This window comes from Qipengyuania xiamenensis, assembly GCF_019711495.1.
GTDB lineage: Bacteria > Pseudomonadota > Alphaproteobacteria > Sphingomonadales > Sphingomonadaceae > Qipengyuania > Qipengyuania xiamenensis.
This window is the reverse complement of the sequence record NZ_JAIGNM010000002.1, coordinates 457,567-511,809: the sequence shown is the minus strand read 5'-3', so window position 1 is coordinate 511,809 and position 54,243 is coordinate 457,567. Positions and strand designations below refer to the sequence as shown.

61 protein-coding genes (1 of these 61 only partly in view) are annotated in these 54,243 nt (G+C 63.4%); 34 read left to right on the top strand and 27 right to left on the bottom strand.

Annotated elements, in window-relative coordinates:
* The first annotated feature begins 9 nt into the window (after positions 1-9).
* The 6 genes from K3165_RS10720 (at position 10) to K3165_RS10695 (ending at position 3,668) form a co-directional block, all read left to right on the top strand.
* Positions 10-618: a malonic semialdehyde reductase gene (locus K3165_RS10720; RefSeq protein ID WP_221548862.1), complete on the top strand. Its 609-nt coding sequence runs from the start codon at positions 10-12 to the stop codon at positions 616-618.
* A 37-nt stretch (positions 619-655) separates the two neighbouring features.
* Complete coding sequence (gene tsaB / locus K3165_RS10715; RefSeq protein ID WP_221548861.1) at positions 656-1,288, top strand: tRNA (adenosine(37)-N6)-threonylcarbamoyltransferase complex dimerization subunit type 1 TsaB; 633 nt, start codon at positions 656-658, stop codon at positions 1,286-1,288.
* Positions 1,285-1,740, top strand: a complete 456-nt coding sequence (locus K3165_RS10710; protein ID WP_345720965.1) for a GNAT family N-acetyltransferase — start codon at positions 1,285-1,287, stop codon at positions 1,738-1,740. Before tsaB ends, K3165_RS10710 begins: the two co-directional genes overlap by 4 nt.
* Before the next feature lie 118 nt (positions 1,741-1,858).
* Positions 1,859-2,296: a Ros/MucR family transcriptional regulator gene (locus K3165_RS10705; RefSeq protein ID WP_221548860.1), complete on the top strand. Its 438-nt coding sequence runs from the start codon at positions 1,859-1,861 to the stop codon at positions 2,294-2,296.
* 75 nt (positions 2,297-2,371) lie between these two features.
* Entirely contained in the window at positions 2,372-2,794 is a 423-nt protein-coding gene (locus K3165_RS10700) for a Fur family transcriptional regulator (protein WP_221430740.1), read from the top strand.
* The gene (locus K3165_RS10695; protein ID WP_221548859.1) at positions 2,766-3,668 is read left to right on the top strand and encodes a lysophospholipid acyltransferase family protein; all 903 of its coding nucleotides are present in this window, start codon (positions 2,766-2,768) and stop codon (positions 3,666-3,668) included. The genes K3165_RS10700 and K3165_RS10695 overlap by 29 nt, the downstream gene beginning before the upstream one ends.
* Here the strand turns inward: K3165_RS10695 and K3165_RS10690 are convergent.
* The 4 genes from K3165_RS10690 to K3165_RS10675 form a co-directional block, all read right to left on the bottom strand.
* On the bottom strand, positions 3,665-4,549 hold the full coding sequence (locus tag K3165_RS10690) for a LysR substrate-binding domain-containing protein (protein WP_221548858.1): 885 nt from the start codon (positions 4,547-4,549) through the stop codon (positions 3,665-3,667). The genes K3165_RS10695 and K3165_RS10690 overlap by 4 nt on opposite strands.
* Positions 4,550-4,621: 72 nt before the next feature.
* Positions 4,622-5,539 carry a hemolysin family protein gene (locus K3165_RS10685; RefSeq protein WP_221548857.1) on the bottom strand — a complete coding sequence of 306 codons (918 nt, stop codon included), beginning with the start codon at positions 5,537-5,539 and terminating at the stop codon, positions 4,622-4,624.
* 25 nt (positions 5,540-5,564) lie between these two features.
* On the bottom strand, positions 5,565-6,050 hold the full coding sequence (gene ybeY / locus K3165_RS10680; protein WP_221548856.1) for an rRNA maturation RNase YbeY: 486 nt from the start codon (positions 6,048-6,050) through the stop codon (positions 5,565-5,567).
* Positions 6,051-7,082, bottom strand: coding sequence for a PhoH family protein (locus tag K3165_RS10675; RefSeq protein WP_221548855.1), 1,032 nt, complete (start codon positions 7,080-7,082; stop codon positions 6,051-6,053). It abuts the gene before it with no gap.
* Positions 7,083-7,240: 158 nt separating this feature from the next.
* Here K3165_RS10675 and K3165_RS10670 point away from each other — a divergent pair, with 158 nt between their 5' ends.
* Entirely contained in the window at positions 7,241-7,819 is a 579-nt protein-coding gene (locus tag K3165_RS10670) for a hypothetical protein (protein WP_221548854.1), read from the top strand.
* Here the strand turns inward: K3165_RS10670 and miaB are convergent, their stop codons facing one another.
* Both miaB and K3165_RS10660 read right to left on the bottom strand, forming a co-directional pair.
* Positions 7,820-9,163, bottom strand: coding sequence for a tRNA (N6-isopentenyl adenosine(37)-C2)-methylthiotransferase MiaB (gene miaB / locus K3165_RS10665; RefSeq protein ID WP_221548853.1), 1,344 nt, complete (start codon positions 9,161-9,163; stop codon positions 7,820-7,822). It lies immediately after the preceding gene.
* A gap of 268 nt (positions 9,164-9,431) precedes the next feature.
* Complete coding sequence (locus K3165_RS10660) at positions 9,432-9,893, bottom strand: peptidylprolyl isomerase (RefSeq protein ID WP_221430732.1); 462 nt, start codon at positions 9,891-9,893, stop codon at positions 9,432-9,434.
* A gap of 118 nt (positions 9,894-10,011) precedes the next feature.
* On the opposite strand from K3165_RS10660, the gene mgtE reads away from it, so the two are divergent.
* From mgtE to K3165_RS10640, 4 genes are all read left to right on the top strand, one after another.
* Positions 10,012-11,457, top strand: coding sequence for a magnesium transporter (gene mgtE, locus K3165_RS10655; protein WP_221548852.1), 1,446 nt, complete (start codon positions 10,012-10,014; stop codon positions 11,455-11,457).
* 41 nt (positions 11,458-11,498) lie between these two features.
* A complete protein-coding gene (locus K3165_RS10650) occupies positions 11,499-11,888 on the top strand; it encodes a DUF1489 family protein (RefSeq protein ID WP_221548851.1) in 390 nt (129 codons plus the stop codon).
* 118 nt (positions 11,889-12,006) lie between these two features.
* Positions 12,007-12,387, top strand: a complete 381-nt coding sequence (locus tag K3165_RS10645; protein ID WP_221548850.1) for a hypothetical protein — start codon at positions 12,007-12,009, stop codon at positions 12,385-12,387.
* Positions 12,388-12,473: 86 nt separating this feature from the next.
* On the top strand, positions 12,474-12,719 hold the full coding sequence (locus K3165_RS10640) for a hypothetical protein (RefSeq protein WP_221548849.1): 246 nt from the start codon (positions 12,474-12,476) through the stop codon (positions 12,717-12,719).
* 86 nt (positions 12,720-12,805) lie between these two features.
* On the opposite strand, the gene K3165_RS10635 is transcribed toward K3165_RS10640, so the two are convergent.
* From K3165_RS10635 to K3165_RS10615, 5 genes are all read right to left on the bottom strand, one after another.
* Positions 12,806-13,738 (bottom strand): hypothetical protein, encoded by a 933-nt coding sequence (locus K3165_RS10635; RefSeq protein ID WP_221548848.1) that lies wholly within the window; start codon positions 13,736-13,738, stop codon positions 12,806-12,808.
* 117 nt (positions 13,739-13,855) lie between these two features.
* Positions 13,856-14,347 (bottom strand): hypothetical protein, encoded by a 492-nt coding sequence (locus tag K3165_RS10630; RefSeq protein WP_221548847.1) that lies wholly within the window; start codon positions 14,345-14,347, stop codon positions 13,856-13,858.
* A gap of 107 nt (positions 14,348-14,454) precedes the next feature.
* Positions 14,455-15,153, bottom strand: coding sequence for a DsbA family oxidoreductase (locus K3165_RS10625; protein WP_221548846.1), 699 nt, complete (start codon positions 15,151-15,153; stop codon positions 14,455-14,457).
* A gap of 13 nt (positions 15,154-15,166) precedes the next feature.
* A complete protein-coding gene (nudC, locus tag K3165_RS10620) occupies positions 15,167-16,024 on the bottom strand; it encodes an NAD(+) diphosphatase (RefSeq protein ID WP_221548845.1) in 858 nt (285 codons plus the stop codon).
* Positions 16,024-17,334 (bottom strand): serine hydrolase domain-containing protein, encoded by a 1,311-nt coding sequence (locus K3165_RS10615; RefSeq protein WP_221548844.1) that lies wholly within the window; start codon positions 17,332-17,334, stop codon positions 16,024-16,026. Before K3165_RS10615 ends, nudC begins: the two co-directional genes overlap by 1 nt.
* A gap of 110 nt (positions 17,335-17,444) precedes the next feature.
* Here K3165_RS10615 and K3165_RS10610 point away from each other — a divergent pair, with 110 nt between their 5' ends.
* Entirely contained in the window at positions 17,445-17,666 is a 222-nt protein-coding gene (locus K3165_RS10610; protein WP_221430720.1) for a hypothetical protein, read from the top strand.
* On the opposite strand, the gene mutY is transcribed toward K3165_RS10610, so the two are convergent.
* Positions 17,663-18,682 carry an A/G-specific adenine glycosylase gene (gene mutY, locus K3165_RS10605; RefSeq protein ID WP_221548843.1) on the bottom strand — a complete coding sequence of 340 codons (1,020 nt, stop codon included), beginning with the start codon at positions 18,680-18,682 and terminating at the stop codon, positions 17,663-17,665. The two genes, K3165_RS10610 and mutY, sit on opposite strands and share 4 nt — an antisense overlap.
* Positions 18,683-18,696: 14 nt before the next feature.
* Here mutY and K3165_RS10600 point away from each other — a divergent pair, with 14 nt between their 5' ends.
* The 6 genes from K3165_RS10600 (at position 18,697) to K3165_RS10575 (ending at position 26,469) form a co-directional block, all read left to right on the top strand.
* The gene (locus K3165_RS10600) at positions 18,697-19,296 is read left to right on the top strand and encodes a DUF721 domain-containing protein (protein WP_221548842.1); all 600 of its coding nucleotides are present in this window, start codon (positions 18,697-18,699) and stop codon (positions 19,294-19,296) included.
* A 2-nt stretch (positions 19,297-19,298) separates the two neighbouring features.
* Positions 19,299-20,015 carry a thioredoxin domain-containing protein gene (locus tag K3165_RS10595; protein ID WP_221548841.1) on the top strand — a complete coding sequence of 239 codons (717 nt, stop codon included), beginning with the start codon at positions 19,299-19,301 and terminating at the stop codon, positions 20,013-20,015.
* Positions 20,016-20,134: 119 nt separating this feature from the next.
* Positions 20,135-20,878 carry a thioredoxin domain-containing protein gene (locus tag K3165_RS10590; RefSeq protein ID WP_221548840.1) on the top strand — a complete coding sequence of 248 codons (744 nt, stop codon included), beginning with the start codon at positions 20,135-20,137 and terminating at the stop codon, positions 20,876-20,878.
* A gap of 30 nt (positions 20,879-20,908) precedes the next feature.
* The gene (gene smc / locus K3165_RS10585; protein WP_221548839.1) at positions 20,909-24,331 is read left to right on the top strand and encodes a chromosome segregation protein SMC; all 3,423 of its coding nucleotides are present in this window, start codon (positions 20,909-20,911) and stop codon (positions 24,329-24,331) included.
* Complete coding sequence (locus K3165_RS10580; RefSeq protein ID WP_221548838.1) at positions 24,332-25,099, top strand: class I SAM-dependent methyltransferase; 768 nt, start codon at positions 24,332-24,334, stop codon at positions 25,097-25,099.
* Positions 25,096-26,469, top strand: coding sequence for a M24 family metallopeptidase (locus K3165_RS10575; RefSeq protein WP_247714063.1), 1,374 nt, complete (start codon positions 25,096-25,098; stop codon positions 26,467-26,469). The genes K3165_RS10580 and K3165_RS10575 overlap by 4 nt, the downstream gene beginning before the upstream one ends.
* Before the next feature lie 3 nt (positions 26,470-26,472).
* On the opposite strand, the gene K3165_RS10570 is transcribed toward K3165_RS10575, so the two are convergent.
* From K3165_RS10570 to rpmF, 5 genes are all read right to left on the bottom strand, one after another.
* Positions 26,473-26,835, bottom strand: a complete 363-nt coding sequence (locus tag K3165_RS10570) for a MerR family transcriptional regulator (protein WP_221548837.1) — start codon at positions 26,833-26,835, stop codon at positions 26,473-26,475.
* Positions 26,836-26,856: 21 nt separating this feature from the next.
* On the bottom strand, positions 26,857-27,156 hold the full coding sequence (locus K3165_RS10565) for an integration host factor subunit alpha (RefSeq protein WP_221432332.1): 300 nt from the start codon (positions 27,154-27,156) through the stop codon (positions 26,857-26,859).
* A gap of 109 nt (positions 27,157-27,265) precedes the next feature.
* Positions 27,266-28,231, bottom strand: coding sequence for a beta-ketoacyl-ACP synthase III (locus K3165_RS10560; RefSeq protein WP_221548836.1), 966 nt, complete (start codon positions 28,229-28,231; stop codon positions 27,266-27,268).
* Positions 28,228-29,265, bottom strand: a complete 1,038-nt coding sequence (gene plsX / locus K3165_RS10555) for a phosphate acyltransferase PlsX (RefSeq protein ID WP_221548835.1) — start codon at positions 29,263-29,265, stop codon at positions 28,228-28,230. The genes K3165_RS10560 and plsX overlap by 4 nt, the downstream gene beginning before the upstream one ends.
* Positions 29,266-29,291: 26 nt before the next feature.
* Positions 29,292-29,474, bottom strand: a complete 183-nt coding sequence (rpmF, locus tag K3165_RS10550) for a 50S ribosomal protein L32 (protein ID WP_040965823.1) — start codon at positions 29,472-29,474, stop codon at positions 29,292-29,294.
* Between the two features lie 239 nt (positions 29,475-29,713).
* Between rpmF and K3165_RS10545 the strand changes: the two genes are divergently transcribed.
* A complete protein-coding gene (locus K3165_RS10545; protein ID WP_221548834.1) occupies positions 29,714-30,115 on the top strand; it encodes an MAPEG family protein in 402 nt (133 codons plus the stop codon).
* Between the two features lie 7 nt (positions 30,116-30,122).
* Here K3165_RS10545 and K3165_RS10540 read toward each other — a convergent pair whose 3' ends face one another.
* Positions 30,123-30,791, bottom strand: coding sequence for an MBL fold metallo-hydrolase (locus K3165_RS10540; RefSeq protein ID WP_282098674.1), 669 nt, complete (start codon positions 30,789-30,791; stop codon positions 30,123-30,125).
* A gap of 129 nt (positions 30,792-30,920) precedes the next feature.
* Between K3165_RS10540 and K3165_RS10535 the strand changes: the two genes are divergently transcribed.
* Positions 30,921-31,295, top strand: a complete 375-nt coding sequence (locus K3165_RS10535) for a hypothetical protein (RefSeq protein ID WP_221548833.1) — start codon at positions 30,921-30,923, stop codon at positions 31,293-31,295.
* An 88-nt stretch (positions 31,296-31,383) separates the two neighbouring features.
* On the top strand, positions 31,384-31,767 hold the full coding sequence (locus K3165_RS10530; protein ID WP_221548832.1) for a hypothetical protein: 384 nt from the start codon (positions 31,384-31,386) through the stop codon (positions 31,765-31,767).
* Positions 31,768-32,124: 357 nt separating this feature from the next.
* Here K3165_RS10530 and K3165_RS10525 read toward each other — a convergent pair whose 3' ends face one another.
* Complete coding sequence (locus tag K3165_RS10525; protein WP_221549024.1) at positions 32,125-32,754, bottom strand: S24 family peptidase; 630 nt, start codon at positions 32,752-32,754, stop codon at positions 32,125-32,127.
* A gap of 188 nt (positions 32,755-32,942) precedes the next feature.
* Here K3165_RS10525 and K3165_RS10520 point away from each other — a divergent pair, with 188 nt between their 5' ends.
* Both K3165_RS10520 and K3165_RS10515 read left to right on the top strand, forming a co-directional pair.
* The gene (locus tag K3165_RS10520; protein WP_221548831.1) at positions 32,943-33,155 is read left to right on the top strand and encodes a hypothetical protein; all 213 of its coding nucleotides are present in this window, start codon (positions 32,943-32,945) and stop codon (positions 33,153-33,155) included.
* Complete coding sequence (locus K3165_RS10515; protein WP_247714062.1) at positions 33,145-33,498, top strand: hypothetical protein; 354 nt, start codon at positions 33,145-33,147, stop codon at positions 33,496-33,498. Before K3165_RS10520 ends, K3165_RS10515 begins: the two co-directional genes overlap by 11 nt.
* Here the strand turns inward: K3165_RS10515 and K3165_RS10510 are convergent, their stop codons facing one another.
* The 6 genes from K3165_RS10510 to K3165_RS10485 form a co-directional block, all read right to left on the bottom strand.
* Positions 33,499-34,437 (bottom strand): D-2-hydroxyacid dehydrogenase, encoded by a 939-nt coding sequence (locus K3165_RS10510; protein ID WP_221548830.1) that lies wholly within the window; start codon positions 34,435-34,437, stop codon positions 33,499-33,501.
* A 41-nt stretch (positions 34,438-34,478) separates the two neighbouring features.
* Complete coding sequence (cysS, locus tag K3165_RS10505; RefSeq protein WP_221548829.1) at positions 34,479-35,927, bottom strand: cysteine--tRNA ligase; 1,449 nt, start codon at positions 35,925-35,927, stop codon at positions 34,479-34,481.
* Between the two features lie 26 nt (positions 35,928-35,953).
* Positions 35,954-36,628, bottom strand: a complete 675-nt coding sequence (locus K3165_RS10500; protein WP_221548828.1) for a nitroreductase — start codon at positions 36,626-36,628, stop codon at positions 35,954-35,956.
* Positions 36,625-38,454, bottom strand: coding sequence for a cobaltochelatase subunit CobT (gene cobT, locus K3165_RS10495; RefSeq protein ID WP_221548827.1), 1,830 nt, complete (start codon positions 38,452-38,454; stop codon positions 36,625-36,627). The genes K3165_RS10500 and cobT overlap by 4 nt, the downstream gene beginning before the upstream one ends.
* 10 nt (positions 38,455-38,464) lie before the next feature.
* On the bottom strand, positions 38,465-39,127 hold the full coding sequence (fsa, locus tag K3165_RS10490; RefSeq protein WP_221548826.1) for a fructose-6-phosphate aldolase: 663 nt from the start codon (positions 39,125-39,127) through the stop codon (positions 38,465-38,467).
* Between the two features lie 65 nt (positions 39,128-39,192).
* Positions 39,193-39,888 carry a DUF4197 domain-containing protein gene (locus tag K3165_RS10485; RefSeq protein ID WP_221548825.1) on the bottom strand — a complete coding sequence of 232 codons (696 nt, stop codon included), beginning with the start codon at positions 39,886-39,888 and terminating at the stop codon, positions 39,193-39,195.
* A 66-nt stretch (positions 39,889-39,954) separates the two neighbouring features.
* Between K3165_RS10485 and K3165_RS10480 the strand changes: the two genes are divergently transcribed.
* The 3 genes from K3165_RS10480 to K3165_RS10470 all read left to right on the top strand — a co-directional run bounded on the left by K3165_RS10480 (position 39,955) and on the right by K3165_RS10470 (position 44,711).
* Positions 39,955-42,120, top strand: coding sequence for a primosomal protein N' (locus tag K3165_RS10480; protein ID WP_221548824.1), 2,166 nt, complete (start codon positions 39,955-39,957; stop codon positions 42,118-42,120).
* Between the two features lie 33 nt (positions 42,121-42,153).
* Complete coding sequence (locus K3165_RS10475) at positions 42,154-43,698, top strand: cryptochrome/photolyase family protein (RefSeq protein ID WP_221548823.1); 1,545 nt, start codon at positions 42,154-42,156, stop codon at positions 43,696-43,698.
* Positions 43,699-43,766: 68 nt separating this feature from the next.
* Positions 43,767-44,711, top strand: a complete 945-nt coding sequence (locus K3165_RS10470; protein WP_221548822.1) for a hypothetical protein — start codon at positions 43,767-43,769, stop codon at positions 44,709-44,711.
* A gap of 27 nt (positions 44,712-44,738) precedes the next feature.
* On the opposite strand, the gene K3165_RS10465 is transcribed toward K3165_RS10470, so the two are convergent.
* Positions 44,739-45,779 (bottom strand): bifunctional transcriptional activator/DNA repair enzyme AdaA, encoded by a 1,041-nt coding sequence (locus tag K3165_RS10465; protein ID WP_221548821.1) that lies wholly within the window; start codon positions 45,777-45,779, stop codon positions 44,739-44,741.
* Positions 45,780-45,896: 117 nt separating this feature from the next.
* Here K3165_RS10465 and K3165_RS10460 point away from each other — a divergent pair, with 117 nt between their 5' ends.
* Positions 45,897-47,465 carry a S1 family peptidase gene (locus K3165_RS10460; RefSeq protein WP_221548820.1) on the top strand — a complete coding sequence of 523 codons (1,569 nt, stop codon included), beginning with the start codon at positions 45,897-45,899 and terminating at the stop codon, positions 47,463-47,465.
* A 117-nt stretch (positions 47,466-47,582) separates the two neighbouring features.
* Here K3165_RS10460 and K3165_RS10455 read toward each other — a convergent pair whose 3' ends face one another.
* A complete protein-coding gene (locus tag K3165_RS10455) occupies positions 47,583-48,410 on the bottom strand; it encodes a TauD/TfdA dioxygenase family protein (RefSeq protein ID WP_221548819.1) in 828 nt (275 codons plus the stop codon).
* A 206-nt stretch (positions 48,411-48,616) separates the two neighbouring features.
* On the opposite strand from K3165_RS10455, the gene K3165_RS10450 reads away from it, so the two are divergent.
* The 7 genes from K3165_RS10450 to K3165_RS10420 form a co-directional block, all read left to right on the top strand.
* Positions 48,617-49,171, top strand: coding sequence for a F0F1 ATP synthase subunit delta (locus K3165_RS10450; RefSeq protein ID WP_221548818.1), 555 nt, complete (start codon positions 48,617-48,619; stop codon positions 49,169-49,171).
* A gap of 12 nt (positions 49,172-49,183) precedes the next feature.
* Complete coding sequence (gene atpA / locus K3165_RS10445; RefSeq protein WP_221548817.1) at positions 49,184-50,713, top strand: F0F1 ATP synthase subunit alpha; 1,530 nt, start codon at positions 49,184-49,186, stop codon at positions 50,711-50,713.
* Between the two features lie 27 nt (positions 50,714-50,740).
* On the top strand, positions 50,741-51,613 hold the full coding sequence (locus K3165_RS10440) for a F0F1 ATP synthase subunit gamma (protein ID WP_221548816.1): 873 nt from the start codon (positions 50,741-50,743) through the stop codon (positions 51,611-51,613).
* 10 nt (positions 51,614-51,623) lie between these two features.
* Entirely contained in the window at positions 51,624-51,986 is a 363-nt protein-coding gene (locus K3165_RS10435) for a hypothetical protein (RefSeq protein WP_221548815.1), read from the top strand.
* A 20-nt stretch (positions 51,987-52,006) separates the two neighbouring features.
* Positions 52,007-53,464: a F0F1 ATP synthase subunit beta gene (gene atpD / locus K3165_RS10430; protein WP_221548814.1), complete on the top strand. Its 1,458-nt coding sequence runs from the start codon at positions 52,007-52,009 to the stop codon at positions 53,462-53,464.
* Between the two features lie 2 nt (positions 53,465-53,466).
* Positions 53,467-53,724, top strand: a complete 258-nt coding sequence (locus tag K3165_RS10425) for an ATP synthase F1 subunit epsilon (protein WP_221548813.1) — start codon at positions 53,467-53,469, stop codon at positions 53,722-53,724.
* 113 nt (positions 53,725-53,837) lie between these two features.
* Positions 53,838-54,243 carry the 5' portion of a hypothetical protein gene (locus K3165_RS10420; RefSeq protein ID WP_221548812.1) on the top strand. The gene runs 359 nt beyond the window's last position, so the window shows 406 of its 765 coding nt (coding positions 1-406); its start codon is at positions 53,838-53,840; its stop codon lies off the right edge, out of view.

The window sequence follows — 54,243 nt, the reverse complement described above, 5'->3', positions numbered from 1 at the left end:
AGGATTACGATGACCAAGCAATTCCACGACAACCACCTGTCGGCAGACGCGCTCGACCAGATTTTTCGCGAAGCGCGCAGCTATAACGGCTGGCACGACAAGGAAGTGACCGAACAGCAGATCCACCAGATCTACGAACTGCTGAAGATGGGCCCGACCTCGGCGAACATGCAGCCCGGGCGCTTCGTCTGGTGTGTTTCGCAGGAATCGCGCGACAAGCTCGCCGAGATGGCTTCCGAAGGTAACAAGGAAAAGATCAAGACCGCGCCTGCCGTGGTGATCATCGGTTACGATATCGACTTCCACGAAGAACTGCCCTGGCTCTTCCCGCATACCGACGCGAAGAGCTGGTTCGAAGGCGACGAGGAAGGCCGCAAGGAAGGCGCCGCACGCAATTCCGCGCTGCAGGGCGCTTACCTCATGATTGCGGCTCGCGCTCTCGGGCTCGATTGCGGTCCGATGTCGGGTGTCGACCTCGACAAGGTGACCGAACACTTCTTCGCAGACCACCCGCGGCATCGCGCGGACTGGGTCTGCGCCATCGGTTATGGCGACAAGTCGACCATCTTCGATCGCAGTCCGCGCCCCGATTTCGACAAGTTCAACTCCATCGCCTGACTTGCAGGCTGCGTCCGGCTGAGGCAGGGCGCAGCCAATGCGTACGCTTGCAATAGAGACCGCCACCGAGGCCTGTTCCGTCGCCCTGTTCGAGGGTGACGCGCTGATCGACGCGCGTCATGAGGTTCTGGGCCGCGGCCATGCGGAGCGGCTGGTCCCGATGATTGCGGGTTTGCAGGATCAGGGTCGCTCAGATGCGATCCGTGTCTCGCTTGGTCCGGGAAGCTTTACCGGCGTACGGATCGGCCTTGCCGTGGCACGCGCGCTGGGCATTGCTTGGAGTGCGGAAGTCAGTGGCTACCCGACACTTGCACTGGTCGCTGCCCTCGCCCGGTCGGAAGGCGGAATGGCAGACCCAGAGCGGCCGCTAACCGTCTGCATGAATGGTGGCCACGGCCAGTGGTTCGTCCAGAATTACAATGGCGACGGCACTGCCCGTTCCGAGGCCAGTTCGCTCCAGCCTGCAGAAGCAGCGGCCGCAGAGGTTTTTCCCGACATCGCGGGCAATCGCGCAGAAGACCTTGCCGCCATGCTCGGCGATGGCACGGCAACCCCGTTCGACTGCTTGCCCGATGCGCGCCACGCGCTGGGCCTTCCCGATAGCGTCCTCACGTCCGACCTCTCGCCCATATACGGCAGGGCGCCCGATGCGAAAGCGCCTGCCCGGTGACCGATCTCGACAAACTCATGGAGGTGATGGAGGAGGCTTTCGACCCGCATTTCCGTGAGGCCTGGACCCGCAGGCAAGTCGAAGATTCGCTCCTTACTCCCTCTACTTTCATGTTGCTTGCCAATGATTGCGGCGAACCCTGTGCAGAGGGAGAGCAGGCAGCGGGGTTCGTCCTCGCCAGACAGGCGCTGGACGAGATCGAACTGCTGCTCATCGCGGTACGCCCCGCCGTGCGGGGATCGGGCGTCGGTCGCAGGTTGCTCGACCGCTTCCTGGATACCGCGGCACAGCGCAGGGCGGCGAAAGTCTTCCTCGAAATGCGCGCCAACAATCCGGCGGAAAGCTTCTATCGCAATGCCGGCTTCACCCAGATCGGCCTGCGCCCCGATTACTATCGGACTGTCTTGGGAAACCCGATCGATGCGCTGACCTTCGCCCGCGAAGTAGGCTGAAATCGCCGATTCACCGGCAGAGTTGTATACACGCGACAGGAATGGCGGATTTTTACAATTTGCAGTAGACAGCCCGAAAAACTCCCAATAGGCCCCCTAATAGATGGGAGTTAGCCTTATGGAAGAATTCGAAGTCGATATGTCCGAGACCCTCATTACGCTCACTTCAGACATCGTCGCTGCACACGTTTCCAATAACAGCGTTGCGGTTGACGACGTCCCCGCGCTGATCTCGAACGTTTATTCGGCCCTGTCCGGCCTTGGCAGCAGCGGTGCACCGGAAGAAGTCCGACCCGATCCGGCTGTCTCGGTTCGCGCCTCGGTGAAGAAAGATCACATCGTCTGCCTCGACTGCGGCAAGAAGATGAAGATGCTCAAGCGTCACCTTTCGACCGAACACGACATGACGCCCGACGACTATCGCCAGCGGTGGGACCTGCCCTCCGATTACCCGATGGTCGCCCCTGATTACGCCGACACGCGCCGCGATCTTGCCAAGAAGATCGGCCTTGGCCGCAAACCCGGCCAGAAGCGCGGTCGCAAGAAGGCTGCCTAAAGCCTTTCGGTTCGCCTTGAGGAAGACGCCCCGGCCCGATAAGGGTGCGGGGCGTCATTCATTTGGGAAGCCGAATTGCATCAACGTATCGACCTCGAACAGCTCTGCGCCGACAAGGGTTTGCGCATCACCGAACAGCGCCGCGTTATCGCCAAGGTGCTGTCGGAGAGCGACGATCATCCCGACGTGGAAATGCTCCACGAGCGGGCCAACAAGATCGATCCCGGCATCTCGATCGCTACCGTCTACCGGACCGTGCGCCTGTTCGAGGAGGCGGGAATTCTCGATCGCCACGATTTCGGCGATGGGCGCGCCCGCTATGAAGCTGCCCCCGAGGCGCATCACGATCACCTGATCGATGTCGAAAGCGGCAAGGTCGTCGAATTCGTCGACCCCGAACTCGAGGCGCTGCAGAAGCAGATCGCGGAGAAGCTCGGCTACCGTCTCGTAGACCACCGCATGGAACTCTATGGCGTCCGGCTCGACCGCGAAAGCTGATCCCAAGCTAGCCCGCTATTCGGCCGAACGTCTCGCTGCAGCACGCGGCGAGAACGTGCCGCTGACGATTGCCGGCTGGATCCGCTTCGTCCTGCGCACGATCGGCATCCTGCTTTTGCTGCTCGTCTTCGTGCCGATGCATTATGCCTATCGCATCTTCGCCTACGGCTCGCCCTTCCCCATGCTGTTCTTGCGATACACGGCACGCGTGGTGGGTGCGCGGACGGAGATCGTCGGCACTCCGCTGAGACGCGACGTATTCTTCATCTCGAATCATGTCTCCTGGCTCGACATTCTCTCGATGGCAGGCGCCAGCGGTACGGCATTCGTCGCCAAGTGGGAATTGAGCCAGGTCCCGGTCATCGGGTGGCTGTGCAGCCTCAACCGGACGGTTTTCGTCAAGCGCGAGCACCGCATGGGTGTTGCTGAACAGATCAACGCGCTCAAGGAAGCCTTGCAGGATAACTGGTCGGTGACCGTCTTTCCCGAAGGAACCGTCACCGACGGACATTCACTGCTGCCGTTCAAGTCCTCGATGATTTCCGTCCTCGAGCCGCCACCGCCGGGCGTCATGGTCCAGCCTGCCGTGGTCGATTATGGCGAGCATTCCGAAGAAATCGCATGGGTGGGCGAGGAGAGCGGCCTTCACAACGCCATGCGCGTGATGGCGCGGCGAGGCACTTTCAGGCTTCGGATCATCTATCTCGAGCCGTTCAGCCCGGAAGATCATCACGGTCGCAAGGCTATTGCGGCCAAGGCGCGAAAAGAGATCGAAGAGCAACTGGTCGCCAACCTCGGAAAGCCGCTGCGCGACTACAAGCACGTGGTCGATGCGGTGCGCTACAAGCCCCCGCCGGGCTCGCCCGAGGCTTAGAGGCCGGCTTTCACGAGCCAGTCGTGGAAGAGACGCACAGGGCGCTCTTCCAGCGCGGTGGGCTTGCAGACGAACCAGTAGCTATAGGGGCTTTCGACTGCAGCGCCGAAGAGGTTCGTCAGGCGATTGTCCGCGGCGCGCTTGAGGTGATCATCGTGCATGATCGCGATCCCTAGGCCCTGCGCCGCCGCTTCGAGCATCAGCTGACCTGAATCATAATGATCGATGGCCGTCGGCTCGAAGTCGTGCAGGCCCAGCTCGGCCTTCCACGCGCGGAAGCTTTCGGGAAGCTCGTTGTGGATCAGGAAGGTCTGTTTGGAGAGCACGTCCAGATCGGGCTCGTCACCCAGCTTGGCTGCCAATTCCTTGCTTGCGATCGCATGGACCATGTTGAAGTCCAGCCGCACTGCATGCAGTCCGCTTGCGGGTCCGCGCGACAGGATGATCGCCGCATCCAGCGTATCGCCCACACGGTCCTCGAGATGGGGCCCCGTATCGATATCGATATGCAGCAGCGGATGGCGTGCACGCAGTTCCGCGAGGCGCGGAAACAGACGCTGGCTGCCGAACAGTGGCAGCACGCCAAGGTGCAGTCTCAAGACCGAAAGGTTTTCGGACTGGCTTTCCACCGCCCTAGCCAATGCTTCGAGCTGCGGGTTGACCGCCTCGTAAAAGGCATGGCCGTCATCGGTCAGCTGCATCGCCTGACGTGCGCGGGTGAACAGCTTCTTGCCGACGAAGTCTTCGAGATTCCCGATCCGGCGCGAAAGTGCCGAAGGGCTCAGTCCCAGCTCGTCCGCCGCTGCACGCGCCGAGCCGAGCCGCACGGTGCGGACGAAGGCCTCGAGGGCGCGAAGCGGGGGGAGCCTGCGGACAGCCATGGGAGCGGCCTATTCACCAAACCGCAGGCTGTCGAGGCAGAATGTTCGCTTTCGCGCAACTATCATCGAGGGTCAGTCTGCTTTCGTATCATCTTCCGGTGCGTGCAGGCGAAGGCGGGTGACGTGGGTCTCGTCCCCGTCGGTGATTTCAATCCGCCAGCCGCTGGGGTGTTCCAGTACCTTGCCGACCGGCGGCACTTGTTCCGCCAATACGAAAGCGAGGCCGCCCAGCGTATCGACTGATTCCTCGACCTCCGCGAGGCGCGGGTCGATCTTGTCGGCAACGTCGTCCAGTTCGGCGCGAGCGTCGCAATCCCACATCCCCTCGCCGATCGAAGCGATCCAGATCTCGGGAGCGTCATCATGCTCGTCCTCGATCTCGCCGACGATCTCCTCGACAAGGTCTTCGATGGTGATGATGCCATCGGTGCCGGAAAATTCGTCGAGCACGATGGCAAGGTGCATGCGCTGCGCGCGCATATCCGCAAGTACGTCCAGCGCATTGCGTGTCTGCGGCACATAGAGAGGCTGACGCATCAGCACCGTCCAGTCCGCAGGCGGGGTCTTCTTCTCCGCAAGGAAGGGGAAGATGTCCTTGATGTGGATCATGCCGATCACGTCATCGAGCTGGCCGCGATATACCGGCATGCGCGAATGGCCGTGCTCGGAAAAAGTCGCGACAACCTCGTCCCAGGTGGCGCCTGCGTCGACCGCAATGATCTCGCCGCGTGGCACGGCGACATCGTCGGCATCATGTTCCGAGAAATGCAGCAGGTTGCGCAGCATCTGCCGCTCGACACCCGAAAGATCGCCCTTGGCGGTATCCTCGGCGTCTTCGGAGCCGTTTTCGCCTTCGTGCTCGTCGATTGCATCTTCGAGCTGTGCGCGTAGGGACCGCTCGCCACCTTCGGCGTCGAACAATTTGCGAATGGCGGGCCAGAGCCCGCTGCTACTCTCCGCGTCTCCGGCGGGGGGTGAGGAATTGGCCATGGGCCGGGTCGTAAACTCCTAAAATTCAGCGGTCCCCATATGGGTCCGCTATACCCAACTTTGCAAGCGCTTCGATCTCTAGTTTTTCCATCGCAGCGGCCTGCTCGTCGGAATCAACGTGGTCATGGCCTGCAAGATGCAAGAAACCGTGAATGAGGAGATGGGCCGTGTGATCGGCAAGGCTGATGCCCTTCTCTCCTGCTTCACGCTCACACGTCTCGAAGGCGAGGGCGATATCGCCGAGCATTTCCGGCGGACCGTCGTCGCCCAAGTCGAGCAAATCCCCGCGCTCGAGCATGGGGAAGGAAAGCACATTGGTTGGCTTGTCCTTGCCGCGCCATTCCTTGTTGAGTTCGTGCACCTGCTCGTCGGAGGTGAACAAGACGCTCGTCGTCAGGCGGTCATGGGCGAGTGCAGGCTCGACACCTGCAATGGCCTCGTGGGCACGCTCGCACAGGGCTTCCCAGTCCGGATCGTCCGGCCAGCCGTCGATTTCGATGTCGAGATCCACTTACGCGGCAGGCCCTTCGTAGGCCTCCACGATACGCCCGACGATCGGGTGGCGGACGACGTCTGCGGCAGTGAAGCGGATGGTGCCGAAACCCTCGACGCCTTCCAGCTTTCCGACCGCATCGGCGAGACCGCTCATGCCGTCGCCGCCGGGGATGTCGACCTGGCGCGGGTCACCGCAGACTACCATGCGGCTGTTCTGACCGAAGCGGGTGAGGAACATCTTCATCTGCTCACGCGTGGTGTTCTGCGCTTCGTCGAGGATGATGAAGCTGTCCGCCAGCGTGCGCCCGCGCATGAAGGCAATGGGCGCGATCTCGATCTCTCCGCTCGCCAGCCGTCGCTCGACCTGTTCGGGTGGCATGCAGTCGTAGAGCGCATCGTAAAGAGGGCGCAGATAGGGATCGACCTTGTCCTTCATGTCGCCGGGCAGGAAGCCCAGCTTTTCGCCCGCTTCGACGGCGGGGCGCGACAGGATCAGTCGCTGGACGCTGCCGTTGATGAGCTGCGCCACGGCCTGAGCGACGGCGAGATAGGTCTTGCCGGTACCTGCGGGGCCAAGCGCGAAGATGATGTCGTCCCGCACGAGGCTGCGCATGTAGGTCGCCTGCATCGCACTGCGCGGCACGATGGTCTTGCGGCGTGTACGGATCATGATCGGCGGGCCGTCGGGCTTGCCGTCCATGATGCCGTCGAGCGTCGGTTCGTTCGACATTGCGATCAGCGACTCGATTGCGCCCTGGTCGAGATCCTGCCCCATGGCGAGGCGGTCATACATCTCGTTGAGCACATCGCGTGCGCGGGCGACGCTGTCCTCGGGGCCTTCGATATGGATGGAATTGCCGCGAGCCGAAATGAACACGCCCAGCCGGTTTTCCACCTGCACGAGATTGGCATCGAACTGTCCGAAAAGCGCGCCTAGCAGGCTCTGGTTTTCGAATTCGAGATCGATTTGCGCGCGGCGCACTTCGCGCTGCGGTGCGGGCGGTTTGGTCAAGACCGGATCGGCCTGCCGTGCTGGTTTGCGAGCCATCTGCTCCTTTCGCATTAGCTTTCGAGTCGGAAGGTTACTCTTCAACGCGTATCGCGCAAGAAGGGGGCCATGTGATGGCGGTGGAAAGTAACCGGCTTGTCATGAACCGGAGCTGCGATCACACTCCTGCACCGACTCGCAGTACCGGGAGAAAGCAGATGCTTCGTATTGCCTTCGCAGCCGCTACGCTGATTACCCTTGCAGGGTGTTCCTCCGGGACCGAACCGGACGAGGCAGCAGAGACCGATGCTCCCGAGACCGAAACGACCGAAGCAGCAGCCCCCACTCGCGAAGACGACATCCGGCACTTCCTGCTGCAGGAATATCCGGAGGCCGGAACCATGCGCTACGCGCTGGCGTGGAGCGACCTCGATGGCGACGGTGCCGACGAGGCGATCGTCTATCTCGCCGCTCCTTATTTCTGCGGTACGGGCGGCTGCCCGACGCTCGTGCTCACTCCTGCAGGACCGATGTGGCGCAAGGTCGGCGATATCAGCGTCTCGCGCACGCCGGTGACGGTGCTGGATAGCGCGACCAACGGCTGGAAGGACATTACCGTGGCGGTGTCCGGCGGCGGCGGGCCTTCGGGCAACGCATTGCTCAAGTTCGATGGTGAGGCCTATCCTTCCAATCCCACGGTCGCTCCCGCGGAGATGACCGAGACGACGGGTGAAGTCGTGATCGCCGAAATGCCGGAATTCATCGACCTCGATCCTGAGGTCACCCCGGAAGGCTGATCAGGCCGCGACAGCCTCGCGGAGCTTGCCCGCGAGCGAGTTCGGACCCGCCTCGACAAGTTCGGCCTGCACGAGGTCGCCGATCGCGGCATCGCCTTCGAACCAGACGCTCTGGAGCCATGGCGACTTGCCGAGCCATTGGCCCGCATGCTTGCCCTTGCGCTCGACGAGGACTTCGCAAGTTCTTCCCACACTCGCCTCGTTGAAAGCCAGCTGGTCGCGGTTGAGCGCGGCCTGGAGGCGCTGGAGGCGCTCGTCCATAACCTCCTTGGCCACCTGCCCTTCCATCGTCGCGGCGGGGGTTCCGGGACGCGGCGAGTACTTGAAGCTGAAGGCCTGCGCGTATTGGACCTCGTCCACCAGCGCGAGGGTTTCCTCGAACTCTGCATCGGTTTCGCCGGGGAAGCCGACGATGAAGTCGCCCGACAGCGCAAGGTCCGGCCGCGCGGCGCGGAAGCGGTCGAGCAGCTTGAGATAGCTTTCCGCCGTGTGGCTGCGGTTCATGGCCTTCAGGACACGGTCGCTGCCCGCTTGCACCGGCAAGTGGAGGAAGGGCATCAGCTTATCGATCTCACCATGCGCGGCGATCAGGGCGTCGTCCATGTCGGCGGGGTGGCTGGTGGTGTAGCGGATGCGCGCGAGGCCATCGACCTTGGCAAGGTCTCGGATCAGGCCAGCAAGGCCTACCTGATGGCCCTTCTCGTCCTCGCCCGACCATGCGCTGACGTTCTGGCCGAGCAGTGTGATTTCCTTCGCGCCCGCATCGACCAGCTTCCGCGCTTCGGTCACAAGATCCGCATAGGGACGGCTGATTTCCGCACCGCGCGTATAGGGCACCACGCAATAGGTGCAGAACTTGTCGCAGCCTTCCTGCACGGTGAGAAAGCTCGCCGGATTGGTGCGGCGGCGCTCGGGCAATGCTGCAAACTTGGCGATTGCCGGCATGTCGGTGTCGGTCGCCCGCTCGCCCTTCACTGCCCGGTCGAGCATTTCGGGCAGGCGGTGATAAGCCTGCGGGCCGACGACCATGCTGACCGCCGGGGAGCGCTTCATGATCTCCTCGCCCTCGGCCTGCGCGACGCAGCCCGCGACCGCAATCAGCGGCTCCTTGCCTGCCTCGCGGCCAGCCTTGGTCAGGCGGCCGATGTCCGAATAGACCTTCTCCGCCGCCTTCTCGCGGATGTGGCAGGTGTTGAGCACGACGAGGTCGGCTTCCTCGCCTTCGGGCGCGGGCACGATGCCCTGCTCGCCCAGCATCTCGGCCATGCGCTCGCCGTCATAGACGTTCATCTGGCAGCCGAAGCTCTTGACCCTGTAGGTCTTGGGGGAATTGGTCGGTTTCATCGCCGCAATCGCTAGATGTTGTAGGTCCGGTCACCTGCCTCGCCAACGCATGAGGTCGTCAACAAGTTTTTTTCAGGTTTTTTACAGTTATCCCCCTTGTGACTCATAGCAAATCGCTGGCACAAAGAGAGCAGAAGAGGGAAGTCGGAGTAGCCGGACAGCAAGTTCGGTCCCCTTCCACAAGGGATCGAGTCACCACTTCCCTCTTCGCCATTACCCCTAGCGGGTAATTATTGGCAGTTCCAATGCGAATAACGCAATTCGCACTTTACGAAACAGTCGCCTTCACGATCTTGCCCGGGTTTGCCGGCGGCTCGCCCTTGGGCAGCGCGTCGATGTGTTCCATGCCGCTCTCGACCTGGCCCCAGACGGTGTACTGGCCGTCGAGGAATTCCGCGTCGTCGAAGCAGATGAAGAACTGGCTGTTGGCGCTGTCGGGCACCTGGGTGCGGGCCATCGAGCAGGTGCCGCGGGTGTGCGGTTCGCTGTTGAATTCGGCCTTGAGGTCGGGCTTGTCGCTGCCGCCCATGCCGGTACCGGTCGGATCGCCGCCCTGCGCCATGAAGCCGGGGATTACGCGGTGGAAGACCACGCCATCGTAGAAGCCCTCACCCGCCAGCGTGGTGATACGCTCGACATGGCCCGGTGCGAGATCGGGACGCAGCTTGATCACCACGTCCTTGTTGTCGCCATCGCCGGTGTCGAGCGTGAAGGTCAGTTTGTCGGCCATTGTGAGGATTCTCCTGTAATTCGATTGGCGCCTACATAGGGATTGTGGCCGCAGTGTCACCACCTCACTGCCACCATCCGCTTGCTTTATGTGCCTTACTGCCTAGAGCTTTCGCGCCATGGCGCAGGACGATCGCCCCCTCGAAGACGATGTGATGCTGGCGGATGCGCCTGACGAAGGCGGCCGCCCGGACGACCGCATCGACGACGAGCGCATGGACGAGGAGAACACGCTCAAGCGCGAGTTCGTCCGCTCGGTCGAGGATGCCCTCGAAGCAGGCGATACCGGCGAGGTCTACGACCTTGTCGAGCCGCTCCACCCCGCCGACGTCGCCGACCTTCTCGAACTGTTCGAGAAGGACGAGCGCCACCAGCTTGCCACGGCCATCACCGACCTGATGACCAGCGAAGTCGTTGCCGAGCTCAACGACTACGTGCGCGAGGAGATGATGGAGGCGCTGCCCGCTGACGCGGTGGCGCAGATTGCCGAGCAGCTCGAGACCGATGACGCCGTCCAGCTGATCGAGGATCTGGACGAGGACGACCAGAAGGCCATCCTCGCCGAACTCGATCCCGAAGACCGCACCGCGATCGAGACCGCCCTCGCCTATCCGGAAGAGACCGCCGGGCGCCTGATGAGCCGCGAGTTCGTTGCGGTGCCCGAACACATCACGGTCGGCGACCTTATCGACTTCCTGCGTGAGGAGCGCGACCTTCCGGGCGACTTCTTCGAGGTCTTTGTGATCGACCAGCGCATGCACCCGGTCGGCACGTGCAACCTTTCGTGGATCCTGCGCACGCCGCGCGATGTGGCGCTGGGCGACGTGATGAAGCGTGACCAGACGCTGATCCCGGCAGAGCTCGACCAGGAAGAAGTCGCGCTGATGTTCCAGAAATACGGCCTGATCAGCGCCGCCGTGATCGATCCCGATGGCCGCCTCGTCGGCCAGATGACGGTCGACGACATCGTCCACATCATCGCCGAAGAAGCGGGCGAGGACGCCCTGCTGATGAGCGGTGCCGGCGAAGGCGACATCAACGAGCCGATCCGCGAAGCCTATTCCAGCCGGGTGCGCTGGCTGGTGGCGAACCTCGGCACCGCGCTTGTCGCATCGCTCATCATCGCGCTGTTCGGTTCGGCTATCGAGAAGCTGGTCGCGCTCGCCGTGCTGATGCCGATCGTCGCCAGCATCGGCGGCAATGCAGGGACGCAGACCATGGCGGTTACCGTGCGCGCTATCGCAATGAACCAGCTCACCAGCAGCAACACGCGGCGCATCCTGACCAAGGAACTGCGCGTAGCGTTCCTCAACGGTCTCACCATCGCGGTGCTGATCGGCGCGGCAACCGCAGCGATCTTCACGCCGCTTCTCGGCCTCGTCATCGCGCTGGCCATGGTGATCAACGTGGTCACCGCGGGTCTTGCGGGCGTACTCGTGCCGGTTGCCTTCGATCGCCTCGACCAGGACCCTGCCGTGGCCTCCAGCGTCTTCGTGACCATGATTACCGATTCGATGGGCTTCTTTGCCTTCCTCGGCCTCGCCGTGGCGATGCGGGTCGTCTGAAGGGGTTGAGGACCCCGACCAACTGCCTAGAGTATAAGCCCATGCCGCTTCACCTGACCAAGATCGCCTTCGGCGCGCAGAGCTTTGCCGATATCGAGAGCTGGTACGCACAGCGGCGCAGCCCCAATCTCACGACGCGCTATCGCCCGACCAAATGGGAACAGTGCATCGGCGGCTCTCTCTACTGGATCCACCAGCACAGCATCGTGGCGCGCAGCGAGATCCTCGGCTTCAGCGAGACTTCGACGGGGCGCTGGTCGATCGACCTCAAGCCCGAACTGATCCGCGTCCACCCCCGCCCCAAGCGCGCCCATCAGGGCTGGCGCTACCTCAAGGGAGAGCCACCGCGCGATCTCGAAGAGGGCGAGGATATAGGCGACGTATTGCCGGGCAAGCTGGCCGGAAAGCTGGAGCGTCTCGGCCTCATTTGATCCGGTGCGCCCGGTAGCAGGGTCGCTGATTGGCGCATTCCCGCCATTCGTGTAGATTACGACACAAGGGCCGCTGACCGTCCCGAGGCCTCCGGGGCCTCGCGGCAGGAGAGACAGCATGCCGAGGGTGAAGAGTCCGATCAAAGCAACGGCGCTGTTGGCGGCGAGCTTCGCCATGGCCGCGCCCGGCATCGTGTTCGCGCAGACCGGGTCCGGCTCCGGACCTCACTACCACCTCGTGCAGCTGTCGGTCGAAAGCTCCGAGATTTCGCGCGAACGGTTCCGCGAGGAAACCCGCGCCATCCGTGATTGCGGCGATGCACGGGATGTGGGCGAGGCGCTTGGTGCGGACATCAAGAAGAACCGCTGGGTTCCTGCATGGAAGATACCCAAGCGCGTGAAGGCCGTGCTCAAAGACGTCGAGACCGGTCGCGCGACAGACGTATTCAGCAACGAGCCCGGGATCATGCGCGTGCTGGTGATCTGCCACCGCTATTAGGCGCTGGCCCGGACGGGCCTCACACGCGACGAATTGCGGATCGTTATCAGCTATTTCGCCGTTGATAGGGCAAAGGAGATATTTTCATGCCCGAACGCCAGTCCATGCACCCCGATAACGAACTTATCGACGAACTCACCGAATACGACACGCCCTCGCAGCAAAGCTCGTCGGGTGGCGAAGTGAACCGTCAGGTCGGCTCGCGCGGTGAACTGAACCGCGCCTTCGATCCCGACAATCGCGAGCCCGAAGTGGGTTCGGACAACCCAGCGCAGGACGCGATGAAGGGTCCCAAGACGCGCCAGGCAATGCAGGACAATCGCTCAAGCTAAGCGCACTTACCAATTCACAGCGAGCAACGCCCCGCCGGTTCATGCCGGTGGGGCGTTTGTTTTTCGGGGCTAGACGGTCAGCTTACTTACTCGGCAGCCGCAACGGAGAACCGCTGGAAGAAACCGCGTTTCTGCGCATCCGGGATTTCTGCCGTGATCCCGTAGTCGCCCGGCTCCAGCGTAAGTCTGAAATAACCGGTGGCGCCCTCCGGCATGTCGTGAATTCCTCCTACGAAGCTCGCGGGTGCTGGCGTCTGCTGGCCATCGACAGGAAAGAAGTCGGGCCATCTTGCCGCCGCATCGACATCGGTGCCTTCATCGATGCGGAAGACATGGGCATCGTGGCCGACGAAATTGTTGTAGAGTTGCTGCTCTGCAAAGTTCACCCGCACCGAGTTTTCGCCGGGGACGAAACCACCCTCTGAAATCTCGTAGCCACTATTCGAGAGCGTCAGCGTCACATTCGCATCTGGTTCGGGCATTCCGCCGTCTTCGGCGACTACCGTCAGCGGGAATACCATGCCGAACTCGCCAGGCTCGGGATTGTAATTATGTTGGACGCCGTTCGTCTTGACGTAGCATTCGACGATGTAGTTGCCCGGTTCCAGGTACATCGTCGCTTCGCCGGTGACACCATCGGACATCATGCCCGGTCCGCCAAGCCAGGTGAGGTCGCCAACCCACGCTGGCATGGTCGCCGCGATTTCGGCCGCCTTCTCCGTGTCTCCGGCAATTGCCGCTGTCAGGCTTTGCTGGATAGGAACGACGACCTGTTCGTCCACCATCTCGGCAGTGATCCCGTCGGGCAGCCGATAAACGAGTGCGTGGTGCGTCATCCCGCCATTGTTGATGACACGAATTGTGGTCCAGCCGGACTTGACCGTGTCGGGACCGACAAACGAAAGTCCCTGTACCTCGAGCTCGAGCACGTTCTCCCTGGGGCTATCCGCCTGGGGTGTCTCGGGAGAACACCCGGCCAGAGAAAGAGCGAGTACGGCTCCAATTGCGAAATGCTTCATCCTGGTTCCCCTGCATGCTCGAAGGCAGCAGGCACAAGAGCAGGAGAACCTCGATCTTGCAAATTTGGCGCCGGCCCGCCGCGGAAAGGCCTCAGCAAGGCAGTCTTGATGGAGGGGTCACTCCCAATCCGCCGATGCCGAACGCCACTCCTTGGCTTCTCCGTCCCAAACGCTTGAGGTCACGCACGGCGTGGGGTTGATCCCGTCACATTGCGATCCGTGTACTTTGGCAAGGACCACTCGGTAGCGCCCGTGGCTCACGACTTCCCAGCCTTGGTTGAGTAACGAACTGACCTGCCCGTCGACCAGGAAATGGGACATGCTTCCGCCCGTCCCACCGTAGAGCGATGCAGCAGTGGAGCACGCAAAGCCGCTTTCGTTCAGGACCCAGTCGGCGACCAGATCGCCATCAAGGTCCACCCTTTCAATCGCTCCCCACTCGAGCGCGAATTCCCCGCCGTCAAAATCGGCACAAGCCTCTTTGGCGACAGCGATCTTGTCTTGCAGCGGTTGGGGTAACGACGAAGCTTCCTGGGCTCGCAAGGCGGGTGAAAACAGCACGCCAGCAATTGCCAGCCCTCCCATCAATGCACGCGACTGCCTTTGCATTCGAAACCTCCCTCTCATGATGCCCGAACGGCGACGCCATCATGCCCCAGGCTCGGGCACCGCGCAAATTCAGCTCAGGAGGTAAGAAACAGCGTCGTGAGGGGACATCAGCCCTCGGCAACGGCCGCTGTCTTCTCCGCCACGCGTCTGAGCGCGTTCACATAGGCCTCGGGCGGCTGCGCGCCGGGGATCATGAAGCGACCTTCGACGATCATCGCGGGCACGCCGGTGATGTTCATCTCCATCGCGGCGCGTTCCTCGACGCGGGTCTTGCGGGCGAGTTCCTCATCGTCGAGCGCGGCGGCGGCGACTGAACGGTCGAGGCCGACCTTTTCGGCCACATCGAGCAACACCTCACGCTCGCCGATGCGGCGGCGCTGATTGAAATGAGCTTCGAACAGCGCGAGCTTGAGCTCGGTCTGCTTCTCGGCCCCGTGCTCCTCGATCACCCAGGTCAGCAGGCGGTGCGCGGCGAATGTGTTCCACATCATCGCATCGGGCGCGGGCTCCGCGTCGCCCTCGTAGTCGAGGCTGACACCGGCAGCTTCGGCGGCTTGCCGCATCTGTCCCTGGACCTGTTTCGACTGCTCGATCGTGCGGCCGTATTTGCGCGCGATATGCGCGGTGCGCTCCTCGCCTTCCTCCGGCATGTCGGGATTGAGCTCGAAAGCGTGCCAGCGAATATCAGCGTCGAGTTCGCCGTCGAGATGTGCCAGCGCCTGCTTCAGGTTGCCCCAGCCGACGAGGCACCAGGGGCACATGACGTCGGACCAGATGTCGATCGTGAGTTTGCGCGGCCCACTCATTTCTCAAGCACTTTCATTTGTGGATCCACCAATGCATCAGGTGATGCGCTATAGCATGGGTTGGCGGCGCCCTGAACGGCCCCTCGCCCGCCAGCGACGCCTTCACCTCGTCGCGCGTGTACCAGTTGATCTCTGCCATCTCGGTCTCGTCGATGGTCAGCGCATCGTCATCTGAATAGGCATGGCAGCCGATCATCAGCTGGCTTGGGAAAGGCCACGGCTGGCTTGCGATGTAGGACACGTCGCGGACCTTCACGCCGCTTTCCTCCAGCACTTCGCGCGCGACGCCTTCTTCGATGCTCTCGCCCGGTTCGACGAAGCCCGCGAGGGCAGAGAAGCTGCCTTCCGGCCAGCCGAGACCGCGGCCCAGCATCAGCTTGCCGTCATATTCGACCAGCATGATCGTGACCGGGTCGGTGCGCGGGAAATGGCTCGCGCCGCAAGCAGTGCAGTCTCGCTGCCAGCCGCCCTTGGCGAGCTTGGTATCGCCGCCGCATTGCGCACAGAAACGGTGGCGCGCGTGCCAGTCGACGATGCTGCGCGCACCGCCATAAAGCGCAAGGTCGTCCGGCTGGAGCGTAGCCATCAAAGACCACAGCTGCGGGTTCGCCATGCGCGGGCTGGCGTCACCCTTGGGCGGGACGGCGGCAAAGCAGGCCTTGCCGTCATCGAGCCCGAGGAACACCAGCTCGGCATCCTCGCCCGCATCGGCGAGCGTGCCCCATGCCAGCCGGCCCTCGTCATCGAGCGACGGCATCAGCCCGTCCAGCGCGAGCAGCCGCGCCTTCCAGTTCATGTAGCCTGCCAGTCGGTCAGGGTCTGCGCGGACGTGGTCGGCGCGGTCCAGTCTCGATCCGGTGAATGCCAGCATCAGGCAGCGGCTTTCGCGGCCATAAGGTCGGTGGCGAGAGCCTCGATAAATTGCTGCCTGATCGGATATTTCTCGGGCGGCATGTACTGGGTGTAGAGGCCGGTGCGCATGTTCATGCGGAAATCGGCAGCGGCCAGCGTGCCTGCCGCACCGCCCCAGCCGTAGCTGCCGTTGCTCGAACGACCGCCTGCGCCGAAGCCTTCGCCTTCGATCCAGGAACCGGTCGTGTCGACACCGGCAGGCAGGATGTTCGAAACGCCGGTGCGCACGGTATCGCTTTCCATGACCTGCACGCCGTCGATCTGGCCGTAGCCGAGGAGCATGCGCAGGAAGCGGTCATAGTCGCGCGGGCTGGAGACGAGCCCGCCTCCGCCTGCGGGAAAACTGGGCTTGTCGAGGAAGACGGAGCTCGGACCAGGATCGATCGGGATCGGCATTTCGCCAAGGAAGCCATAGTTCGTGGTCATGCGCGCCCGCTCGCTGTCGGGGACGGCGAAATAGGTGCTCGTCATGCCGCAGGGTTCGAAGATGCGCGAGGTCAGGAAGTCCTCGAAGCTCTGGCCCGAGGCGACTTCGATCACGCGCCCGAGCAGGTCGATGCTGGCCGAATAGATCCACTTCTTGCCCGGCTGTGCCACCAGCGGCAGCTTCGCCAGCCGGTCTGCGAATACTTCGAGCGAGGGTGCGGCATCGACTTCGGGCAGGCCCGGGATCGGCATGCGGCTGACCCTGCCACCGACGAGGCCGTTCTCGGCAAAGGCGGCCAGCAGCGGGCCCTTGGCGTCGATGATGTAACTGAGGCCCGCCGTATGCGTGAGCAGATGTCGGATCGTGATCTGCGTTTCGGCCGGAACGGTATCGTCGAGCGCACCATCGGGCGTCTTGAGCACCTGCATGTCCGAGAAAGCCGGCAGAATTTCGGCAAGAGGCGTATCGAGGCCGAAAAGCCCGTCCTCGATGCACATCATGGTCGCCATGCCGGTAATCGGCTTGGTCATCGAATAGATACGGTAGAGCGAATCCTCGCCGACATTGGAGTCGCTTCCGAAGGCGAGCTTACCGCCGCCGACCGTATGCGCCATGTCGTCCTGACCGCGGCCGAGGTAGACGAGCAGGTTCGCGACCTTGCGCTGCGACACGTAGCGTTCGGCCAGCTTGGCGACCTCGGGAAACGCGTGACCGATATCATGCGCCATGAGCGCCGATGCCCCGGGGACACCAGCCGCAACCGCACCGACCGAAAGCCAGGCACCGGAACGAAACAGCGAACGACGGGAAAGTTGCGGTGCATCGAATTCACGAAAGGCCATCGGGTATCTCTCCAAACTTGTTTGCGCGCCTTGATGCGGACGCGAAGCTGAACGGTCAATTGCGAATTGAAACGCTTGCAATCGATCGCTGTGCTACCCATATAAGACACATGCTCAATCTACTCTCTATCCTGTTCGGGATCGTATCGCTGGTCATCGTCATTCCGGCGACCATTCCGCTGCTCGGCTGGGCCAACTGGTTCGCGCTACCGCTGATCGTGATCGGCATCGTCATCGGCCAGATGTCGTCCAGCAACGGCGGGCGCAATTTCTGCCTCGTGGTGCTGCTGATTGCCGCGATCCGCCTGAGCATCGGCGGCGGGATTATCTAGGCCAGAACAAGCCGCGCGGCTTTGGCGAACAAGGTCGGCAAGCCAGCTTCTTCGAGCTGGTCCACCGGCCACCATTCGCCATGACCCGGCGGCTCTTCCCGCGTCGACTGGCGTTCGACCGACAGTTCCAGCGCGAAATGCGTAAAGGTATGGCGCACCACACCCGCGCCCTGCCATTCCCCGTCCAGTGGCGGAGCGCCCGACCCGTCGCCACCAGCGGACCAGCCGTCGTCCGGCAAGGCGCGCATTCCGCCAAGCATGCCCTTCCCTTCGCGGCGGATGAGCCAGACAGCACTGTCGCGTTCGATCCACCACGCCTTGCCCTGACGCACGGGTTTGGCCTTCTTCGGCGCTTTGACCGGGAGCAACGCCGGGTCGCCCTCTGCCCTTCCGCGGCAGGCCGTCTGGAGGGGGCACAACAGGCATTTGGGATCGCGGGAGGTGCAGATCGTCGCGCCGAGATCCATCATTGCCTGCGCAAAATCGCCGGCCCGGCTGTCGGGAGTGATTTCCTCCGCACAGGTGCGGATGGCTTTGCGCGATCCGGGCAAGGGCTCGCGGATTGCGAACAGGCGCGAAACCACGCGTTCGACATTGGCATCGACCACCACGGCCCTGCGGTCGAAGGCGATCGCGGCGACCGCTGCAGCCGTATAGGCGCCAAGCCCCGGCAATTCGCGCAAGGCTTTTTCCGTTTCGGGAAAACCGCCCCGCTCAGCTACCGCCCGCGCCGCTTTCACGAGATTGCGGGCGCGCGAGTAATATCCCAGCCCCGCCCATGCAGCCATGACGTCTTCTTCGGGTGAGGCGGCGAGGTCCTCAACGGTCGGCCAACGGCTCGTGAATGCTTCGAAATAGGGCTTCACCGCGGCGACGGTTGTCTGCTGCAGCATGACCTCGGACAGCCACACGCGATAGGGATCGGGCGCCGGATCACCCGGTCGCGCACGCCACGGCAGGTCGCGGGCATGCGCATCGTACCAGTCGAGGAGTTGTTCGGAGACTATGGCGGCCACGCGAAGCCTATGGCATGAGCACTGCCGCAATGGGAAGCGACAAGCCAAAAACAGAAAAGAGCAAGGGGAAGAAATCCCTGACCTCAAGCAGCGAAGCGGTAGGCCGGAAAAAGGCTGCAAAGCCTTACGAACGTCCGCGTGGCGGGGCGGCCAAGCCGATTTCCGATCTCATGCCGCAGATCGGTCGTCCGGCCTTCCGCCGCTTCGGCTTCGTGCAGAGCTCGATCGTCAGCCGCTGGCCCGAGATAGTAGGTGAAACGCATGCACGCGTCTGCACGCCCGAAATGATCCGCTTCCCCCCGGGCGAGAAGTCGGAAGGCATCCTCGAGCTGGTCGTCCTTCCCGCCCATGCACCGCTGATCCAGCAGGTCCTCCCCGAGATTACCGAGCGCGTGAACCGCTTTTTCGGCTACAAGGCCGTGGCACGGATCAAGCTGCGGCAAGGTGCGGTTAAGCCTCCGCAAGACAGGAACAGGGCAAAGGCTCCCCCCTCGCTAAAGCCGATCCCGATGGAACTGGGTGACAGCCTGCGCGATATCGGAGATCCCGAGCTGCGCACCGTGCTTGAATCGCTGGCACGCAGCTTTGGCAGTGACGAAGACAGGAAAGACTGAAAGTGTTTGCACTCTCCCGACTGACCCGCCCCCTCCTCGGTGCAGCGGCATCACTGCTCGCCGTGACCGCCACCGCGCAAAGCAGCGAACTTCCATCCTCCCAGCCAAAGGGCAATTGGGGCGCACAAATCGCCGAGACCGAGGGAGGGCACCTGATCGGCAATCCCGAGGCCGAGGCGCGTCTGGTGGAATACATGAGCTACACCTGCTCGCACTGCGCGCATTTCGCGCAGACCGGCGAAGGCGCGATCAAGCTGCTGTACGTGCCCACGGGCAAGGTTTCCTACGAAGTCCGCCACCTGATCCGCGACCAGGTCGACCTGACTGCAGCCCTCGCAGTGCGCTGCGGCGCGCCGGACAAGTTTTTCGCCAACCACGAAGCGCTGATCTTCAAGTTCGACGAATGGATGGGGGCAGCGGATAAGGCGACACCGGCCCAGAAGGCACGCTGGAATTTCGGAACTTTCCCTTCGCGCGCACAGGCGATCGCGAGTGACCTAGGTTTCTACGAGATCATGGAACGCCGCGGCTATTCGCGCACCCAGCTCGACAGCTGCCTTACCGATTACGACGAGGCCAGGGCTATCGTCGACCGGAGCAATGCGGATGCCGACCGGCTCGGACTTCGCGGCACGCCCACATTCCTGATGGGAGAAAGCCGGCTCGACGCACATAACTGGCAGACCCTCCAGCCCGTGCTCGATTCATATTTCCAATAGGTCTAAAGCGGCCTCACAGGCGGATTTGCGGGGGATAGCCCTGTGGACACGCCCCGGGCCGCGCTTCACCTTACCGCATGCGTGGCATAGTCTTTCCAGTCCACGAAAGAGGATTATCGATGAACAAGACCCTTCGTTTCGCCCTTGCCGCTCCGCTGGCGCTCGCGCTGGCAGCTTGCGGTGAAACCGCGGAAGACACCGCAGGCGCTATCGAGGGCGATGCCATCGCCGCCATCCCCGCACCCGAAGGACAGAGCTGGCTCGAAACCGCGAGCAAGACCGATGACGGCGGCTACGTGATCGGCAATCCCGACGCCCCGCTAAAGCTCGTCGAATTCGCCAGCCACACCTGCGGTGCCTGCGCCTACTTCGCGACCAACGGTTCGCTCGCATTGCAGAACGACTATGTCGAAACCGGCGTCGTCAGCTACGAAATTCGTCCGCTCCTGCGCGATCCTCTCGACGTGACGATCTCGACTCTGGTGCAGTGCGGCACTCCCGAAAGCTTCCATGCGCTTTCGGACCAGGCTTGGGCGTCGCTCGAACAGTTCAGCCAGAATCTGCAGGTGAACGATGCAAGCTATCGTGCTGCCATGGAAGCTCCGTATGAAGAGCGTTTCCTCGGCCTCGCGCAGGCGGCAGGCCTGATCGAATTCTTCGCGGCTCGCGGCATTTCTGCCGATCAGGCGCGCACTTGCCTCTCCGATAGCGAGAACGTGTCGCAGATCGCCGAGACTTCGCGGAACGCCGCCAACGAACTCAATGTGACGGGCACCCCCACCTTCTTCCTCAACGGCCGCCGCCTGCAGGAAAACCAGTGGCAGGGCCTCGAACCGATCTTGCAGGCAGCCGGCGCCCGGTAAGCCGGCGCCAAGAGGGGGGACGATAAGACGATGCTCATCAAACAGCTCAGACTGAGCGGTTTCAAGAGCTTCGTCGAGCCGTCCACCCTGCGCATCGAACCCGGGCTGACCGGCGTGGTCGGCCCCAACGGGTGCGGTAAATCCAACCTGCTCGAGGCGATCCGCTGGGTCATGGGCGAAAACTCGCCCAAGTCCATGCGCTCGGGCGGGATGGAAGATGTGATCTTCGCCGGCACGGCCACTCGCCCGCCGCGCGATTTTGCCGAGGTGGTGCTCAGCGCGCAGGACGACAATGGCGAGGACCTCGAAGTCGTCCGCCGGATCGAACGGGGCGCAGGCAGCGCCTACCGCGTCAACGGCAGCGATGTGCGCGCCAAGGATGTGGCGCTGACCTTCGCCGACGCGGCGACCGGCGCTCACAGCCCTGCGCTGGTGAGCCAGGGCAAGATCGCGCAGGTCATTGCGGCCAAGCCCGTCGAACGGCGCATGATGCTGGAAGAGGCCGCAGGTATCGCGGGCCTCCACGTCCGTCGCCGCGATGCCGAGAGCAAGCTACGCTCGACCGAAAAGAACCTCGAACGGCTCGAAGACCTGATGGCGGGTCTCGACAGCCAGATCGCCTCGCTGCGCCGGCAGGCCAAGCAGGCGGAGCGCTATCGCAAGCTGTCGGACGAGATAAAGACCGCAGAGGCACGGCTGATCTTCGCGCGCTGGCGCGATGCTGCCGCAGCAGCCGAGGAAGCGAAGAAGGCCGCCGCAGATGCGGATGCACGCGTGGCAGAGGCGCAGAAGGCTGCCAACGAAGCGCAGAAGGCGCAGCGCGAGGCAGCCGAAAAGCTCTCCGAAGCGCGCGAGGAACAGGCCGACCGGCGCGATGATGCCAGCGCGCATGGTCACCGCATGGCTGCGCTCACCAGCCAGCTCGAAGCAGCCGAACAGCGCCTTGCCGACCTCGAACGCCAGAAGGTCCGCCTCGAAGAAGATCGCGGCGATGCCGACCGCATGACCAAGGACGCCGCCGAGGCCCTGGCGCGGCTTGAGAAGGATTTGGCCGCCAGCGAAAAGACGCTTGCCGCGGATGAAGAACGCCGCCCCAAGCTGGTTGCGCAGAGCGAAGACGCCGAACGTGCCAGCCGCACTGCCGAGCTCGCTCTTGCCAAGGCCACCGCTGACAATGCCGGTGTCGAGGCCGAATGGCGCGTGGTCGAGGCCGAGGTTAGCCAAGCCAAGGCCCGGCTCGAACGCGTGGAAGCGGAAGGCCGCAGGATCAGCGACCAGCGCGAGGCGCTCGCTGCCGAAGATCTGGACGCCGCAGTCGAGGAGGCGCGCAAGGCCGCCCATGCAGCGACTGCGGCAATCGATACCAAGCGATCCGCGATAGAGGAAATGCAGGTCCGCAAGGCCGATCTGCAATCGGCCCGCGACGAGGCGGCGAGCGCCTATTCCGCGGCCAAGGCCGAGCTTTCCGGCGTAAGCCGCGAGTATGATGCCCTGAAGCGTGACCGCGAGGCCCGCGAACGGGCTGCTGCCAAGCGCTCGGGCCGCCAGCAGGCGCTCGACGGTGTGCGCGCAGAAAAGGGATATGAGCGCGCTGTCGCCGCTGCCTTGGGCCGCGATGGCAAGGCGCTCCTTGGCATGCCGGAAGAAGGCAGCGACGGACGTTACTGGACCGGTGCCGATGCGCCGAAGAAGGTCACAGACAGCCTCTCCGACCATCTGGCGCAATGCCCCGATGAACTCCGCGCCCGGCTGAGCCTCGTCCATGTGGCAGAAAAGGACGACGGACGCAGCCTTGCACCGGGCGAAAACCTCGTCACGCTCGACGGCAGGCTGCGGCGCTGGGACGGTCTCGTCGTCCATGGTGAAGGCGCCGCCGAAGCAGCCCGGCTCGAGGCGGAGAACCGCTTCGTCGAACTCGACAAGCTCGTCCCCGAATTGCAGGCATCGGTCGATACTGCCGAGAAGACGCAGCAGCAGGCAAGCGAGACTTTGTCCCAACTCCAGCGCGATCTCGTCGCCGCCGAACGCGAACTTGCCGGTGCTTCCGACACCGAGCGGCAGGCCCTGCGCGCGCTCGATCAGGCAGAGGCGCAGCGCGAACGCGTTACCGCGCGGCTGGCAGAATTGCAGGAAGCCGAAAACGATCACGCCGATGTGGTCGGACAGGCCAAGGCCGATGTCGCTGCCGCCGAAGGCAAGCGCGATGCCCTGCCCGATCCCGAGGCTGGCCGCGCATCGCTAGAGGCCGCTCGCGCGAAGAACGAGGCCGCCCGCTCGACCCTGCAGGCCCGCGCCGCCGAACTGGCTGCGCACGACCAGTCGCTCGCGGTCGCCCGCGAACGCACGGCCGCCCAGCGCAGCGACATGGCCAACTGGCAGGCCCGCTCCGGCGAAGCCGCGCGCCGTCTTTCCGAGATGGCAATGCGCTTCGAGGAGATCGAGGAGCAACGGGCGATCTACGCAGCCAAGCCCGAAGGCCTGATGAAGGAAATCGAGCAAGGCGACACGGTGCGGGAGCGTCTCGGCGCAGAACTCGCCGAGGCCGAAAAGGCCGTCGCCGCCGCTGCCGAAGTCGCGCAAGCCGCCGACCGCGCTTTCAACGAGGCGAACGAGGCACTCGCCGGTGCTCGCGAAAACCGCGCCGGCCTGTCCGAGCGCGCCGAGAACCAGGACGGCCGCCGCATCGAAATGGCGCGCATTTCGGGCGAGCGTTTCCAGTCCCCTCCCCCGCTATTGCCCGCGAAATTCGAGTTCGAGGAAGACAGCGTCAAGGCCGCCGAGGCCGAGACCGAGGAGATGGACCGCCTCACCGCCAGCCGCGAGCGGATCGGACCGGTCAACCTCGTCGCTGCCGAAGAGCTCGAAAAGATGGAATCCGAGCACGGCACCAATGCTGCCGAGCAAGAAGAACTGCGCGAAGCGGTGAACCGGCTGCGCGGTTCGATCGGCAACCTCAACCGCGAAGGCCGCGAGCGGCTGCGCGAAGCGTTCGAGAAGGTCAACGACCACTTCAAGACGCTGTTCTCGCGCCTGTTCGAAGGCGGCGAAGCGCACCTCGCGCTGATCGACAGCGACGATCCGCTGGAAGCCGGCCTCGAGATTTTCGCCCAGCCGCCGGGCAAGCGCCTCCAGTCGCTGACCCTGCTGTCGGGCGGCGAGCAGGCGCTGACTGCAACTGCGCTGATCTTCGCCCTGTTCCTCACCAATCCCGCGCCGATCTGCGTGCTCGACGAAGTCGACGCGCCGCTCGACGATGCGAATATCGACCGCTTCTGCGACCTGCTCGAAGCGATGGTGAAGGAAACCGACACGCGCTACCTCATCGTCACCCACAATGCCGTGACCATGAGCCGCATGCATCGCCTGTTCGGCGTGACCATGATCGAGAAAGGCGTGAGCCGCCTCGTCAGCGTGGACCTCGGCGCTGCCGAAGAGCTGCTGGCAGCCGAATAGGTGTCATCGCAGGACATCTACGATCCCGAGTTCGTGCGCGACGTCTTCGATCGCTGCTCTGACCGTTACATAGCCTTCAGCAACGCCTGCTCCTTCGGTTTCACCCAGATCTGGCGGCGGCAATGCGTGGAGATGCTCGATCTCCCGGCGGAAGCGCGGCACGGATACGACCTGATGGCAGGTACCGGCGAGGTCTGGCCTCACCTGCTTTCGCACTCACCCCAAGTGGAATCGATCGTCGCCGTCGACATCTCGGCGGGCATGCATCGCCGCGCGATGGAGCGCCTCCACGCAATGCGCGCCCACAAGATCGAATTCCGCGAGGACGACGTTCTTGCCAGCTCGCTTCCCGATGAAAGCGCGGACTTCGTCGTGTCGACCTTCGGGTTGAAGACCTTCAATCCCGAGCAGCACCGGCGCCTTGCCGAACTGATCGCGCGTGTGCTCAAGCCAGGAGGCCGCTTCGCATTTATCGAGGCATCGGATCCCAAAGGGTGGCCGCTACGACCGCTCTATCGCCTGCACCTCGACCGGGTACTTCCCATGGTCGAGCGCGTCCTGCTGCGCGGAGCACACGATTTTGCGATGATCGGGCAATATTCCGCCAATTTCGGCGATGCGCGCGAGTTTTCAGGGATGCTGGAGGATGCGGGCCTGAACTCGGAATTCCGGAAGTTCTTCTTCGGCTGCGCAACAGGCGTTTGCGGCAGCAAACCTGCCAGCTCCGCAGCGACCAGTCAGGCAAATTACGAGGTCACGACACCATGAACCAAGGCAAGCTGGCTCTCGCATATGCCACCCTCGCAGCACTTTACGCACCGCAGGCAATGGCAGGCGAGACCGGTCTGTCCGCGGTCGCGATGTCCGACACTGAGCTGGCCAATCCCGCCCTTCCCGCGATCCTGCCGCTGGAGGAGCGCGCCGGGGTGGGCGACCGCATCCTCGCCGAGCGGCTCGACACCGTGATCCCCGCGATCATGCGCGAACAGGGCGTGGACATGTGGCTGCTGATGTCGCGCGAGTATTTCGAGGAGCCGGTGCTCGCCACCATGCTCGACGCGCAGAGTTTCCATGCACGCAGACGGACGATCCTGATCTTTTTCGATCCGGGTGACGGCCAGCCGATCGAGCGCCTGACGGTCAGCCGCTACGGGCTTGCCGACCTGTTCGAGCCTTCATGGGCCCCCGAAGAGGAACCCGACCAGTGGAAGGCGGTGGCCGACATCATTGCCGCGCGCGATCCGCAAAGAATCGCGATCAACTATTCCGATGCCACTCGTTTCGGTGACGGGATGACGCTGAGCCAGTATCGCGCCATGACCGAGGCCCTTCCGCAGGAATACGAGGACCGCATCGTATCGGGCGAGACGCTTTCGGTGCGCTGGCTCGAAAGCCGCACGCAGACCGAGCTCGACCTCTATCCCGGTATCGTGCGGATCGCACACGCGCTGATTGCAGAGGCCTTTTCCCGAAAGGTTATCACGCCGGGCAAGACCACCACGAGCGAAGTGCGCTGGTGGTATCGCGAGAAGCTGGCTTCGCTCGGAATTGATCCGTGGTTCCACCCCTCCGTCGCCGTGCAGCGCGAGGGCACAGAGGGGATCATCTACGACGACATTGTGATCCAGCCGGGCGACCTCTTGTGGACCGACTTCGGCCTCACCTACCTTAGGCTCAACACCGATACGCAGCATCTCGCCTATGTGCTGAGGCCGGGAGAGACAGAGGCGCCTGCGGGTCTGCGCGAAGGACTGGCGCGCACCAATCGTGTCGGCGACATCCTGACCGCATCATTCCGTGCAGGCGACAGCGGCAATGCGATCCTTGCCCGGGCGCGCGAGGCTGCTCTGGAAGAAGGCCTCGACCCTTCGATTTACAGCCACCCTATCGGCTTCCATGGCCATGGCGCCGGCCCTGCCATCGGATTCTGGGACAACCAGAGCCCCGACCCACGCGGCAGCGGTACGGTCAACGCCGGTACGACCTGGTCGATCGAGTTCACCAACTATTTCGAAGTGCCCGAATGGGGCGGCCAGCGCGTGGACTTCCGGTCGGAAGAAGATGCCTGGTTCGATGGTGAAACGGTGCGCTATCTCGACGGACGCCAGACGGAACTGACGCTTATTCCGTCCGATTGAGGCTCAGGCCGCCAGAGCGGCTTTCAGATCGTCCCTGATCATCTTGAGGCGGGGAAGAATATCGCCCGTATCCGATGTGCGCACAGGGGCCTGTGCGGCAGCCTGCTGGTCGGGCACTTCGCGCAGGGCGGCCTTGGCGCCTTTCAGCGTGTAACCGTCGCGATTGACCAGACGGTCGATTGTCTCGACCAGCGTCACGTCTTCGGCGCGGTAATAGCGCCGACCGCCACTACGCTTTAGCGGCTTCAGCTGGGGGAATTGCTGTTCCCAATAGCGCAGCACATGCGTCTTGATGCCGGTTGCAGCGGCAACCTCGCCAATGGTGCGTAGGGCACCTGCTTCTTTGTGATCGCTAAATTCGGCCATGAGCGGTTTTAACCGCTAAACTCAGCCCTTTGCAATCCGCTCTTTCAACAGCTGGCTGGCACGGAAGGTCATCACGCGGCGCGGCGTGATCGGCACTTCGACACCGGTCTTCGGGTTGCGGCCGATACGTTCTTTCTTGTCGCGAAGGACGAAGCTGCCGAAGCCGGAAATCTTCACGTTTTCGCCGCGGGCAAGCGCGTCGCACATCTTGGCGAGAATATCTTCGACGAGATCGAGCGATTCCGCACGGCTGAGGCCCATCTTGCGGTTGATCGTTTCTGCGAGGTCTGCGCGGGTCAGCGTTCCCACGGAGCGCATCATATCCATTTACTGTCCTTCCCCAGACGCGACCCTGGGTTATTGCGAGATCAGCAACTTACTGGATTTTTGGGATTTCGGCAATGCGAGGAGCCGAAAAAAACATCAATTGTTAAATCCGCGCGAGCGAGGCGCCCCAGGTGAAGCCGCCACCCATCGCCTCGAACATGACGAGGTCGCCCTGCTTGATCCGCCCGTCCTTGCGCGCAACGTCGAAGGCGAGCGGAACCGACGCAGCCGAGGTGTTGGCGTGCTGGTCGACGGTCACCACGATCTTGTCGGTGGACAGGCCGAGCTTGCGCGCCGTCGCATCGAGGATGCGTGCATTCGCCTGATGCGGAACGACCCAGTCGACATCGCCCGAGTCCACGCCCGCATCTTCAAGGACTTCCTTGAGCACGTCGGCAAGGTTCACGACGGCGTGACGGAAGACCTCGCGGCCCTTCATGCGCAGCTTGCCGACCTCGCCCGTGGTCGACGGACCGCCGTCGACATAAAGCAGGTCCTTGTGCTCGCCATCGGCATGAAGCTTCGTGGCGAGGATGCCCGGTCCGTCATCGGCCACATCGCGCGCTTCGAGGACCACTGCGCCTGCCCCGTCGCCGAAGAGAACGCAGGTCGTGCGGTCTTCCCAGTCGAGGATGCGGCTGAAAGTCTCTGCACCGATGACCAGCGCCTTTTTCGCCATGCCGGTCCGCAGCAGCGATTCGGCAGTTCCCAGCGCGTAGAGGAAACCCGAGCAGACGGCCTGCACGTCGAAGGCAACGCCGCCGCGGCAGCCAAGGTTTGCCTGCACCTGCGTAGCGGTTGCAGGGAAAGTGTGATCGGGGGTTGCGGTCGCGAGGATGATCAGGCCGATCTCGCTCGCGTCCACGCCTGCATCTTCGAGCGCCTTGCGGGCAGCTTCGGTGGCAAGGCTGGAGGTGGTTTCACCCTCGCCAGCGATATAGCGCTGGCGGATGCCCGTACGCTCGACGATCCATTCGTCGGTCGTATCCACGCGCTTCGCCATCTCGGCATTGGTGACGCACTGTTCGGGAAGCGCGCTGCCGCTACCGGTGATGACTGCGCGGATCATTTGGCCGAAAGCTCTTCGGAACCCAATGCGCCAAGGTCCTTGGCGATGCGGTTCGTGATGTCGTCCTCGAGCAGGCGCGCGGCAACTTCGACCGCATTGGCCACGCCCTTGGCATTGGCGCTGCCGTGGCTCTTCACGACCACGCCATTGAGGCCGAGGAAGACGGCGCCATTGTGGTTATTCGGGTCGAGATGGTGGCGCAGCAGCTCGGTCGCAGGGCGCGATACGAGGAAGCCGACCTTCGACCTGATCGAGGAAGAAAAGGCGCGCTTGAGCAGGTCGGTCACGAAGCGTGCCGCACCTTCGATGGCCTTCAAGGCGATGTTGCCGGAGAACCCGTCGCACACGACCACGTCGCATTCGCCGCGGTTGATCTTGTCGGCTTCGACATAGCCTTCGAAATCCATGGCAAGGCCGGATGCAGCGCGAAGGCTGTCGGCAGCGGCCTGGATGTCCTCGGTGCCCTTGGTTTCCTCGGTCCCGATGTTCAGCAGGCGAACGCGCGGGCGCTCGCGGCCGGTGACGATGCGGGAATAGGCAGCGCCCATGATAGCGAACTGCACGAGGTTGCGCGCGTCGCATTCGCGGTTCGCGCCGAGGTCGAGCATGATCACGTCATTATCGCCGAGCGTCGGCAGCAGCGCGGCCAGTGCCGGACGGTCGAGGCCGGGCATGGTTCGCAGCGCGAGTTTGCTCATCGCCATCAGCGCGCCGGTATTGCCTGCGGACACGGCAGCGCCTGCTTCGCCGCGTTTCACGGCGTCGACGGCAAGGCCCATGCTGGTGGTCTTGGCACGGCGGAGCGCCCGGCTGGGCTTCTCGTCGCCGCCGACCACGTCTTCGCAATGCAGGATTTCGCTGGCTTCCGCCATGCCGGGGTGGGTTTCGAGCGCGGCCTTGATCCGCGTCTCGTCACCGACAAGCAGGAACTTGAATCGATCGTGGCGCCTACGCGCGAGCGCGGCGCCTTCGATCATTACGCGAACGCCTTCGTCCCCGCCCATCGCATCAATGGCGATACGCGGCAGACTCATGACACTCTCCGAATCAAGTTAGGGTCTTAGAGACCTTCGGGGGCGAGTACTTCGCGCCCGTTGTAGTAGCCGCAGTGCGGGCACAGGTTGTGCGGGCGCTTCAGCTCGCCACAGTTCGAGCACTCGTGATGAGCTTCGACCTTGAGCGAATCATGCGCACGACGGTTGCCACGACGGTGGGGCGATACTTTTCTCTTGGGGACGGCCATCTCGGCACCTGTTCCTCAAACAATTTCAGTCAATTTCGGTGGCCGCCCTAGGGGACAGTCAGGCATCGCACAAGAGGCGCGGTGGCTGGAAAATCCCGACCGTGACGGTGAAGGCGCGCGCTATAGCGAATTTTCAGGGTGATGCAAGCGCAGTGGAGGATAATCCTCAAGGCCCGATTGCCGCCCTTCGGCCCAACCCCTAACCAAGGGCACGAGGGTACGCAAAGGGAGAAATGGGAATGGGTATCGTCCTTCCGGTCACGCTGACCGCCGCTGCAGCTGCGGCAATCATCAACCTCTGGCTTTCGATCCGCGTCGGCCAGATGCGGCTCAAGCACAAGGTATCCATCGGTGACGATGGCGCAGGCGGCCCGCTGACCGCACGCATGCGCGCGCAGCTCAACTTCGTCGAGAATACCGCCTTCGTGCTGATCCTGATCGCAGCGATCGAGCTTTCGGGGCGCGGGAACCCGTGGCTGGCATGGGTTGCCGGCATCTACATGCTGGGACGCGTTGCCCATGGATTCGGCATGGATGGCGGCACGCTCGCCAAGGGGCGCTCGATCGGCGTCATCATCACCATGCTTACGCAGCTCGGCCTTGCCGCAGTCGCGGTCCTGATCCCGCTCGGCGTGATGTAAGTGGCGCTCAGGCCAGCGCCGCGTCGCTGACGAAGGCGTTGGTCTTGCGCTCCTGCCCGAAGGTGCTGGTCGGCCCGTGACCGGGGATGAAGGTCACGTCGTCCCCCAGCGGCCACAGCTTTTTCGTGATCGCATCGATGAGGTCCTGGTGGTTGCCCATCGGGAAATCGGTGCGCCCGATGCTGCCTTGGAACAGCACGTCGCCGACGACGGCGAACTTGCTCGGCCTGTGGAAGAAGACCACGTGGCCGGGCGTGTGACCGGGGCAGTGGATGACCTCCAGCGTGAGCTCGCCCACGGTCACGGTGTCGCCATCCTCCAGCCAGCGGTCGGGTTCGAACACCTGCGAATTCATCCCGTAGCGCGCGCCGTCTTCCTCGAGCCGCGCGATCCAGAACCGGTCGGCCTCGTGCGGGCCTTCGATCGGAAGGCCGAGTTCCTTTGCGAGGACACCGGCTTCACCGCAGTGATCCATATGCCCATGCGTGATGAGGATCTTCTCAAGCTCGACACCGGTCTGCTTCACCGCAGCCTTGAGCTTGTCGAGATCGCCGCCGGGATCGATCAGTGCGCCCTTGTTGGTGGCCGTGCACCAGATCAGCGAACAGTTCTGCTGGAGCGGCGTCACCGGCACGATGCCGGCCTTCATGGGCGGGGTCGCAGGAGTATCGGTCATGAAAGGCGAGATGGCCTGCACGCCCTGCGATTGCAAGCATGCACCCGCGCTGCGTGCTTCCCGTTTGCCGCCCTGCCGGGAAAGTGGCATTATTAGCGCGACTTGAGGGGTGATGGAGGAGAACGCACGATGAAGAAGTTCATGACGGGAGCCGTCCTGCTGGCGTGCTCTGCCAGCCTTTCAGCCGGCCAGGACCCAAAGGTGGATGTGGCCAAGCGCTTTGCCAACGCGGTCAAAGGCGAAAGCGAGTTCGTCGGCAGTGACTTCGTCCGCGCACCCTCCGCAGAAGAACAGGAACAGCTCAAGTCGCTCTATGCGAATTGCAGCAACCGTTATCCCCGCCGCGTGCTCGACGAGGACAAGCCCGACACGATCGTGATTCTCTGGAAATGCCCCGATGTCGACGGCGATTCCCCGCTCGCGATCTCGCTTGTTTTCGAGCAGAACGACATCGCGCAGGTCCGGCTGCACAACACCGACCTCAGGGCGCAGGGGGAAAGCTGACGCGAAACGGTCAGGCGCCGGCAATTCTTGATCCACATCAATGCGGGGACGCCTGCTTGTGCTATCCTCGCCCAATAGGAGGATGGATGTGAGGCACTTCAAGGCAATCGTGATGCTCGGCCTGTTCGCCAGTGGATGCCAGGTCAACGGGCCCTCGGTGGAAACCGCAGCGCCCGCCGCAACTACTGTAGCCGCGAGCGCGGAGAAGGAGCCGCCGATTTTCGTTACCGCGATCTGCGGCGATTGCCACGCGGTGAAGACGAACGAGATTTCTCCCAACCCGCAAGCTCCGGGCTTTGCCGATATCGCGAATTCTCCCGGCGTCACGCGGGAGACGCTGGTCGCCTTCCTCTCGGACGCGCACAATTACCCCATGCAAATGGACGTCGATCTGGTCGAGGAGGATATCGAGCTGATCGCCGATTACATGCTGACGCTGCAGGATGAGGATTACCACCGACTTCCCAGCTAAGTCATGCCGACTGCGGAATTGCCGCAGGGTCTCCCGTCGCTCAGCGGTCTTCCGACTATCTTAAATCCAGTCCGCATCCGTGGCAGATCTTCGGTGCAAGGATTGGCGGCGCGACTGGCGAATAACCCAGCGGCCGGCCACAGCGCGGGCATTTCACGCTCATCCTTGCCCAGATGGACCATCCGGCCGCCAAAGCGGCCAGCGTCACGAATATCGGGACATTCGCCTCCGTCCCCAGGCCGATAAGCCAGAGCACGTACGGAACAAGGAATACAACGAAGAGGCATCCACCACAGGAGGCCAAGCTGCGCCGGTTATAGGTCTCTCGAAAGCCCTCGGGATCATCTTCCATGGGCGTCACAACCTTCCGCCCTTCCACACGACCCGGCCGATAATCTCGACCTCGCCGCGCTCGAGTTCGATCGGGGCATAGGCATCGTTGGCGCTGATCAGCGCGATCCGTCCCGGTGCGCTGGTCTGGACCTGCTTCACGTGAAGTGCATCGCCGATGCGGACGACGTGGATGCCCTCGCCGCTGCGCTTGTTGCGGTCGACAAAAATCTCGTCCCCGCTGCGCAAGGTCGGCTCCATGCTGTCACCCTCGACGCGGATTGCGGTGAGATCCGCCCCTTCGAGACCCATCTCGCGCAGCCAGCGGCGGCTGAAGCGGAAGCTGTCGAAGGAAATTTCTTCCGCCGAGAAGGCGCCCGGCCCTGCCGAAGCGTCCAGCGCGAGCCTTGGGACGGCCGCGAAATCCCTCGATTCGCTTGCGGGGCGAAGATCGGGATCGGCACCCAATTCGACCTCGTCCACGCCGAAGAATTCTGCCAACCGCCGGCGGTCGACCTCTTCCAGCTTGCGCGGGCTTCCCTTGCGGACGAACTGCTGCAAGTAGCTGGAATTACGACCCAACATCGAAGAAAGCGAAGCGAGGCTCGTGCGGCTCTTCTCGGTCAATTCGACCAGCCTTGCGCGTTCCGGGGTCATGTCTGCCACGCCGTTGCTCCTTCCTGCGGGACCATTCGACACACCGGAATTCGGTATCGAAAGAGGACCCATGCGAGAAAATTCCTATAGCATAGGATTTTTCCTAGACAAGTAGGATTTGGACCGGAACGAATCAGGAGCAAGGCGAGCGATTCGCCAGTTGGAACCAGCCATGGGGAGCTTTGCAGATGCTGATCCGCTCAATCGAGAAATTCCTGCGCGCGCATGACATGCCGCCGACCAAGTTCGGCCGCCTCGCCGCGCATGATCCGCGCTTCGTGCTCGACCTGCGCATGGGCCGTGAACCGCGCAGCGGGACCGAAGCTCGCATTCGCGGCTTCATGATGGGCTTCGAGGCCGCGAACGGCAAAACCTCGCAGGAGGCGCTCAATGTCCAGTGAAGGAAAGCCCCCTCGCCCGCCGCGCGCACGCCGTTCGGCCAGCGACCGCTTGCGGACCGCGCTGATGGTTCTGTGCGAACATCAGGGGCAGGTCATCACCCACACCGAGAAATCCTGGGCGAGCATCACCTTCGCCGGGACGCGGCACAGCCTGTCGCTGCTCTTCGCGGGCGAGGAAGCCGTCGAGGCGGGCGAAAGCTTCGTCGCCTGCCTGCCCGAGCACGAATTCGCAATCCCCGGCCAGCTTGTAGCCGATGCGGGTATCGTGGAGGTGGAGCACCGCCTCTCACCCAGCCCGCGCATGGTCGTGCAGTGCGACCTCCTCCTGCTGGAGGACGCCTGATCAGTAACCCGCGGCGAGGTCCATCTGCGGCTGCACGGGCTCGCCCTTGTGCCAGCGCTCGAGATTTTCGACGAAACGGTCGGCCGAGCGCTGGAACATCTTGGTTTGCGCGCGGCCCGACAGGTGCATGGTGACCTGCGCGTTATCGAGGCCCCAAAGCGGGTGATCTTCGGGCAGCGGCTCGGGGTCGGTCACGTCGAGAAGAGCGGCCTCGATCGACTTCGCTTCCAGCGCCGCCACAAGATCGTCCTGCTTCACCACGTCGCCGCGGGCGATGTTCACCAGCACGGCGTTGGGACGCATTGCGGCGAGCTCGCTCGCGCCGATCATGCCCTTGGTTTCTTCGGTCGAGGGCACGGCGAGGATGACCCAGTCGAATTCGCCCAGCTTCTCGCGCCATTCACCCGGGCGCAAGCTGCCCTCCCCGCCCGACCTGCGCACCGGCACCACGGTCATGTCGAAGGCCTCCAGCCGCGTCTTGATGAGCGACCCGATCGCACCGAGACCAAGGAGCAGCACCCGCTCGCCCGACAGTTCGCGCTTGCCCGGACTATCGAGCAGCCATTCATGGCGTTCCTGCGCGCGCACGACCTCGCGATAGCCCTTCGCATGAGCCAGCATCATCATGACGACATATTCGGCGATGGTGATGGCGTTGATGCCGACGCCATTGGTCACGGTTACGCCGCGCTCTGCGAGCAGGTCGAGCGGCATGAAATCGAGGCCGGCGTAGATCGAGTTGAGCCATTTGAGACTGGTCGCGGCCTTCGCGATCTCGATCATCGGCTCCTTGTCGTTGAGATCGAACCAGCCGATCTCGGCCTCCGGAGCGAACTCCAGCGCCTCTTCCTTGGTCATGAACCACATGGGCTCCACCCATTCGGGCAGGCGCGGCTCCACCAGCGGGCGGATCAGGGCGGACATCACGGCTTTGGTCATGGGTGAGACTCTCCTCTTCGGATTAAGTCCCTAACCGCAACTCAGCCGAGCTTCCACTCCCAGCCGAGCGGATCGCCGTCCATCACCTCGACACCCTTGGCGGCAAGCGTCTCGCGGATGGCGTCGGACGTAGCGAAATCCTTCTCGACCTTGGCCTCCTTGCGGCGGATGAGTTCGGCTTCGATCTCGGCTTCGGTGATCTCGGCGGTCTTGGGCCTGATGCGCAGGTCTTTGCGGCTGAGATCGAACAGGTCGAGGCCGAGCACGCGGTCCATGTCCTCGATCACAGCGCGCTTCACGCCCGCATCCACCTTCTTGACCGCGAGCGCCTCTTCGAGCGCCACCAGCCCCACCGAGGTGTTGAGATCGTCGGCAATCGCGGTCGCGAACTTCTCGCGCATCGAGGCGAATTTCTGGTGCGAGGGATCGCCTGCAGGCGTGTCCTTCAGCCGCTCGGCCTGCATCACGATGCGCTTCAATCGCGTAAGCGCCGCGCCGAGGCCGTCCCAGCTGAACTCCAGCTCGCTGCGATAATGCGCCTGCAGGCACATCATGCGGTAGGCGAGCGGGTGGTAGCCCTTGTCGATCAGCAACTGCAGGCGAAGAAATTCGCCAGCGCTCTTGCTCATCTTGCCGCTGCGCTCGACGAGGAAGTTGTTGTGCATCCAGATGCGCGCGCCGCTGTTCTCGGCCACGTCGAGGCCATTGGTGCAGCAATGCGCCTGGTTCTGCGCGATCTCGTTCGGGTGGTGGATCTCGCGGTGGTCGATCCCGCCGGTGTGGATGTCGAAGGGGAAGCCCAGGAGCTTGCCGCCCATCACCGAGCATTCGAGATGCCATCCGGGCGCGCCTTTGCCCCACGGGGAATCCCATTCCATCTGGCGTTTTTCGCCCTCGGGCGTCTTACGCCAGATCGCGAAGTCTGCGGCGTTGCGCTTGCCCTCGACCGTGTCGATGCGGCCCTCGCCCTCTTCGGTGACGGCGCGGGCGAGCTTGCCGTAATCCTGGATCGTCGAGACATCGAAATAGAGCCCGCTTTCCAGCTCGTAGCAGTGCTTGTCCGCAATGCCTTTCGCGAACTCGATCATCTCGTCGATGTAATGGGTGGCGACCGACCACTTGGCCGGCTGGCGGATGTTGAGCGCCTTCACATCGGCCCAATAGGCTTCGGTATAGTGCTTCGCGATGTCCCAGATCGACTGCGCGCGCTCGGCAGCCATCTTCTCCATCTTGTCCTCGCCCTCATCCGCATCGTCGGTGAGATGACCGACATCGGTGATGTTGATGATGTGGGTGAGATCGTACCCCTTCCAGCTCAGCGTCCGGCCGAGCACGTCCGCAAAGACATAGGCGCGCATATTGCCGATGTGGGGGTAATTGTAGACCGTCGGGCCGCAGGTATAGACGCGCGCCTCGCCCGGGTGGACGGTGGTGAAGGTCTCGATCTCGCGGGTGAGCGAGTTGAACAGCTTGAGCGGCGTTTCGGTCATGCGCAGGCCATTAGGTGGCGGCGGCCCTACTGCCAACCCTCCCAGCGCACGGATTCTTCCAGCGGCGCACGTTTGACATCGAACTGGTTCACCGGCGCATCGGGATCGCGATAGCCGATGGCCATACCGCAGAAGAAGATGTGGTCTTCGGGAATATCGACCATCTCGCGCACCTGCGGGCTGTAGGCGGCCCAGGCTTCCTGCGCGCAGCTATCGAGTCCTTCCTCGCGCAGCAGCAGCATGATCGTCTGCAGCCACATGCCGATATCGCTCCACTGCGGCGGGCCCATGTACTTGGGCGTGTGGACCAGCATCAGCACCGGCGCCCCGAAGGCGCGGAAGTTGTTGGCGAACCACATGAGGCGCTTGGCCTTGTCCTCGCGCGTGATGCCGAGCGAGGCGTACATGTCCTCGCCCACGCCGAAGCGTCGCTCCTCGTAAGCGCCGTCGAGGTCCTTGGGATAGATATCGTATTCAGGCTGCAGCGCCGCGCGTCCCTTGGGGAATTCCTGCGCCACCCGGTCGAACAGCGCCTGCATCGGATCGCCGGTGAGGATCACGGCATTCCACGGCTGGACATTGCCGCCCGAAGGCGAACGCTGCGCCTTTTCAAGCACGCGAGTGAGGACCTCACGATCAACCGGCTGGTCGGTGAATGCGCGGACGGAGCGGCGGGACTGGACGGCTTCGGTGACTTTCATCGGTTCTCCACCTCGAACAAACCCGCAAGCTGCTCGATAATCGTCCCGCCGAGCTGTTCCACGTCCATGATCGTCACCGAGCGCTTGTAATAGCGGGTCACGTCATGGCCGATGCCGATGGCGGCGAGCTGGACGGGGCTTTGCTTCTCGATCCACTCGATCACCTTCCTGAGGTGTCCTTCGAGATAGCCCGCCTGGTTGACGCTCAGCGTGCTGTCGTCCACCGGCGCACCGTCGCTGATAACCAGCAGGATGCGGCGATCTTCGGGACGGGCGAGCAGGCGGGTGTGCGCCCATAGCAGTGCCTCGCCATCGATGTTTTCCTTGAGCAGCCCCTCGCGCATCATCAGGCCGAGGTTGCGGCGCGCGCGGCGCCATGGCTCGTCGGCCTTCTTGTAAATGATGTGGCGCAGATCGTTGAGGCGGCCCGGGTCAGCGGGGCGGCCATCGGCAAGCCATGACTCGCGTGACTGCCCGCCCTTCCACGCGCGGGTGGTGAAGCCGAGGATTTCGGTCTTCACGCCGCAGCGCTCCAGCGTGCGCGCCATGATGTCGGCGCTGATCGCGGCGATGGAGATCGGCCGCCCGCGCATCGAACCCGAATTGTCGATCAGCAGGGTGACGACCGTGTCCTTGAACTCGGTATCGCGCTCCATCTTGTAGCTGAGCGCATGGCCGGGGCTGACGACCACGCGGGTCAGGCGCGCGGCATCGAGCAGGCCCTCTTCCTGGTCGAAGTCCCAGCTGCGGTTCTGCTGCGCCATGAGGCGACGCTGGAGGCGGTTGGCGAGCCGCGTGACGATGCCCTGCAGGCCCGCCAGCTGGCTGTCGAGATAGGCGCGAAGGCGGTCCAGTTCCTCGTGATCGCACAGCTCGGGGGCTTCGATCACCTCGTCGAACTTGTCGGTATAGGCCTTGTAATTGAACTCTTCGGGAAGGTCGGTCCACGGGCGGTTCGGGCGCACGGGCTGCATGCCCTCGCCGTCTTCGTCCGAAGGATCGCCGTCGGACATTTCCTGCTCACCCTCGACGTCCTGTTCGGCATCGCCATCGGCTTCGCCGTCGACGACCTCGCCACGCGCATCGCTTTCCTGCGGCTGGGCGTCACCCTCGTCTTCCTCGTCGGTGTCCTGATCGTCCTCGGGCGTATCGCCTTCCTCGTCTTCGCCGTCTTCCTTGCCCTCATCCTCGGGCGTATCGGGAAGCGTGAGTTCGAGATGCCGCAGCATGTCGAGCGTCAGGTCCTGGAATGCACGCTGGTCGTCCAGAGCGCCTGCAAGATCTTCCATGTCGGTGCCGATGCGCGACATGATTTCCTCGCGCACCATGTCGACGCCGGGCTTGGCGCGGTCGGGAATTTCCTCACCGGTCAGCGCCTCGCGCAGCATCAACGATAGCGCCGTCGGCAGCGGCACGTCCTTGGCTGCTTCCGCCCGCCCGATAGGATCGGTCGCGGTACGAAGCTCGACCGCAGCGTCGAGGTTGCCCTTCATGCCCGAATAATTGTTCGAACCCAGCGCCTCGTAGCGCGTGCGCTCAATCGCATCGTAACAGGCGCGCGCGATCGGTTCTGGCGGCGCGCCCTTGGCGTGCATCGCCTCATTGTGATGGCGCAGCTTCAAAGCGAAACTGTCCGCGAAACCGCGTGCTTCGGCGGCCTGGTCCTGCGGCAGCGTCCGGCCCGGCAATGGCACGCGGAAGTTCTTGCCCGACTGGGTCGGACTATCCGCGCTCCACGCAACCTCGACCTCCGGCTCTCGCGAGATGGCGCGAGCCGTGCCGGTCAGTGCCTGCTTGAAAAGGTCGAGGGGGGTCTGGTCTGCCACGTAAGGCTATTTAGGTGGTCGGGATCGTCTGGCCAGTCTTTTCCCAGTCGGCGACGAAGCCTTCGATACCCTTGTCGGTCAGGACATGCTTGAACAGGCCCTTGATCACGGCCGGCGGCATGGTGGCGACATCGGCGCCGATCAGCGCGCTTTCGAGGACGTGGACGGGATTGCGGATGCTGGCGACGAGGATCTCGGTCGTGAAGCCGGGATAGTTGTCATAGACCTGCTTGATGTCGCGGATCAGGTCCATGCCATTGAAGCCATTGTCGTCGTGACGGCCCACGAAGGGCGACACGAAGGTCGCGCCGGCCTTTGCAGCCAGCAGCGCCTGGTTGGCCGAGAAGCACAGCGTGACATTCACCTGCGTGCCGTCCGAGGTCAGCTTCTTGCAGGTCTTGAGGCCGTCGATCGTCAGCGGGACCTTGATGCAGACATTGTCCGCGATCTTCCGCAGGGTCTCTGCTTCCTTCATCATCGTCTCGTGATCGAGAGCGACGACTTCCGCGCTGACCGGTCCATCGACGAGGTCGCAGATTTCCTTCGTCACTTCCATGAAGTCACGGCCCGACTTCGCGATCAGCGAGGGGTTGGTGGTGACGCCGTCGAGCAGGCCGGTGTCGGCCATTTCCTTGATGTCGGCGATGTCTGCGGTGTCGACGAAGAACTTCATGTGTGCGGCTCCGGGGAAGCGTGTTGCGATTCCCCGAATGCCTTAGCGATGTGGGTGCCTTGCGGCTAGAGCCGCGAACCGGTTCCGAACACTCCGATGATCAGCGGATCGCGCGTTGCGGCGGGATCGGCGCGGATTGCGCTCTCCTCGGCGCCGATTTCGCGCCAGATCGTGTCGTCGATCCGCGTCGAGACGCGGCTGGCGACCTGCGGGATGTCGGTTCCGGTCAACGCGGCCAGCGCCTGGCCGACCAGCGGGTCCTGCGCGAGACGCATTGCGTCGCCGAGTTCGGGTACCATCGCCTCGATCAGCGAACCGCCCATCGATCCGCGCAGGAAAGCGGTCGCTGCAGTAGGACCGCCATTCACGAGGTCGATCGCATTGCGGATGCCGATGGTGCGCACTGCCTCGGTCACCAGCGGAGCCGCGCGTTCGGCACCTTCATAGGCGATATCGCCGAATGCATCGTAGAGCCGGTCCTTGAACAGCGGCGAGGTCAGGATGCTCGACAGCACGCCGCCGCGCGCGCCCAGCAGCCCTTCGAGGCCAACGGTCGCAACCTGCTCGTCCCAGAAACCGTCCGGCTGCAACATGCGCGCAAAGGCACGCTCGCTCGACAGGAAGAGGATGCGCTGGACGGCATCGACCAGGCTGAACCCGGGAAGGCCCGTGCAGCCGGGCAGTGCCAGCGCTGCGCCGCCAATACCAATGCCGCCGAGAAAGGCGCGGCGTCCGGTAGGTCTCACGAGAATATCGGTCATTACTTGTCTCCTCACAAAGTCCCACCCTTGTTTCGTATCGGTTGGACGGCCCATATGAGCCGCCAGATGAACCGCGTCCGTTGCCTCGTCCTCAATGCCGCTCTCGGCCCGCTCGACTACAAGGTGCCCGAGGGCATGACGGTCGAGCTCGGGCAGGTCGTCGAGTGCCCACTGGGTCCGCGCACGGTGGTCGGTATCGTCTGGGAAGCTGAACGACTTCCGGGTACGGACGTTCCTGCCGAGAAATTGCGCGGCCTCAGGGGTTTGTACCCCATCCCGCCCTTGCCCGAGCCGCTGCGGCGGCTGATCGAGTGGACGGCCGACTATTATGTCGCCTCGCTCGCCAGCGTTGCACGCATGGCGCTGTCTTCCGGCGGCGCGCTCAAGGGACCGGCGAGTATAACCGAGTATCGCCTCACAGGCGGCATGCCGGAACGCATGACCCCGCAGCGGCTGGCGGCGATGGAAGCGCTCGAAGGCGAACAGGCGACGATCCGCGAACTTTCGGGCATTGCCGGAGTGTCGGAAGGCGTGCTGCGCGGCCTTGTGAACCAGGGCGTGCTCGAACCGGTCGAAGTCGATTGCGACCGCCCCTACGAAGAGGCTCGGCCCGATTATGCGCAGGTCGAGTTAAGCGACCAGCAGCACGAGGCAGCCGAGATATTTTCCGCCGCCGTGCGCGAGAAGAAGTTCGCGCCCTTCCTGCTCGACGGGGTGACCGGATCGGGCAAGACCGAGACTTATTTCGAACCCGTCGCAGAGGCGCTGCGCATGGGCCGGCAGGTACTCGTCCTCTTGCCCGAAATCGCACTGACCGAGAACTTCCTCCACCGGTTCGAAGAACGCTTCGGCGTCCAGCCGGTACTGTGGCACTCGTCGCTCAAATCGACCGAGCGCCGCCGTGCATGGCGCGCCGTGGCGAGCGGAGATGCACAAGTCGTGGTGGGCGCACGCTCCGCGCTGTTCCTGCCCTTCGCCAAGCTTGGCCTCATCGTCGTCGACGAGGCGCACGAGACAAGTTTCAAGCAGGAAGATGGCGTGCGCTACAATGCGCGCGACGTTGCCGTGATGCGCGCGCATTTCGAAGGCTTCCCGATCATCCTCGCCAGCGCCACGCCCGCGCTCGAGAGCCTGCAGATGGCCGAGAGCGGGATATACTCTAAGGTCGACCTGCCCAGCCGCTTCGGTGGGGCGCAACTGCCCGATATCGACACGATCGACCTCAAGGAGGAGAAGCCGCCGCACGGCATGTGGCTGGCACAGCGGCTGGTCGACGGTATTGCCGAGAGGCTCGAGCGCGGCGAGCAGTCGCTCCTCTTCCTCAACCGCCGCGGCTATGCGCCGCTGACTCTCTGCCGGAATTGCGGCTTTCGCTACCAGTGCCCCAATTGCAGCGCATGGCTGGTCGAGCATCGCTTCACCCGCCGCCTCGCCTGCCACCATTGCGGTCACGAAGCGCCCAGTCCCGCCCAGTGTAAAGAATGCGGCGAACCCGATTGCCTCGTCGCTTGCGGTCCGGGTGTCGAGCGGATCGCCGACGAGGTGGCCGAGCGCCTTCCCGAAGCGCGTGTGTTCGTGGCGACCTCGGACACGCTCAACTCGCCCGGCCGCGCAGCCGAATTCATCGCTGCGGTCGAGGCGAAGGAAATCGACGTCATCGTCGGCACGCAGCTCGTCACCAAGGGCTTCCACTTTCCCGAACTCACGCTGGTGGGCGTGGTCGATGCCGATCTCGGCCTCGAAGGCGGGGACCTGCGCGCTGGCGAGCGCACCTACCAGCAGGTCGCGCAGGTCGCAGGCCGCGCGGGACGTGGCTCGAAACCCGGCGAAGTGCTGATCCAGACCCGCCACCCCGAAGCCAGCGTCATCGCCGCGCTCGCCGCAGGAGACCGCGACGCCTTCTACAGTGCCGAAACCGAGATGCGCCGCGATGCAGGCGCGCCGCCTTTCGGTCGCTGGGCCTCCATCATCGTGTCGAGTGAAGACGAGGCCGAGGCACGCGAGGCCGCCCGCCGGATCGGCGATACCCGCCCCGATGTGCCCGACTGCATGATCCTTGGCCCCGCCCCTGCCCCCATGGCGCAGCTGCGCGGGCGTTATCGCTACAGACTCCTGATGAATGCCCGGCGCAGCGTGCAATTGCAGGACGTGATCCGCAACTGGCTCAGCCGCATCGACCACCCGCCCGGCGTGCGCGTGGCAGTGGACGTCGACCCCTACAGCTTCGTCTGAGGCACTCTCTCCATCCTCGCGCATTGTCGGGGCATGTCAGGCCCCGTTCTCGTACCCATTCTCGGCGACCAGCTGACCCGCGATCTCGCCTCTATCCGCGGGCGGACGAAGGACGACACCGTCATCCTGATGATGGAGGTCTGGGACGAGGCGACCTACGTCAAACACCATAAGCAGAAGATCGCACTCATCTTCTCCGCCATGCGCCACTTCGCGGAAGAACTGCGCGATGCCGGCTGGACGGTCGACTATGTGAAGCTCGATAGCGAGGCCAATTCGGGAAGCTTCACGGGCGAGGTCGCCCGCGCGATCGAACAGCACTCACCGCGGCTGGTCAGCGTGGTCGAAGCGGGCGAGTGGCGCGTGCGCGAAGCGATGGACCAGTGGGCCGACAAGTTCGCCTGCGAAGTCGAGATCCTGCTCGACGATCGCTTCATCTCCACGCAGGCCGAGTTCGACGAGTGGGCGGAGGACCGAAAGGAGCTCCGCATGGAGTTCTTCTACCGCGAGATGCGCCGCAAGACCGGCCTTCTGATGGACGGCGACAAGCCGGAGGGCGGCGAGTGGAATTACGACAGCGAGAACCGCAAGCCGCCCAAGGAAGGCCTCTCCGCACCCGAGCGCCCCAAGTTCGAGCCGGACCAGATCACGCAGGAGGTGATTGAGCTGGTGGAGAGCCGCTTCGGTGACCACTTCGGTTCGCTCGAACGCTTCGAATGGCCGGTGACCCGCGAAGAGGCGGAGGAGGCCGCCGACGCCTTTTTTGCCGAGCGGATCGAATGCTTCGGCCCCTACCAGGACGCGATGGTCGCGGGCGAAGACGACCTCTTCCACTCGATGCTCTCGACCAGCATCAACCTCGGCCTTCTCGACCCGCTCGAGCTCTGCCAGCGCGCGGAGAAGGCGTACAAGGACGGCAAGGCACCGATCAATTCGGTCGAGGGCTTCATCCGCCAGATCATCGGCTGGCGCGAATACGTGCGCGGCTTTTACTTCCACCAGATGCCGCACCTGCAGAAGGCGAATGCGCTCAACGCCCAGCGCGGCCTGCCCGAGTTCTACTGGACCGGCGCGACCGACATGGCCTGCCTCGCCGACTGCATCCGCTCGACCCGCGACAACGCGCACGCGCACCACATCCAGCGGCTGATGGTCCTCGGCAATTTCGCGCTGATCGCAGGCATCAATCCGCGCGAAGTGCAGGACTGGTTCCTCGTCGTCTATGCCGATGCCTATGAATGGGTAGAACTGCCCAATGTCGCCGCGATGATCCTCTATGCCGACGGCGGCAAGCTGGCCTCCAAGCCCTATGCGGCCTCCGGGAATTACATCAACAAGATGAGCAACTATTGCTCCGCTTGCAAATACTCACCGAGCAAGAAGACCGGCGAAGGTGCCTGCCCCTTCAACCCGCTCTACTGGCACTTCATGGACCGCCACCGCGAGCGGCTGGAGAAGAACCCGCGGATCGGACGCATCTACTCGACCTGGGACCGGATGGGTGAGGAGAAGCAAGCGGAGTATCTGGAGAGTGCGGAGGCATTTCTCGCTACGCTCACGCCGGCAAGCTCTGAGTAGGCGCGGCGTTAGGGAAATTTTTCCAGCTGCACCTCATCAAGCTATTGATTCCTGGAGGAGAATGCCCGGTGAGCGAGTTTACAAAGCCTATTTTCCGCGTCGGCGTCGGTTCCAGCGAGACATCACCGCGCATCAAGTTGGCAAGTCTCTCCGACCTAAGAGCAAAGCGGCTCGTCACAGTTCGTGCAGCGCTGCGCGCTTATCCCGGTGTCGGAGATATCGGAAACGGCGCTTGGGGCCTTGGCAGCGACACCGAGCTTCACATCCGCCTCCACAGCCTCAGGGCGATCTTCGTCAGCTGGGCCGAATTCCTGTATGACGGAATCCGGCAGGGTGCGAGGGAGGAAGCCTTTGATGACCTTGCGATACCGCTGGCCCGGCTCGACGAGGGCCTGCCCGATTTCTACAGCCGCAACATTATGGGCAGCGACTACGCTTGCAACTCTTGGCAGGAAGCAACCCATGCGGCGCGGCGTGCGGTGGCGCTGGTGGAAGCAATTCGGACGCTCGAATTTCGCACCCAACCCTTTGATGAAGATACCGCCTACAGGGACGTTCTCGACACGCTGAGCCTTCAAGGGCCGGCTGGCTATGACAACACGCTGAGGTGGCGCGCAGCCCAGCGATCCGCAATCGCAACCGATTGCGATCTTCTTGCGAGCCAATCGATGACGCTGCCCGATCTGGCGCTGGCGCCATTGTGGCCCGATTTCCGATTGGCTGCGCTGGAAACCAACCTGACCTTGAACGAGACCGCGCGCGATATCCGCCAGCTGGGTTCGCGACTTGCGACCTGGCTTCGCGAACGCAAGGATGGGTGTCTGGTTTTAGGCACCGGACCAGAAGAAGCAGCGGAACGACTTTCGCGAACGGCAAACCTTCCGCGATATTTCTGGACCGCCCGCGAACCCAAACACACGCTTTACGCCTTCGATTACTGCCTGCACGGCGCCCTCGACAATCCCCATTGGGGGAGCGAGACGTCCAATCGCCCAAGCTACCTGCCCGACTAACCGGGGCGGTTCATATCCTTCGAGGCATCACTCGCCCCGCTCGCGCCGCAGCAACTCCGCCTTGATCTTCGTCCCATAGGCATACCCGCCCAGGCCACCGTCGGCCGCGATCACGCGGTGGCAGGGGATGAGGACGGCGATGTTGTTGGCGCCATTTGCACCGCCAACTGCGCGGCTGGCCTTGGGGTTGCCGAGCATTGCAGCCTGCTCGCCATAGCTTCGCGTCTCGCCTGCGGGGATCTGGCGGAGCGCTTCCCAGCAGCGCTGCTGGAAGGCGGTACCCTTCACGTCGAGCGGGATGTCGGCAGTCGTGGCCGTGTGCGGCGCTTCAACGGCGGCGGTCACCTTCTCGAACAGCGCGCGGAATTCCTCGCCGCCTTCGACCAGATCGGCCTTGGGAAAGCGGGCGCGCAGTTCCTCCTCGCTTTCGTTGAAGCTGAGGCAGCACACGCCCTTCTCGGTCGCGGCCACAAGCATGTCGCCGAGCGTCGTTGCGATCACGGACCAGTGCACCGTGCGGCCCTTGCCGCCATCTTTCCAGTCGCTTGCGCTCATGCCGCTGTCTTTCCTGTCCTCGTAGAAGCGCGATGGTGCGCCATAGCCTGCTTCGTAGATCGCCTGCGTGACGCTGCTGCCCTCGCCCAATGCCTCGTCCGCGCGCTCGCGGCGCAGGGCGCGCTGGTAGGCGGCAGGAGACAGCCCAACCGCGCGGGTGAAGATGCGCTGGAAATGCGTCGGCGAATAATCGGTCAAGACACCCAGCCGCTCCAGCGAGACGGTTTCCTCCGCCTCCCGCAGGACGTTCAGCGCAGCAAGCACCGCGCTTTCTTCCCGGCTCTGCTGATCGGGCGCGCAGCGCTTGCAGGCCCGAAGTCCCGCCGCTTCCGCCGCATCGCAGTCGGAATAGAAGCGCACGTTCTCCCGCTTGGGAGCGCGTGCCGGGCAGGACGGGCGGCAGTAGATGCCGGTCGAATGCACACCGGTCACGAAGACGCCGTCGAACCGCCGGTCCTTGGCGAGCGCGATGCGCCAGCGGTCGTCGTCGGTGAGGGGTTTCGTCTCGGTCATCGCCCACATCCTTTCATTGCTCGCTTAACTCTTGCAAGCACACTCCTTCCAAAAGCTGCGCACGCCGGCATCCCGAAGCTTGCGGTCAATGTCGCGCCTTGGCAAAAGGCCCGGCGAATGGGACGGTTTTTCACGATTTTTGCAGCGCTGCTGGCGCTCCTCGCCCCTGCCATGGTGCAGGCCGAACCCGCCGATATCGATGCGGCGGCGCGCGGCGTCGTGCGCGTGGTGATCATCGGCAACGATGATGACGAGCTGTTCCCGGTAAGCCACGGCACCGGTTTCGCCGTCACCTCCGACCTGATCGTGACCAATGCCCACGTCGTGCGCGATGCCATGAGCGATGACGATCTGCGCGTTGGCATCGTGCCCAGCGGCGGCGGCCAGGCGGTCTATGGACGGCTGGTTTCGGTCAACGCCCGTAACGACCTCGCATTGATAAGGCTGACCGGAAGCCTGCGCCTCCCGCCGCTTGCTATTTCGGGCCGCCCCGTTGCCAGCAGCGGCGAGGTGACCAGCGTCGGCTATCCGATGAACGTCGATCGCGCACAGGGCCTCGACCTCGCCGATATCTTCCGCTCGATGCCGCCCGTCAAAAGCCGCGGATTCGTCTCGGGCGAACGGCCCAGCCGCCAGTTCGACACGATCCTGCACACGGCACCGATCGCGCGCGGCAATTCGGGCGGACCGCTGCTCGACCCCTGCGGCCGCGTGGTGGGCGTGAACAGTTTCGGCGCGGACAATGAAGGCGGCGATGCCGAGTTCTTTTTCGCCGTTTCGACCCGCGAGCTCCTGCCGTTCCTGCGGGCGAACGAGGTCGAACCGATCATCAACGACACGCAGTGCCGCAGCCTTGCCGACCTCGACGAAGCGGAGCGCAAGCGTATCGAGCGCGAGCAGTTCGAAGCCCGCCAGAGCCTTGCCCAGCGCGCCGAGGAAACGCGCGAGCGCCGCGAGCGCGCACTACTCAAGGCACAGCTGAGCGTTGCCGAGGATCGCGAAGACCGGATGGCTCTCGCTTTCATCCTGATCATGATCGCTTTCGGCCTCGCCATGTGGGCGTGGAGCGAGCGCGCAAAGATCGCGCCCGAAGCAGAGGATGCTGAACTTCGCCAAAAGAAGGTGAAGATTGCTTTCGGCATCGCGGGCTTCCTCGTCATCGTGGCGCTGATCGCCTTCCTGACCCGCCCCGGCCTCGACGAGATCGACCGGCGCGTCGCGGCGGAAATGCAGGCGGGCGAGAATCCGGACAGCACCGATCCCGCCAACGCGAACAATGGCGGCGATGCGAACCTCGTCTGCCGCCTTCTGCCCGAACGCAGCAGGTTCAGCGGGGCGAACCCGCCCGATATCGAATTCGACTGGACGACAAGCGGCTGCGTCAACGAACGCACGCAATATGGCTATGCCTCCGGCACGTGGTCGCGCGTCTTCGTGCCCAATTCCGAGGATGCGGTCTCGGTCAACAGCTACGATCCCGACCGTATGGTGTTCCGTTCGGAACGCTACCTGCTCTCGCGCAGCGATATGAACGAGGCACGCGAGGCGCGCGGCAAGTACACCGCCCCCACCTGCGGTGCCGACCGGGCGGCCAGCCAGCTTGGCGATTTGCAGGGCGAAGTGCTCGGCATGCTCCCGCAACAGCCGAACGAGCGGCTGGTCTATCGCTGCGAGCCGCGCGACTAAGCCCTGGAGTGGGGCCTTGCCTTCGCTTCAATCGTGCTGGGCTAACGGTCGCTATCGAGCTCTGGCACCACGACACCGGTCCCTGTCGCCCCCGATCTAGGCAGCGCGAAGCCTGGCTTAGGCGGCGAGGGCTTCTCCGCTCAGCGTGATGCGATGCATTTCGCGGGCATGGCCCTGATAGTCGTTCATCGCATAGTGCCAGGTGGTGCGATTGTCCCAGATCGCCACCGTGCCCGGTGCCCATTCCACGCGGCACTGGTGCTCCGGCTTCATGGCGTGGGCGAACAGCTCCTGCAGGAGCGGCAGGCTTTCCTGACGGGTCATACCGACGAAATTGATCGTGAAACCGGGATTCACATAGAGCAGCTTTTGCCCGGTGCGGGGATGACGGATGACAACGGGATGGGTCGCCCCGGTTTTCAGGTCCTGGCCGCGAAGGGCAGTCCCCTGGTCGGTCTTCGCGTAGACGCCATCGGGCGCATAGATATGGTCGGCGGTATGGAATGCCTCCAGCCCTTCGAGGCGCTCCTTCATATCGTCCGACAGCGATTCGTAGGCCGCGCCCATATGCGCCCAGAGCGTGTCGCCCCCTGCTGGTGGAAGCGTACGGGCCACGAGGATCGACCCCATCGCGGGGATCTGGTCGTAGGAATGATCAGTATGCCAGCCACCGCCGATATTGGTGGTCTGGTCCTTGGTCTTGCGCACGACGGCGATCTCGGGATGCTCGTCGGTGAGCGGAAAGTAATTGTTGATGTCGATCCCGCCCCAGCGCCTGGCGAAACTGATGTGATCGTCGGGCGAGAAATCCTGGTCGCGGAAGACGGCCACACCGTGCCTATATATAAGGTCGCGGATCGCATCGAGATCCGCGCCCTCGGCCCGGGCAAGCGAAACGTCGCTGACCTCGACCCCGCAATGGGCCGATAGCGGCGTGGTCTCCATTGCAGCTCTCCTCTCGCAATAGGTCTCTTTTCGAGACCATCCTACGCCAACAGGGGAAAGAGTCCATCTTTCGAGGTCTGACTCGGGTTGCCTTGCCGCACCCCCTTTGCTAGGCGCGCGCCAACCTTGCCGGAGCGACTCATTTTCGCTCGTCAACGGCGTGGCCGTAAAGAACCCTTTTCCGACCCCTAGAGGACGAGAGACGCGTGGAAATTTCCGCCGGTATCAAGGCTAGCCTTGCTGGACGTTACGCTTCGGCCCTGTTCGATCTGGCCAGTGAGGCCGGAACCGTGACAGCAGTCGAATCGGATCTCGACAAGCTCGAGACAGGCCTTGCCGAATCGCCCGAGCTCAAGATGCTCACCACCAACCCCCGCGTGACGCGCGGCCAGGCCGAAAAGGCCCTGTGGGGTGTGGCAGCCATCATGGGCCTGTCGGACCTGACCCAGAAGTTCCTCGGTACGCTGGCGCAGAACCGCCGCCTCCGCGACCTGTCGGGCATCATTCGCGCCTTTCGCTCGATCGCAGAGGCGCAGCGCGGCGAAGTCGCCGCCGAAGTCACCAGCGCCCACGCGCTGACCGACGCGCAGCTCGCCGATCTCAAGGCGAAGCTGACGGCCCGCGAAGGCCGCACCGTCAAACTTTCCACGAAGGTCGCCCCCGAGCTCCTCGGCGGCCTCGTCGTCACCATCGGATCGAAGCGCATTGATGGCTCGATCCGCACCCGTCTCAATTCGCTCTCCCAGGCCATGAAGGCTTAAAGGAATACACTCATGGATATCCGCGCCGCAGAAATCTCCAAGGTCATCAAAGACCAGATCGCCAATTTCGGTAGCGAAGCCGAAGTCAGCGAAGTCGGTTCCGTTCTCTCGGTGGGTGACGGCATCGCCCGCATCCATGGCCTCGACAACGTCCAGGCCGGCGAGATGATCGAATTCTCCAACGGCACGCAGGGCATGGCCCTGAACCTCGAAGCCGACAACGTGGGTGCCGTTATCTTCGGCGCCGACACCGACATCGCCGAAGGCGACACGGTGAAGCGTACCGGTACCATCGTGGACGTTCCCGTTGGCAAGGGTCTCCTTGGCCGCGTGGTCGACGCTCTGGGCAACCCGATCGACGGCAAGGGCCCGATCGTTGCCGACAAGCGCATGCGCGTCGAAGTCAAGGCGCCGGGAATCATCCCGCGCGAATCGGTCAGCGAGCCGGTGCAGTCGGGCCTCAAGGCCATCGACGCTCTCGTTCCCGTCGGCCGCGGCCAGCGCGAACTGATCATCGGCGACCGTCAGACCGGTAAGTCGGCTGTCGCGATCGACACCTTCATCAACCAGAAGGAACTCAACGCAGGCGACGACGAGTTCAAGAAGCTCTACTGCGTCTACGTCGCTGTCGGCCAGAAGCGCTCGACCGTTGCCCAGATCGTGAAGCAGCTCGAAGAAAACGGCGCGATGGAATACTCGATCGTCGTCGCTGCAACCGCTTCGGAGCCTGCTCCGCTGCAGTACCTCGCACCCTACACCGGCTGTGCGATGGGCGAATTCTTCCGCGACAACGGCATGCACGCCGTGATCGTTTACGACGACCTTTCGAAGCAGGCTGTTGCCTATCGTCAGATGTCGCTCCTGCTCCGTCGTCCTCCGGGCCGCGAAGCTTACCCGGGTGACGTTTTCTATCTCCACAGCCGTCTCCTCGAGCGCGCTGCAAAGATGAACGGCGACAATGGCGGCGGCTCGCTGACCGCGCTGCCGATCATCGAAACGCAGGCAGGCGACGTGTCGGCCTATATTCCGACCAACGTGATCTCGATCACCGACGGCCAGATCTTCCTCGAAACCGACCTGTTCTACCAGGGTATCCGTCCGGCAATTAACGTCGGTCTTTCGGTTAGCCGTGTGGGCGGTGCCGCCCAGACCAAGGCGATGAAGAAGGTTTCGGGCTCGATGAAGCTCGACCTCGCACAGTATCGTGAAATGGCTGCCTTCGCGCAGTTCGGCTCGGACCTCGACGCCGCGACGCAGAAGCTGCTCAACCGCGGTGCACGCCTGACCGAACTGCTCAAGCAGCCGCAGTTCTCGCCGATGCCCTTCGAAGAGCAGACCGTCTCGATCTTCGCCGGCACCAACGGTTACCTCGACGATATCGCCGTGGACCGCGTGAACGACTACGAAGAGCAGATGCTCAGCTACATGCGTGCAGAGCATGGCGATGTGCTCAAGGAAATCCGCACCAGCGGCAAGTTCGAAGACGACACCAAGAACAAGGTCGTCGACGCACTCAAGACCTTCGCCAAGCAGTTCGCCTGAGACCCACGAGCCTAACAGGGAGCCGTCATGGCCTCGCTTAAAGAACTCAAGGGCCGGATCAACTCGGTCAAGTCGACCCAGAAGATCACCAAGGCCAAGCAGATGGTCGCAGCGGCCAAGCTTCGCCGTGCGCAGGTTGCTGCCGAAGCCGCACGCCCCTATGCCGAACGGCTGTCGGGTGTGATGGCCTCGCTCGCCTCCAAGGTGAGCGGCGACAGTGCGCCCAAGCTGCTGCGCGGCACCGGATCGGACAAGCGCCACCTGCTGGTGGTCGTGAACACCGACAAGGGCCTGTGCGGCGGTCTCAACGCCAACATCGTCAAGGCTGCCAAGGCCAAGGCGCGGGCGCTGACCGCAGAAGGCAAGGACGTGTCCTTCTACCTGATCGGGAAGAAGGGCCGCGCGCCGATCAAGCGCGACTATGCCAGCTGCATCGCCAAGCACTTCGACACCTCGACCGTCCGCAACCCCGGCTTCGAGGAAGCCGAACAGATTGCTGACGACCTGATCGAGCGTTTCGAGAAGGGCGAATTCGACGTTGCCCACCTCGTCTACCCGATCTTCAAATCGGCCCTCGCGCAGGATCCGACCGTCGACCAGCTGATCCCGGTCCCCTCGCCCGAAGGCGAAGGCGACAGCGGTGATGCAGTCGTCGAATACGAACCGGGCGAAGAGGAAATCCTCGAGGAACTCCTGCCGCGCTACGTCAAGACGCAGCTGTTCGGTGCACTGCTCGAGCGTGAAGCTTCCGAGCAGGGCGCTTCGATGACCGCGATGGACAACGCCACGCGCAACGCCGGCGACCTCATCAACAAGCTGACGATCCAGTACAACCGCAGCCGCCAGGCCGCCATTACCACCGAGCTGATCGAAATCATCGCCGGTGCGGAAGCTCTGTAAAGGAAGCCCCGTGAAGAAACTCGCCCTCCTCCTTCCCGTCGCCCTGCTCGCCGCTTGCGGTGAAGAGCCGGCGCCCGAGCCGACCCCGACCGAGGTCGTTACGCCCGAGCCGGTGAACACGCTGCCCGCGCCCGACCAGGCGCTGTTCAAGGAAACCTTCGCAGCGACCTGCGAAGGTGCAGAGCCGGTCAACGAAGCTGTCTGCCGCCGCGCGATGGGTGCTGACACCGTCGCCTGCGAATTCAGCCTCGGCGAAGACGAATACCTGCGTCATAAGGCCACCCTCGCCGTCAATGAAGCGAACGACGGCTGGATGCTCGCAGACGCTGAAGCCCTTTGTGCCGAACACGGCGCCCACCACACAGAAAACTGAGCCAGTAGGATACCATCATCATGGCCACCGCACCCAAGCTTAACCAGAGCCCCAACGGCACCATCAGCCAGGTCATCGGCGCCGTCGTCGACGTCGCCTTCCCGGGCGAACTGCCGGCAATCCTGACCGCGCTCGAAACGAAGAACGGCGACACCACGCTGGTCCTCGAAGTTGCGCAGCACCTTGGTGAGAACACCGTTCGCACCATCGCAATGGACGGCACCGACGGCCTCGTCCGTGGCCAGGAAGTCGTCAACACTGGCGCACAGATCTCGGTCCCCGTCGGTCCGAAGACGCTCGGCCGCATCATGAACGTAGTCGGCGCGCCGATCGACGAACGCGGCCCCATCGGCGCCGAAACCACCAGCCCGATCCACGCCGAGGCACCGCTCTTCGTCGACCAGTCGACCGAAGCAGCCATCCTCGTCACCGGCATCAAGGTCATCGATCTTCTCGCACCTTACGCAAAGGGCGGTAAGATCGGCCTGTTCGGCGGCGCAGGCGTCGGCAAGACCGTTCTCATCCAGGAACTCATCAACAACATCGCGAAGGGCCACGGTGGTGTGTCCGTCTTCGCCGGTGTCGGTGAGCGTACCCGTGAAGGTAACGACCTTTACCACGAATTCCTCGACGCAGGCGTTATCGCCAAGAACGACAATGGCGAAGCCATCAGCGAAGGTTCGAAGGTTGCCCTCGTCTTCGGCCAGATGAACGAGCCTCCGGGCGCACGTGCACGCGTCGCTCTCTCGGGCCTGACCATGGCGGAATACTTCCGTGACGTCGAAGGCCAGGACGTTCTGTTCTTCGTCGACAACATCTTCCGCTTCACGCAGGCGGGTTCGGAAGTGTCGGCACTGCTGGGCCGTATTCCTTCGGCAGTGGGCTACCAGCCGACCCTGTCGACCGACATGGGTAACCTGCAGGAACGCATCACCTCGACCACCAAGGGTTCGATTACCTCGGTCCAGGCCATCTACGTTCCCGCCGACGACCTTACCGACCCGGCACCGGCAACCTCGTTCGCCCACTTGGACGCAACGACCACCCTGTCGCGCGCCATCTCGGAGCTGGGCATCTACCCGGCCGTCGACCCGCTCGACTCGACCAGCCGCGTTCTCGAACCGCGCGTTGTCGGTCAGGAGCACTACGAAACGGCTCGCCGCGTTCAGGAAACGCTGCAGAAGTACAAGAGCCTGCAGGACATCATCGCCATCCTCGGCATGGACGAACTGTCGGAAGAAGATAAGCTGACCGTGGCTCGCGCCCGCAAGATCCAGCGCTTCCTCTCGCAGCCGTTCCACGTCGCAGAAGTCTTCACCAACATCCCGGGCGTGTTCGTCCAGCTGGAAGACACGGTGAAGTCGTTCAAGGCTGTCGTCGACGGCGAATACGACCACCTGCCGGAGAGCGCTTTCTACATGGTTGGCGGCATCGACCAGGCGGTCGAGAAGGCCAAGAAGATGGCGGAAGAAGACTAAGCATGGCTCTGCATTTCGAACTCGTCACGCCGGCCAAGCTGGTCCGCTCCGAGGAAGTCCACATGGTGGTCGTCCCCGGCACGGAAGGCGAATTCGGTGTGCTGGAAGGCCACGCGCCCTTCATGTCGACCATCCGCGACGGCGAAGTCCAGGTCTACAAGACCGAAGGCGCTGCGCCTGAGACCATCGAAGTCCGCGGCGGCTTTGCCGAAGTGGGCGACAAGGGTCTGACGGTCCTCGCGGAACACGTCGAAGGCTGAGCCTTTCGGACAATCGCACAAGATCAAGGGCGGCCCTCGGGTCGCCCTTTTTCTTTGCCTCTTGCCATGCTGATCGAGAAAGATGAGTATTCGATAAGCAAAGGGGTCGTTTCATGTTCAATAAAAAGTCCGCTGCCGCAGTAGCGATGTCGCTGTCGACGGCCGCCTCGGTCGCTCTCGCTCAAGACGCTCAGCTCGATCTTCCCTCTGGAGAAGTCGAGATTCAGTGGGTCGCACTTGCAGGCGAAGCAGGCACACATGAATACACTCTCGCTCGGGGCGAGGATATCGAGTTCGCGCGGATCAGACCTTCTTCCCTGCTCAAGGCGGACGATCGCCTGCGGGACGAGCGCGGGAAGAAAATGTCGAAGAATTCGATCTATTTCACCCCGGTCGCAAACCATTCCGGCACGGTTTGCGAGCCGATGCGCGCCCTGCGCAGCATCAATGTGATCTGCCTGATCGATGCCGATCGCGACGGCTTGTACGAGCGGTATTTCAAAACCGAGCCGAACAGCG

What these genes read in the sequence shown, in the direction of transcription:
- K3165_RS10720 (WP_221548862.1), top strand. Translation starts at nt 10, where the DNA reads ATGACCAAGCAATTCCACGACAACCACCTGTCGGCAGACGCGCTCGAC.
- tsaB (WP_221548861.1), top strand. Translation starts at nt 656, where the DNA reads ATGCGTACGCTTGCAATAGAGACCGCCACCGAGGCCTGTTCCGTCGCC.
- K3165_RS10705 (WP_221548860.1), top strand. Translation starts at nt 1,859, where the DNA reads ATGGAAGAATTCGAAGTCGATATGTCCGAGACCCTCATTACGCTCACT.
- K3165_RS10695 (WP_221548859.1), top strand. Translation starts at nt 2,766, where the DNA reads ATGGCGTCCGGCTCGACCGCGAAAGCTGATCCCAAGCTAGCCCGCTAT.
- K3165_RS10690 (WP_221548858.1), bottom strand. Translation starts at nt 4,549, where the DNA reads ATGGCTGTCCGCAGGCTCCCCCCGCTTCGCGCCCTCGAGGCCTTCGTC.
- K3165_RS10685 (WP_221548857.1), bottom strand. Translation starts at nt 5,539, where the DNA reads ATGGCCAATTCCTCACCCCCCGCCGGAGACGCGGAGAGTAGCAGCGGG.
- K3165_RS10675 (WP_221548855.1), bottom strand. Translation starts at nt 7,082, where the DNA reads ATGGCTCGCAAACCAGCACGGCAGGCCGATCCGGTCTTGACCAAACCG.
- K3165_RS10670 (WP_221548854.1), top strand. Translation starts at nt 7,241, where the DNA reads ATGCTTCGTATTGCCTTCGCAGCCGCTACGCTGATTACCCTTGCAGGG.
- miaB (WP_221548853.1), bottom strand. Translation starts at nt 9,163, where the DNA reads ATGAAACCGACCAATTCCCCCAAGACCTACAGGGTCAAGAGCTTCGGC.
- K3165_RS10660 (WP_221430732.1), bottom strand. Translation starts at nt 9,893, where the DNA reads ATGGCCGACAAACTGACCTTCACGCTCGACACCGGCGATGGCGACAAC.
- mgtE (WP_221548852.1), top strand. Translation starts at nt 10,012, where the DNA reads ATGGCGCAGGACGATCGCCCCCTCGAAGACGATGTGATGCTGGCGGAT.
- K3165_RS10650 (WP_221548851.1), top strand. Translation starts at nt 11,499, where the DNA reads ATGCCGCTTCACCTGACCAAGATCGCCTTCGGCGCGCAGAGCTTTGCC.
- K3165_RS10645 (WP_221548850.1), top strand. Translation starts at nt 12,007, where the DNA reads ATGCCGAGGGTGAAGAGTCCGATCAAAGCAACGGCGCTGTTGGCGGCG.
- K3165_RS10640 (WP_221548849.1), top strand. Translation starts at nt 12,474, where the DNA reads ATGCCCGAACGCCAGTCCATGCACCCCGATAACGAACTTATCGACGAA.
- K3165_RS10635 (WP_221548848.1), bottom strand. Translation starts at nt 13,738, where the DNA reads ATGAAGCATTTCGCAATTGGAGCCGTACTCGCTCTTTCTCTGGCCGGG.
- K3165_RS10630 (WP_221548847.1), bottom strand. Translation starts at nt 14,347, where the DNA reads ATGCAAAGGCAGTCGCGTGCATTGATGGGAGGGCTGGCAATTGCTGGC.
- K3165_RS10625 (WP_221548846.1), bottom strand. Translation starts at nt 15,153, where the DNA reads ATGAGTGGGCCGCGCAAACTCACGATCGACATCTGGTCCGACGTCATG.
- nudC (WP_221548845.1), bottom strand. Translation starts at nt 16,024, where the DNA reads ATGCTGGCATTCACCGGATCGAGACTGGACCGCGCCGACCACGTCCGC.
- K3165_RS10615 (WP_221548844.1), bottom strand. Translation starts at nt 17,334, where the DNA reads ATGGCCTTTCGTGAATTCGATGCACCGCAACTTTCCCGTCGTTCGCTG.
- K3165_RS10610 (WP_221430720.1), top strand. Translation starts at nt 17,445, where the DNA reads ATGCTCAATCTACTCTCTATCCTGTTCGGGATCGTATCGCTGGTCATC.
- K3165_RS10600 (WP_221548842.1), top strand. Translation starts at nt 18,697, where the DNA reads ATGAGCACTGCCGCAATGGGAAGCGACAAGCCAAAAACAGAAAAGAGC.
- K3165_RS10590 (WP_221548840.1), top strand. Translation starts at nt 20,135, where the DNA reads ATGAACAAGACCCTTCGTTTCGCCCTTGCCGCTCCGCTGGCGCTCGCG.
- smc (WP_221548839.1), top strand. Translation starts at nt 20,909, where the DNA reads ATGCTCATCAAACAGCTCAGACTGAGCGGTTTCAAGAGCTTCGTCGAG.
- K3165_RS10575 (WP_247714063.1), top strand. Translation starts at nt 25,096, where the DNA reads ATGAACCAAGGCAAGCTGGCTCTCGCATATGCCACCCTCGCAGCACTT.
- K3165_RS10570 (WP_221548837.1), bottom strand. Translation starts at nt 26,835, where the DNA reads ATGGCCGAATTTAGCGATCACAAAGAAGCAGGTGCCCTACGCACCATT.
- K3165_RS10565 (WP_221432332.1), bottom strand. Translation starts at nt 27,156, where the DNA reads ATGATGCGCTCCGTGGGAACGCTGACCCGCGCAGACCTCGCAGAAACG.
- K3165_RS10560 (WP_221548836.1), bottom strand. Translation starts at nt 28,231, where the DNA reads ATGATCCGCGCAGTCATCACCGGTAGCGGCAGCGCGCTTCCCGAACAG.
- plsX (WP_221548835.1), bottom strand. Translation starts at nt 29,265, where the DNA reads ATGAGTCTGCCGCGTATCGCCATTGATGCGATGGGCGGGGACGAAGGC.
- rpmF (WP_040965823.1), bottom strand. Translation starts at nt 29,474, where the DNA reads ATGGCCGTCCCCAAGAGAAAAGTATCGCCCCACCGTCGTGGCAACCGT.
- K3165_RS10545 (WP_221548834.1), top strand. Translation starts at nt 29,714, where the DNA reads ATGGGTATCGTCCTTCCGGTCACGCTGACCGCCGCTGCAGCTGCGGCA.
- K3165_RS10540 (WP_282098674.1), bottom strand. Translation starts at nt 30,791, where the DNA reads ATGACCGATACTCCTGCGACCCCGCCCATGAAGGCCGGCATCGTGCCG.
- K3165_RS10535 (WP_221548833.1), top strand. Translation starts at nt 30,921, where the DNA reads ATGAAGAAGTTCATGACGGGAGCCGTCCTGCTGGCGTGCTCTGCCAGC.
- K3165_RS10525 (WP_221549024.1), bottom strand. Translation starts at nt 32,754, where the DNA reads ATGACCCCGGAACGCGCAAGGCTGGTCGAATTGACCGAGAAGAGCCGC.
- K3165_RS10520 (WP_221548831.1), top strand. Translation starts at nt 32,943, where the DNA reads ATGCTGATCCGCTCAATCGAGAAATTCCTGCGCGCGCATGACATGCCG.
- K3165_RS10515 (WP_247714062.1), top strand. Translation starts at nt 33,145, where the DNA reads ATGTCCAGTGAAGGAAAGCCCCCTCGCCCGCCGCGCGCACGCCGTTCG.
- K3165_RS10510 (WP_221548830.1), bottom strand. Translation starts at nt 34,437, where the DNA reads ATGACCAAAGCCGTGATGTCCGCCCTGATCCGCCCGCTGGTGGAGCCG.
- cysS (WP_221548829.1), bottom strand. Translation starts at nt 35,927, where the DNA reads ATGACCGAAACGCCGCTCAAGCTGTTCAACTCGCTCACCCGCGAGATC.
- K3165_RS10500 (WP_221548828.1), bottom strand. Translation starts at nt 36,628, where the DNA reads ATGAAAGTCACCGAAGCCGTCCAGTCCCGCCGCTCCGTCCGCGCATTC.
- fsa (WP_221548826.1), bottom strand. Translation starts at nt 39,127, where the DNA reads ATGAAGTTCTTCGTCGACACCGCAGACATCGCCGACATCAAGGAAATG.
- K3165_RS10485 (WP_221548825.1), bottom strand. Translation starts at nt 39,888, where the DNA reads ATGACCGATATTCTCGTGAGACCTACCGGACGCCGCGCCTTTCTCGGC.
- K3165_RS10480 (WP_221548824.1), top strand. Translation starts at nt 39,955, where the DNA reads ATGAACCGCGTCCGTTGCCTCGTCCTCAATGCCGCTCTCGGCCCGCTC.
- K3165_RS10475 (WP_221548823.1), top strand. Translation starts at nt 42,154, where the DNA reads ATGTCAGGCCCCGTTCTCGTACCCATTCTCGGCGACCAGCTGACCCGC.
- K3165_RS10465 (WP_221548821.1), bottom strand. Translation starts at nt 45,779, where the DNA reads ATGACCGAGACGAAACCCCTCACCGACGACGACCGCTGGCGCATCGCG.
- K3165_RS10460 (WP_221548820.1), top strand. Translation starts at nt 45,897, where the DNA reads ATGGGACGGTTTTTCACGATTTTTGCAGCGCTGCTGGCGCTCCTCGCC.
- K3165_RS10455 (WP_221548819.1), bottom strand. Translation starts at nt 48,410, where the DNA reads ATGGAGACCACGCCGCTATCGGCCCATTGCGGGGTCGAGGTCAGCGAC.
- atpA (WP_221548817.1), top strand. Translation starts at nt 49,184, where the DNA reads ATGGATATCCGCGCCGCAGAAATCTCCAAGGTCATCAAAGACCAGATC.
- K3165_RS10440 (WP_221548816.1), top strand. Translation starts at nt 50,741, where the DNA reads ATGGCCTCGCTTAAAGAACTCAAGGGCCGGATCAACTCGGTCAAGTCG.
- atpD (WP_221548814.1), top strand. Translation starts at nt 52,007, where the DNA reads ATGGCCACCGCACCCAAGCTTAACCAGAGCCCCAACGGCACCATCAGC.
- K3165_RS10425 (WP_221548813.1), top strand. Translation starts at nt 53,467, where the DNA reads ATGGCTCTGCATTTCGAACTCGTCACGCCGGCCAAGCTGGTCCGCTCC.